45 protein-coding genes (2 of these 45 only partly in view) are annotated in these 57,671 nt (G+C 43.6%); 25 read left to right on the forward strand and 20 right to left on the reverse strand.

Going from position 1 to position 57,671, the window contains the following annotated elements; all coding sequences use genetic code 11:
• Nucleotides 1–384, reverse strand: partial view of an N-acetylmuramoyl-L-alanine amidase gene (locus tag AC1DFM_RS06935; RefSeq protein WP_477075971.1) — the start only. Its footprint begins 450 nt before the window's first position; the window shows 384 of its 834 coding nt (coding positions 1–384); its start codon is at nucleotides 382–384; its stop codon lies off the left edge, out of view.
• 153 nt (nucleotides 385–537) lie between these two features.
• On the opposite strand from AC1DFM_RS06935, the gene AC1DFM_RS06940 reads away from it, so the two are divergent.
• Both AC1DFM_RS06940 and AC1DFM_RS06945 read left to right on the forward strand, forming a co-directional pair.
• On the forward strand, nucleotides 538–1,419 hold the full coding sequence (locus tag AC1DFM_RS06940) for a lysophospholipid acyltransferase family protein (protein WP_477075972.1): 882 nt from the start codon (nucleotides 538–540) through the stop codon (nucleotides 1,417–1,419).
• Between the two features lie 45 nt (nucleotides 1,420–1,464).
• Nucleotides 1,465–2,496, forward strand: a complete 1,032-nt coding sequence (locus AC1DFM_RS06945; RefSeq protein WP_477075973.1) for a fatty acid desaturase family protein — start codon at nucleotides 1,465–1,467, stop codon at nucleotides 2,494–2,496.
• Here the strand turns inward: AC1DFM_RS06945 and AC1DFM_RS06950 are convergent.
• Entirely contained in the window at nucleotides 2,444–3,148 is a 705-nt protein-coding gene (locus AC1DFM_RS06950) for a DJ-1/PfpI family protein (protein ID WP_477075974.1), read from the reverse strand. The two genes, AC1DFM_RS06945 and AC1DFM_RS06950, sit on opposite strands and share 53 nt — an antisense overlap.
• Before the next feature lie 171 nt (nucleotides 3,149–3,319).
• Complete coding sequence (locus AC1DFM_RS06955; protein WP_477075975.1) at nucleotides 3,320–4,216, reverse strand: aldo/keto reductase; 897 nt, start codon at nucleotides 4,214–4,216, stop codon at nucleotides 3,320–3,322.
• Between the two features lie 1,569 nt (nucleotides 4,217–5,785).
• Between AC1DFM_RS06955 and AC1DFM_RS06960 the strand changes: the two genes are divergently transcribed.
• Together AC1DFM_RS06960 and AC1DFM_RS06965 are read left to right on the forward strand one after the other, a co-directional pair.
• A complete protein-coding gene (locus AC1DFM_RS06960) occupies nucleotides 5,786–6,739 on the forward strand; it encodes an ADP-ribosylglycohydrolase family protein (protein WP_477075976.1) in 954 nt (317 codons plus the stop codon).
• 134 nt (nucleotides 6,740–6,873) lie between these two features.
• Nucleotides 6,874–7,689, forward strand: a complete 816-nt coding sequence (locus AC1DFM_RS06965; protein ID WP_477075977.1) for a DUF6515 family protein — start codon at nucleotides 6,874–6,876, stop codon at nucleotides 7,687–7,689.
• Nucleotides 7,690–7,756: 67 nt separating this feature from the next.
• Here AC1DFM_RS06965 and AC1DFM_RS06970 read toward each other — a convergent pair whose 3' ends face one another.
• Nucleotides 7,757–9,457: a TPM domain-containing protein gene (locus AC1DFM_RS06970; RefSeq protein ID WP_477075978.1), complete on the reverse strand. Its 1,701-nt coding sequence runs from the start codon at nucleotides 9,455–9,457 to the stop codon at nucleotides 7,757–7,759.
• A gap of 76 nt (nucleotides 9,458–9,533) precedes the next feature.
• On the opposite strand from AC1DFM_RS06970, the gene AC1DFM_RS06975 reads away from it, so the two are divergent.
• The 3 genes from AC1DFM_RS06975 (at nucleotide 9,534) to AC1DFM_RS06985 (ending at nucleotide 11,841) form a co-directional block, all read left to right on the forward strand.
• Nucleotides 9,534–10,058: a hypothetical protein gene (locus AC1DFM_RS06975; RefSeq protein ID WP_477075979.1), complete on the forward strand. Its 525-nt coding sequence runs from the start codon at nucleotides 9,534–9,536 to the stop codon at nucleotides 10,056–10,058.
• Between the two features lie 176 nt (nucleotides 10,059–10,234).
• Nucleotides 10,235–11,341 (forward strand): hypothetical protein, encoded by a 1,107-nt coding sequence (locus AC1DFM_RS06980; protein ID WP_477075980.1) that lies wholly within the window; start codon nucleotides 10,235–10,237, stop codon nucleotides 11,339–11,341.
• Nucleotides 11,342–11,376: 35 nt separating this feature from the next.
• Nucleotides 11,377–11,841 carry a VOC family protein gene (locus tag AC1DFM_RS06985; RefSeq protein ID WP_477075981.1) on the forward strand — a complete coding sequence of 155 codons (465 nt, stop codon included), beginning with the start codon at nucleotides 11,377–11,379 and terminating at the stop codon, nucleotides 11,839–11,841.
• A gap of 3 nt (nucleotides 11,842–11,844) precedes the next feature.
• On the opposite strand, the gene AC1DFM_RS06990 is transcribed toward AC1DFM_RS06985, so the two are convergent.
• On the reverse strand, nucleotides 11,845–12,579 hold the full coding sequence (locus tag AC1DFM_RS06990) for a tetratricopeptide repeat protein (protein ID WP_477075982.1): 735 nt from the start codon (nucleotides 12,577–12,579) through the stop codon (nucleotides 11,845–11,847).
• Nucleotides 12,580–12,582: 3 nt separating this feature from the next.
• Complete coding sequence (locus tag AC1DFM_RS06995) at nucleotides 12,583–13,140, reverse strand: RNA polymerase sigma factor (RefSeq protein ID WP_477075983.1); 558 nt, start codon at nucleotides 13,138–13,140, stop codon at nucleotides 12,583–12,585.
• 152 nt (nucleotides 13,141–13,292) lie between these two features.
• On the opposite strand from AC1DFM_RS06995, the gene AC1DFM_RS07000 reads away from it, so the two are divergent.
• From AC1DFM_RS07000 to AC1DFM_RS07015, 4 genes are all read left to right on the forward strand, one after another.
• Nucleotides 13,293–14,396, forward strand: a complete 1,104-nt coding sequence (locus tag AC1DFM_RS07000) for a hypothetical protein (RefSeq protein WP_477075984.1) — start codon at nucleotides 13,293–13,295, stop codon at nucleotides 14,394–14,396.
• Between the two features lie 107 nt (nucleotides 14,397–14,503).
• On the forward strand, nucleotides 14,504–16,492 hold the full coding sequence (locus AC1DFM_RS07005) for a PKD domain-containing protein (protein WP_477075985.1): 1,989 nt from the start codon (nucleotides 14,504–14,506) through the stop codon (nucleotides 16,490–16,492).
• A 25-nt stretch (nucleotides 16,493–16,517) separates the two neighbouring features.
• Nucleotides 16,518–19,163 (forward strand): CHAT domain-containing protein, encoded by a 2,646-nt coding sequence (locus AC1DFM_RS07010; RefSeq protein ID WP_477075986.1) that lies wholly within the window; start codon nucleotides 16,518–16,520, stop codon nucleotides 19,161–19,163.
• Between the two features lie 104 nt (nucleotides 19,164–19,267).
• The gene (locus AC1DFM_RS07015; RefSeq protein WP_477075987.1) at nucleotides 19,268–19,903 is read left to right on the forward strand and encodes a DUF5710 domain-containing protein; all 636 of its coding nucleotides are present in this window, start codon (nucleotides 19,268–19,270) and stop codon (nucleotides 19,901–19,903) included.
• Nucleotides 19,904–19,912: 9 nt separating this feature from the next.
• On the opposite strand, the gene AC1DFM_RS07020 is transcribed toward AC1DFM_RS07015, so the two are convergent.
• The 3 genes from AC1DFM_RS07020 to yhdJ form a co-directional block, all read right to left on the reverse strand.
• Nucleotides 19,913–20,767 carry a tetratricopeptide repeat protein gene (locus AC1DFM_RS07020; RefSeq protein ID WP_477075988.1) on the reverse strand — a complete coding sequence of 285 codons (855 nt, stop codon included), beginning with the start codon at nucleotides 20,765–20,767 and terminating at the stop codon, nucleotides 19,913–19,915.
• A gap of 77 nt (nucleotides 20,768–20,844) precedes the next feature.
• Nucleotides 20,845–21,879, reverse strand: a complete 1,035-nt coding sequence (locus tag AC1DFM_RS07025; protein WP_477075989.1) for an endonuclease/exonuclease/phosphatase family protein — start codon at nucleotides 21,877–21,879, stop codon at nucleotides 20,845–20,847.
• A gap of 32 nt (nucleotides 21,880–21,911) precedes the next feature.
• Complete coding sequence (gene yhdJ / locus AC1DFM_RS07030) at nucleotides 21,912–22,739, reverse strand: adenine-specific DNA-methyltransferase (RefSeq protein WP_477075990.1); 828 nt, start codon at nucleotides 22,737–22,739, stop codon at nucleotides 21,912–21,914.
• A 275-nt stretch (nucleotides 22,740–23,014) separates the two neighbouring features.
• Here yhdJ and AC1DFM_RS07035 point away from each other — a divergent pair, with 275 nt between their 5' ends.
• Nucleotides 23,015–24,073, forward strand: a complete 1,059-nt coding sequence (locus AC1DFM_RS07035) for a helix-turn-helix transcriptional regulator (protein ID WP_477075991.1) — start codon at nucleotides 23,015–23,017, stop codon at nucleotides 24,071–24,073.
• A 95-nt stretch (nucleotides 24,074–24,168) separates the two neighbouring features.
• A complete protein-coding gene (locus AC1DFM_RS07040; protein WP_477075992.1) occupies nucleotides 24,169–26,562 on the forward strand; it encodes a TonB-dependent receptor in 2,394 nt (797 codons plus the stop codon).
• Between the two features lie 268 nt (nucleotides 26,563–26,830).
• Here AC1DFM_RS07040 and AC1DFM_RS07045 read toward each other — a convergent pair whose 3' ends face one another.
• From AC1DFM_RS07045 to AC1DFM_RS07055, 3 genes are all read right to left on the reverse strand, one after another.
• Entirely contained in the window at nucleotides 26,831–28,816 is a 1,986-nt protein-coding gene (locus AC1DFM_RS07045; protein WP_477075993.1) for a SusD/RagB family nutrient-binding outer membrane lipoprotein, read from the reverse strand.
• A gap of 11 nt (nucleotides 28,817–28,827) precedes the next feature.
• The gene (locus AC1DFM_RS07050) at nucleotides 28,828–32,151 is read right to left on the reverse strand and encodes a SusC/RagA family TonB-linked outer membrane protein (RefSeq protein ID WP_477075994.1); all 3,324 of its coding nucleotides are present in this window, start codon (nucleotides 32,149–32,151) and stop codon (nucleotides 28,828–28,830) included.
• 1,023 nt (nucleotides 32,152–33,174) lie between these two features.
• Nucleotides 33,175–33,696 (reverse strand): hypothetical protein, encoded by a 522-nt coding sequence (locus AC1DFM_RS07055; protein WP_477075995.1) that lies wholly within the window; start codon nucleotides 33,694–33,696, stop codon nucleotides 33,175–33,177.
• Nucleotides 33,697–34,194: 498 nt separating this feature from the next.
• Here AC1DFM_RS07055 and AC1DFM_RS07060 point away from each other — a divergent pair, with 498 nt between their 5' ends.
• A complete protein-coding gene (locus AC1DFM_RS07060; RefSeq protein WP_477075996.1) occupies nucleotides 34,195–36,774 on the forward strand; it encodes a bifunctional YncE family protein/alkaline phosphatase family protein in 2,580 nt (859 codons plus the stop codon).
• A 181-nt stretch (nucleotides 36,775–36,955) separates the two neighbouring features.
• Here AC1DFM_RS07060 and AC1DFM_RS07065 read toward each other — a convergent pair whose 3' ends face one another.
• From AC1DFM_RS07065 to AC1DFM_RS07090, 6 genes are all read right to left on the reverse strand, one after another.
• On the reverse strand, nucleotides 36,956–37,588 hold the full coding sequence (locus AC1DFM_RS07065) for a hypothetical protein (RefSeq protein WP_477075997.1): 633 nt from the start codon (nucleotides 37,586–37,588) through the stop codon (nucleotides 36,956–36,958).
• Between the two features lie 5 nt (nucleotides 37,589–37,593).
• On the reverse strand, nucleotides 37,594–38,136 hold the full coding sequence (locus AC1DFM_RS07070; RefSeq protein ID WP_477075998.1) for an OmpH/Skp family outer membrane protein: 543 nt from the start codon (nucleotides 38,134–38,136) through the stop codon (nucleotides 37,594–37,596).
• Between the two features lie 109 nt (nucleotides 38,137–38,245).
• A complete protein-coding gene (locus AC1DFM_RS07075) occupies nucleotides 38,246–39,082 on the reverse strand; it encodes a hypothetical protein (protein WP_477075999.1) in 837 nt (278 codons plus the stop codon).
• A 47-nt stretch (nucleotides 39,083–39,129) separates the two neighbouring features.
• Nucleotides 39,130–39,987 carry a hypothetical protein gene (locus AC1DFM_RS07080; RefSeq protein ID WP_477076000.1) on the reverse strand — a complete coding sequence of 286 codons (858 nt, stop codon included), beginning with the start codon at nucleotides 39,985–39,987 and terminating at the stop codon, nucleotides 39,130–39,132.
• Nucleotides 39,988–40,163: 176 nt separating this feature from the next.
• Nucleotides 40,164–41,315: a type II secretion system F family protein gene (locus AC1DFM_RS07085; protein ID WP_477076001.1), complete on the reverse strand. Its 1,152-nt coding sequence runs from the start codon at nucleotides 41,313–41,315 to the stop codon at nucleotides 40,164–40,166.
• A 2-nt stretch (nucleotides 41,316–41,317) separates the two neighbouring features.
• On the reverse strand, nucleotides 41,318–41,806 hold the full coding sequence (locus AC1DFM_RS07090; RefSeq protein ID WP_477076002.1) for a hypothetical protein: 489 nt from the start codon (nucleotides 41,804–41,806) through the stop codon (nucleotides 41,318–41,320).
• Nucleotides 41,807–42,025: 219 nt separating this feature from the next.
• Between AC1DFM_RS07090 and AC1DFM_RS07095 the strand changes: the two genes are divergently transcribed.
• The 11 genes from AC1DFM_RS07095 to AC1DFM_RS07145 are packed head-to-tail and all read left to right on the forward strand — an operon-like array spanning nucleotide 42,026 to nucleotide 51,917.
• Entirely contained in the window at nucleotides 42,026–42,745 is a 720-nt protein-coding gene (locus AC1DFM_RS07095; RefSeq protein ID WP_477076003.1) for a toxin-antitoxin system YwqK family antitoxin, read from the forward strand.
• Nucleotides 42,742–43,983, forward strand: coding sequence for a hypothetical protein (locus AC1DFM_RS07100; RefSeq protein WP_477076004.1), 1,242 nt, complete (start codon nucleotides 42,742–42,744; stop codon nucleotides 43,981–43,983). The genes AC1DFM_RS07095 and AC1DFM_RS07100 overlap by 4 nt, the downstream gene beginning before the upstream one ends.
• The gene (locus AC1DFM_RS07105) at nucleotides 43,971–44,327 is read left to right on the forward strand and encodes a hypothetical protein (protein ID WP_477076005.1); all 357 of its coding nucleotides are present in this window, start codon (nucleotides 43,971–43,973) and stop codon (nucleotides 44,325–44,327) included. Before AC1DFM_RS07100 ends, AC1DFM_RS07105 begins: the two co-directional genes overlap by 13 nt.
• Nucleotides 44,328–44,371: 44 nt before the next feature.
• Nucleotides 44,372–44,803 (forward strand): prepilin-type N-terminal cleavage/methylation domain-containing protein, encoded by a 432-nt coding sequence (locus AC1DFM_RS07110; protein ID WP_477076006.1) that lies wholly within the window; start codon nucleotides 44,372–44,374, stop codon nucleotides 44,801–44,803.
• Between the two features lie 7 nt (nucleotides 44,804–44,810).
• Nucleotides 44,811–45,362: a hypothetical protein gene (locus tag AC1DFM_RS07115; protein WP_477076007.1), complete on the forward strand. Its 552-nt coding sequence runs from the start codon at nucleotides 44,811–44,813 to the stop codon at nucleotides 45,360–45,362.
• Complete coding sequence (locus AC1DFM_RS07120; RefSeq protein ID WP_477076008.1) at nucleotides 45,340–46,764, forward strand: GspE/PulE family protein; 1,425 nt, start codon at nucleotides 45,340–45,342, stop codon at nucleotides 46,762–46,764. Before AC1DFM_RS07115 ends, AC1DFM_RS07120 begins: the two co-directional genes overlap by 23 nt.
• A gap of 23 nt (nucleotides 46,765–46,787) precedes the next feature.
• Nucleotides 46,788–48,731, forward strand: coding sequence for a secretin and TonB N-terminal domain-containing protein (locus AC1DFM_RS07125; RefSeq protein ID WP_477076009.1), 1,944 nt, complete (start codon nucleotides 46,788–46,790; stop codon nucleotides 48,729–48,731).
• Between the two features lie 2 nt (nucleotides 48,732–48,733).
• The gene (locus tag AC1DFM_RS07130) at nucleotides 48,734–49,957 is read left to right on the forward strand and encodes a hypothetical protein (RefSeq protein WP_477076010.1); all 1,224 of its coding nucleotides are present in this window, start codon (nucleotides 48,734–48,736) and stop codon (nucleotides 49,955–49,957) included.
• Nucleotides 49,954–50,517, forward strand: coding sequence for a hypothetical protein (locus AC1DFM_RS07135; protein WP_477076011.1), 564 nt, complete (start codon nucleotides 49,954–49,956; stop codon nucleotides 50,515–50,517). Before AC1DFM_RS07130 ends, AC1DFM_RS07135 begins: the two co-directional genes overlap by 4 nt.
• On the forward strand, nucleotides 50,501–51,445 hold the full coding sequence (locus AC1DFM_RS07140; RefSeq protein WP_477076012.1) for a fibronectin type III domain-containing protein: 945 nt from the start codon (nucleotides 50,501–50,503) through the stop codon (nucleotides 51,443–51,445). The genes AC1DFM_RS07135 and AC1DFM_RS07140 overlap by 17 nt, the downstream gene beginning before the upstream one ends.
• A gap of 1 nt (nucleotide 51,446) precedes the next feature.
• Nucleotides 51,447–51,917 (forward strand): hypothetical protein, encoded by a 471-nt coding sequence (locus AC1DFM_RS07145; RefSeq protein ID WP_477076013.1) that lies wholly within the window; start codon nucleotides 51,447–51,449, stop codon nucleotides 51,915–51,917.
• Between the two features lie 587 nt (nucleotides 51,918–52,504).
• Here AC1DFM_RS07145 and AC1DFM_RS07150 read toward each other — a convergent pair.
• Nucleotides 52,505–56,431 (reverse strand): RHS repeat domain-containing protein, encoded by a 3,927-nt coding sequence (locus tag AC1DFM_RS07150; RefSeq protein ID WP_477076014.1) that lies wholly within the window; start codon nucleotides 56,429–56,431, stop codon nucleotides 52,505–52,507.
• A gap of 66 nt (nucleotides 56,432–56,497) precedes the next feature.
• Nucleotides 56,498–57,671 carry the end of a hypothetical protein gene (locus AC1DFM_RS07155; RefSeq protein WP_477076015.1) on the reverse strand. The gene runs 4,139 nt beyond the window's last position, so the window shows 1,174 of its 5,313 coding nt (coding positions 4,140–5,313); its start codon lies off the right edge, out of view; the stop codon is at nucleotides 56,498–56,500.

The raw sequence follows: 57,671 nt of genomic DNA on the forward strand, positions 1-57,671 counted from the left end.
GCCTCCGTGCCAGGCCCGGAGATAGTCGTTAAGCATATGATGGATGGCACCGTTACGACATACCACGTAGTGAGCGCTTACCTGGGTTTTCTCCATGGTAAACGTTTTCAGTGTTTGTTCACATGAATTCTGAGCCGTATGATGAATGATAACGAGATTAGGCTTACGCATGTTAAAATTAATGGTACCCACCCAGGATGGGGCAGCTACGCCATTGGCGCCGGCCAGCCCGCCGGGTTGCTGCCGCAGCGTTTTCGCATCCGACTTAGCATGTTGCCGGTACACCTTGTTGGTGCTCGCATACGGATTACGCGCACAATACGCAAAGCCGCCGACTACTGCTATCAGGCAGCTATATTTTATAAGGAGAGATATGGTCTTCATGGGTATCTGTTAAAGTTTACACAAGTCAACTGGATAAAGATACTAAATGATGCGATCCCTCGTTTTTTTCACGGATACTATGAAAAGTGTTCTTTAAAATTTATATTTACGTTTTCAATAATACTTTTCGGAGTATCAAAAACCTGTGCCACATTGTCATTTATTGCCTACAATCTACTGTTACCGCTGATCTACGCGCTATCGCTTTTGCCATTCCGTGTACTTTATCTGGTGTCTGACGCAGTATATGTGTTGTTATATTATGTGCTGGGCTATCGTAAAAAGGTAGTACTCCAGAATTTGCGTAATTCTTTTCCGGAAAAGAGCGAGGCGGAAATTAACCGCATCTGTAAAGATTTCTATCATTACCTCTGCGATCTTTTCCTGGAAACGTTTAAAACGCTCACTATCAGCAAATCTGCGATGGTAAAGCACTGTAGCTTTACGCCAGAAACAGTGGAGCTGTTTAACCGCCTGGAAGCGGAAAAAAAGAGTGTCGTGCTCGTAATGGGGCATAAAGGCAACTGGGAATGGGCGGGTAATACATTCAGTATCCTGTGCCGTCAGCAGTTGTATGTGATTTATCATCCGCTGGCCAACAAACATTTCAATGGCTTAATGTACCGTATGCGTACCCGTTTTGGCACCAAACTGATTGCCATGCAGGATACCTTCCGTGATATGGTGCAGAACCGTGGCGAAGTAAATGCGACGGCTTTCATCGCAGATCAGGCGCCACAGCCTAAGACGGCTCAATGGCTCCATTTCCTCCACCAGGATACCCCGGTATTCAAGGGTACGGAGAAAATAGCGCAGAAAATGAACTATCCGGTAGTATATGTTACCGTACAACGTTTAAAAAGAGGATATTACACCGTCAGCGCAGAATTGCTGACCGCTACTCCCGCAGAAGAAAAAGACGGGGCTATTACGGCGGCGCATACACGCAAACTGGAAGAAGATATCGTTTCCCAGCCAGCTACCTGGCTGTGGTCGCATAAACGGTGGAAACATAAACGTCCTGCCGTTATTTAATCATACATCAAAAACAACTTTAGCAAAGCTTACCTAACTAACCGTATGCTGGAAGGAAAAGAACTGATACTGGCTACCAAGCCATATGCGCGTGAAGACAGAGCCAAAAGCTGGCGCTACACCTTGTCAACATTATCACTGTTGGTTTTATCACTAACCGGTACCCTGCTATTACCATACCTGGTACTACAGCTGCTGGCCAGCATCCTGTCAGGACTACTGATCGTAAGAATGTTCGTTATTTATCATGATCACCAGCACCACGCCATCCTTCATAACTCCCGGATAGCAGAAGTCATTATGCGTACCTTCGGGGTATATGTATTGGCGCCTTCCAGCATCTGGAAACGTTCACACGATTACCACCATAAACATAATTCCAAGCTTTTCAGCGCCAGCATAGGATCTTACCCTATCATCACCCGCAAAAAATTTGAATCCATCACGCCGGCAGAAAGACGCACCTATCTGTTCAGCCGCCACCCAATAACCATTGCCGCCGGATATTTGTCCATGTTTATGCTCGGGATGTGTGTACAATCATTTTTAAGCAGTCCGCGTAAACACCTGGATTCTTTATTGGCGCTCATTATACACCTTGGTGGCAGTGCGGCGCTGATCTATTTCCTGGGATGGCAAAGCTGGATGCTCTTTATCCTCATTCCATTTACCATTGCCTGCGGAATAGGCGCCTACCTTTTTTATGCACAGCACAACTTCCCTGGCGTAACTTTCAATGTTAACCAGGAATGGTGTTATGATAAAGCAGCCTTGCTGTCTTCCAGCCACATGCTCATGAATCCGGTGATGAAATGGTTTACCGGCAACATCGGCTACCATCACATTCATCACCTGAATGCACGTATACCTTTCTATCGCCTGCCGGAAGTAATGAAGGCGATTCCTGCCTTACAAAATGCTAAAACCACAACATTGAGCCCACGCGATATCCGCGCCTGCTTCCTGTTGAAGGTATGGGACCCTGAACAAGACAGGATGATCAGTCTGGCAGAAGTCCGCGCTATCAGGTCAGCTCAATTGATGACGAAGCCCGATCCTGTAGTAATTGCCGGATAATTCGTTTTCTTGTTTCCAACGTCAGCTGGGTAATTTCTTTTGCTTTTTGCAGCACCGGTAATCCGGCTGTATTGGGAGAACCCGCTCTGAAAGGAGGTTCGGGGTTATATTCCAGTTGCAGTTGTATTACTTTCGCCAGCTCCTCTCCTCCTATGATAGCAGTAAGCTGGAGTCCGAAGTCAATGCCGGCGGTGACTCCGCCGCCGGTGATGCGATTTCTGTCGCGCACCACCCGTTCTTCAATTGTTTCCACGCCAAACATCCGCAATAACTCCAGCGAGCGCCAATGCGTAGTAGCCTTGTAGCCATCCAGTAATCCGGCAGCGGCCAGCACCAGGGCGCCGGTACATACGGACGTGATATATTTTGCCTTCACCGCCTGTTCACGCAGAAATTGCATCACCGGCTGATCCGTCAGCAGCGCATTGATTCCCCTCCCCCCTGGTACAAAAATGATGTCGAGCTGCGGACAATCCGCCATAGCGATATCCGGCTGCAGCGTTAATCCTCCTTCCGCACGAACCGGCCCTTTGGTAGCGCCGATAATCAATACTTCAAAGCAGGACGCTTTGATAAATACATCGTAGGGGCCTGTAAAATCGAGGATCGTTAACTCAGGGAACAGTAACATCCCCACTTTTAATTTTTGCATACATGGAGCTTTAATGCCTTACAATAATAATGCAGCGGGCTGTAAACAGAGAGCAGAGCAATTATTATTCCGGCGGGTGATGATGTCCTGAACTGTTCCTATAATGGCTGGAATACTGCTTTTGCTTGAGGGTAATGCCAGCCAAAGACCAAAATACCCGTCGCAATTACACTACCGGTGCAGGTCATACGTATTCACCGGCACCGCGTCTTGCAACACCGCTATTTCTTCCGGTAGCAATGCAGGCGCCTGTACCGCGCGCAGGGCATCTTCCAGTTGTGCTGCGGTGCGTATTCCTACCACCGCACTGCTGATAGCTGACTGCTGTAGCACAAAGCGCAGGGCGGTTTGTGCCGCATCACGACCGGCGTTACTCTTATTTTTAATGGCAGCTGCAGCGGTGGCAACTTCCTTTTCCGTATAGTTAAGATAAGGTGCAGCGGGTTTATTTACCAGCAATCCCTTCGCTACACTTCCTCTTGCCAGCACACCAATATGGTGGTCCTGCAGCAGCGGGAAACAGGTTTCTTCCGGGCGGCGATCCAGCAAGCTGTATTGCATCATGACGCTAACCATCTGCGAGTGTTTCACGTATTCCCGGATAACATTCGGCCGGATAGAAGAGATACCATAGTGCCTGATTTTTCCTTGTTGCTTTAACAGTTCAAAAGCTGCGATGCTCTCATCCATAGGATCATCCAGGGTGCCGCCATGTAGCTGGTACAAGTCGATATAATCTGTTTGCAGCCGCTTCAGGCTGCCTTCTACTGTCGCTAAAATATAGCCTTTTCGTGGGTTCCAGCTCCAGCTGTTGCCGTCTGCATTCCATTGATTCCCTACTTTGGAAGCAATAATCACATCGGCTCTTTTCTGCCGTAATGCTTTGCCCACGGTAATTTCGTTCTGTCCGTGGTCGTACAGATCAGCGGTATCAAAGAAGTTAATGCCCTGATCCATGGCGTGATGGAGGAGGCGTGTGTTGTCCGCATCGTTGTTACCGAGCGACATACAACCAAATCCTATTTCGCTGATGGCCAGGTCTGATTTTCCGAGGAAACGATAATGCATGCTAACCGGTTTTTACAATGTTCTTGACAGGGCCCTCCGGAGAAGGCCGGTTAAACGAAGTTATAGCCAAATCTTTCATTTTCATATAAATCTGGTATTAAAGTAAGGGGTTGTTTCGATAAACAGCCCCTGTTTTAAATTTGCGTCCACCTCATTTGAGCCACGTTATACTAACTGCTGCTATTAACAGCAATTACCATGTCTTTGAAATAATGGGGCCGCCTGGATAAACAGCCCCTTCTTTTTTTAGTATGTCCGATCCATTGTGTATTCATCACTCTTGACCTGTGAAGGTGTATAAAGGGACCACCTATAAAAATGGCCCCTTACTTTCCCAAATCAAAATACCCGTTGATTAAACACGTTATATATAGAAGGCTGTGTTAGCAGCCTGCGTTTTCAGATAAAGGGACCGCCTGGATAAACAGTCCCTGGATTCCGAATCAATCGCAGCATAAATGATCTTGCATTATTTACACTGTGAGGGCTTTAACATATGGCGTTTACTACATTTTTATTTTATAGGCACAATAAGCTGATAGGTATCAACCTATTGATAGATTTCATATAGGGACCGCCTAGACAAACGGTCCTGTGCTTAAAGCTTCCATCGTGTATGTTGCACTCCAATTTCTTTTTGAATATCATTATTCGCACTGTTCCTTCAGCTGCTTCATTTGTATCCGCTATATGCTCACTACAAACAGGGGGGACTACCTGAATAAGTGGTCCCGTTTATACTTGTTGCAAAGACGATAACTAAGATCATCCTTATTATCAGGAAAAAACGGACTGTCTGGATAAACAGTCCCTGTTTAAACTATCACCCTTTGTGATGAGCTGTTATGGTTAACTAAGCAGGTAACAAACAAGGATAAAATCGTTGATTGAATAGATGATATATCACTCCCAGTTCCGGCAGGTTGCCGAAATAATCCGATGATGCTGCATACAACTGTGTTGTTATTTCTCCCGGGATGACACCCTATTCTATTCCTGGCAAACTACCGGAAATACAGTTGGTGTCGGGCTTTGAAAACAGGTACGGAGTGGGCATTTATTATACGCCCTTTGCCTGTTTAATTCAGTACAAAAAGGAATAGATGATAATGATAGTTACCAAGAAAAGTACAGGTCTGATATTTTCTGTTGAACAAAAAAGATTGCATATGAGTTAGGTTTCAGTTTTAGTATTTGTCTACAATGAAGGGTTAAGCATTTCACTGTACGATACGGTTGCACTTAGGCGTTCCAGTTGGGTTAACTGTTACTAAAAGGTTTATCAATAATGTTGCAGACAAACTAAAAAAAGCATTATGGGTATAATGTTTCAACGATATCGATCGTTATAATGCAAAGGTACTGCATGATACCATACGAAAAACACCTTTTACCGCCATTTTCGGAATGAACGGGAATGAACAGACTAGACAAATATTGAATAAAAAGAAACGCCTGTAAATCAAAAAATTAACGTATAAAAAAAATGGGGGATTGATCAGATCTGGCAAATCAGGTGTATATTCCATCAAGTATTTCATACATACCTTAACGTTAGTACCGTATCCCATGCAAGCACAAATAACAGGGGCCTTTTATGGCATAGCTATTGGCGATGCCCTGGGCGTACCAGTGGAATTTAAAACGCGTAGCTATCTCTCAGAAAATCCTATCCTCACCCTTACCGGCTATGGTTGTTGGAATCAGCCACCGGGCACCTTTTCAGACGATTCTTCTATGACCTTCTGCACAGCAGAAAGCTTGCTCACCGGATATGATATTCCCCACCTGGCGCAAACCTTTGTCCGCTGGATGCAACAGGGATATTGGGGAGCGCATAATGAAGCATTCGACATTGGCCATGGCACGCGGCGGGCATTGCAGAGAGTAGCTACAGGCACATCTCCACTGGTCAGCGGTGGATTTGAAGAATTTGAAAACGGCAATGGTTCCCTGATGCGCATGATGCCCATCGCATTTTTTCTGCTGAAAGAAACGGATATCCATCTACGTTACCAGGTGATAAAAGAAGTATCCGGTATCACGCATCAACATTTCCGCTCTGTGATCGGCTGCTTTATTTATGTAGAATTTGTCCGTGCCCTGCTGATTGGCGGGGATATGCAGGAAGCCTACCTACAAATGCAACGATCTGTAAATGCTTATGTAGCCCACCAATCCTTTAGCGCCAATGAATTAAAATATTACGAACGGGTATTACAACAACAGATCGCCGGCTTTTCTGAACAACAGATCAATAGTTCCGGCTATGTGGTGCATACGCTGGAAAGCGCGCTCTGGTGCCTGCTGAATACCACCGATTATACCTCCTGCGTACTGCGCGCAGTGAACCTGGGCGGCGACACAGATACCACCGGAGCGGTAGCTGGTGCGGTAGCCGGGTTACATTACGGAATCAATAATATTCCCGCGGAATGGATTAGCCAGGTGGCCCAAAGTGCAGAAATCGGACAATTAGCCAGTCGTTTTGCAGCAGTCATTAATACCACCAGTCCCCAGTAAATACAGGTGTTTAAAACCGGCCACATTTTTGCACATAATAGTTGTTCAGTTAAACTTTTCGCTCCTTTTACCGTCCAATAGATGGTTGAATAATAGAGGACTTGATAAGAGGATTACAACTTAATGTTAAGAAAATGAAAAACAGATTTTATATACTGTTTGTGCTGATTGGTCTCCTGGGCACATTGACAGTAACCAGCGCTGACGCACAGCGACATGGTGGCGGAGGTGGCCACTTCCATGGTGGTGGCGGCGCCCGTATAGGCGGCGGTCACTTCTACGGCGGCGGAAGAATCAGTTCTCCAAGAGTAGTGGCCCCCATCAACAGAGGCTATTATCACGGCTATCGTCCTATTTACGGACATGGCTTCTACGGAAGGCCGTACTACCGGTACTACAGACCGTATTATAATCCGTTCTTTCCTCATATAGGCTTATATGTATCTACACTGCCTTTCGGTTACTTCTCCCTGGGAGCCGCCTTTGGTCCAATGTACTACTATGGTGGTTCTTACTATGAATCAACCGGTGATAACAAAGGCTACAAAGTGGTAGAGGCACCTATAGGTGCAGCTGTACCGGACTTACCGGAAGGTGCACAGGAAATAACAGTAGATGGGAACACCTATTATGAGCTGAACGGCACCTACTACCAGGAATCCATGACAGATAACGGCAGACGTTACATTGTAGTGGGCAAAAATGGTAAGATTGGCGACAAAACCGTGACGATTACGGATCAGGGTAACAACAATACCCCTAATAATGACGCCGGCAACAATACAGATAATGGAATGATTTCACAATTGCCGGATAATTGCCGCACCGTGAATATAAACGGTCAGCAGTACTTTTTATCACCAGACGGCATGTATTATCAGTCTGTTTTAAACAGTGATAATTCCATCGCAGGGTACAAAGTGGTGGGTAAAATGAATGCCGATAATTAAAACGATAGTTGTTATTCAGTTGACAAAAGAGCCGGTTTTTCAACCGGCTCTTTTACATTTATATCGGCTACCAGCTGCTGCTGGCACCTCCACCTCCCGATGATCCGCCTCCCCAATCCGAAGACGAAGAGGAAGAACTGGAAAAGCTGCTGGAAGATGATGACGAAGAAGAGGAAGATTCTACCAGCTTGGCAATCGTAAACCGGTAGTCGTGCTTAAAGCCACAAGCCGCGCAGGTATAAGGGATAATCCCCCAACCCTCAGATGAATAAGTAGCGGACTTCTTTGTTAACACCGCCCCTTTCTGATAGCTCATATGCGCACAGGAAGGGCATTGCGCCACTTGCGACCGCATATTGGTATAATTCAGTATCATTCTATTTCCACAGGTATCACAGCCCCATACGTCGTAGTCTACCGAATGCAGCCCCTCTTCTATTACCTGCTTTTTATCCAGGAATTGATTATCTGCCTCCTCATCCAGTTTATGCATGGGCTTCAGGCAGTGGTGGCAGTCGTACGGATCATTGCGCAAATGCTCCATGCGTCGCTTCAGCAAAGCCACGTAAATCCAGAGGAAAGGCGCCGGGAAAGGATATTTGGCGCGACTGAAATCCCGGTACAATACGGCCAGCTGCAGCCATTTTTCATGGCGATCTTTCCCCTTTAATATAATGGCCGACCGCATAGAAATAATCAAGGCCGCCACATGTATAAACACCACCCAGGTAATGTAATAAATCACGAATGTGACGACAAATCCCGCATCCTTGTGCAATTTATTCGTTACATAATAAATGCCGAAGAAAGCCGCCAAATGCAGCAATACCAGCCCTATCCATCCGGGACGCAGAAATTCATTCTGGTACTCCGACACGAGGACGGGCTCCGCATCCACGGCTCTTTTTTTGCGCTTCTTACCAAAGAAAACGTACATCATTAACGCGGACACAATGATCCAGAAAATGATACCGATAAAGGAGAAATCGCCGGTATATGAATAGGAATTACCAGAAGAAGCAGTAGCCTCTCCGGAGGAATAAGTGCCTGCATAAGGTTGTGGCTCCGCATAGGTCACGTTATCACTATCTCCTGCATCGCTGACGGCAACTGCACTGTCGGCCACAGCTTCATCGGTGGCGGGAGACGTACGTGGGGAAATATCCACCACGGGGCMTGTCACCGAAGGCATTAACGAACCATCTGCTGCCGGCATGTCTGGTAACTGGGTGTAGGCATAGTTCCCATTGTTAAACAAAGAGGCCACTGACAGGATGCCATCCGTAAAGGCGGCATCGTAGTTATGTTCCTTGATACGCGGAATCATGTATTCCTGCTGAATACGGAAACAAATAATGTCGGGCATATCTGCCTCAATACCTTTACCTGTCTCAAATTCCAGCTTACGGGCATCTTCTACCATCAGGATCAGTAAGCCGTTATTCTTTTCCTTATCTCCTATTTTCCAATAGTTGAATAGTTGGTGAACGAAGTCGCGGGTATCATTGTTGCCGATGCTGCGCAGTACTACCACGCCTACCTGCACCTTCCCGGCATTATCCAGTAATGAGAGTTTTGCGTTTAATTCGTTCACTGTTGCATCAGCAATCAAGTGGTCTGGATTACTGACATAACCGCCGCCCGTTTTCTTGGGGTCTGGCACATCTGCTACGGTATACTTCTGTTGTTTGCTCTGGTCACATGAAACAAAAAATACGAACAGCCATGCTAACAATACACACTTCAAAAAATATGGTGGTTGCTTCATTTGGGATACATTCTGCCCCCTAAGATATGGTTATTTAACTTTTCATTTCAACAGAAAAAAGTATTTTAATTCCACGATGAAGCCTGTTTTCACTATCCTTACACTATTGGGCTGCTTTGCAGCTACTCATGGTTTGGCCCAGGAGCAACCCAAAGATACCGTTGTTAAACCGCCGGTGCAGCTCAAAACAGTACATATCGTCCAATATCATTTCTTTAAAGATTCCCTCGCCTTCCGCGAAGAATATGGCAGGGAGCTCACCTTCAGACGCCCCAAGTGGTATGAAGTATACACCGGAATGGCCTTAAATATCAATAACCTGTATAAGGTGACACAGTATAAGAAGAATAACAAGAAAATAGCACTCAGACACCTGCTGCTGAATAAAGAACAGGAAATGTTTGTTAGTCGTACCTATACGCCTTCCCTGGTCAACAAAGTAACAAAGCTGGACGGCGACAGCCTCCAACTTTTCATGCACCGATATACCCCTTCCTATGCATTTATAAAGAACGCCTCCGACTATGATTTGTATGTGGAGATAAAAAAGCAATATGAGGCATTCCTGAAAACCCGCGATAGTCTGCCACCTCAACCATAAAATCATTTCTTTGACGCGGGCTGCGGTTAAAAATACTATATTTCAGTATCCTTACGTTTTACTAATTACCGTCCTAACCGGGCAGTATAGTAAAGGTGTTGATAAGATTACATAAATTAGTGATCTCAAACCCTTTAACGTTGTTATTAGTTTTAAAGATGATCAATACAGCTCACATGAAAAGGTTTTCCATACTGGTTGTCCTCTTCGTTCCGGTATTGCTGAACGCGCAGGCGAAACTCAGCCAAACCGTGATAGACGACTTCTCCAACCGGGTAGCTGCCCACTACCAATTACCCCATGATTCCATTACCGGCTACATTGCAGAACAACTCACCCGCAGCGGTAATGCCGGTCTGGATATAGATTCTACTGTTTTTGATCTGAAGAAAGATCCCACGGCTTTTGATGCAGCCCTGAAATACCTTTACCAATACAGCGATTGTAACCGTCAGCGGTTTATCACCAATCTGCGTAGTATGGAGCTGCAAACCAACAGTGTGTTTCCCATCGCCACTTATACTGCCAATAAATTTAAGGGAGATGTAAAAGCCCTGACAGACGATAAAAAAGATTTTCTGACCACATACACGGGACCGGTTACCGGTAAAAAGCCACCTGCCACCATTGCAGAAGTAGCTGCTGCCAACCAGGCCGCTGCCAGCGCGCCGGCGCATACCGGTACGGATAACACCAGCGAGTCTGCCGGCAGCACCACTGTTGCCGAACCTGGCAATACCACTGCCACAGAAGCGCCGGCCGCAGATATCCGCAACTGGGAAGTACGGCCACTGTTCCAGGTACGTAAACCGGAACAGCTGCTGGAAATGTATGGCGCCAGCAACGTTACCCAACACGACGCCATTAACCTGGCAGGCGATAAAGAAGGAGAAGCTTACCTGATCTATCCTGATACGGACAATGAGCTGGAAGTACAGTTTGATGGTGATAATGGAAATATCCTGACCTTCTCCCATTATCCCTCCAAATGGAAATCACCTTATGGTATCAAAGCCGGTGATCCCCTGGATAAACTCATCAAAGTAAACGGCCGTCCCTTTAAAATGAATGCTTTTGAGTGGACCAACGGCGGCATGGTATCCAGCTGGAATGGTGGCGCCCTGGAAGGCAAAGGCGTTATCATAGTGCTGAAAGCCAACAATACCGGCGATCCTAAGCAATACGACCAGGTAACCGGCGATAAATCCATCCGCTCAGATATGCCGGCATTAAAAAAACTGGACGTAATTATTGAATCTGTAGCATTTAAAGCCGCTAACTAGTTGCACTTGTCGATCCGGATAATTATCTTGTTGTAATGAAACAATTTGTATTATCCGGATGTCTGCTTTTCCTCGCAATGGTTGGCATTTCTACTCACATGAACGGACAAACGAAGCGATATCCCTCGCTGAACCACATGGCGCTGTACGTGGTGAACCTGGAGCGCAGTACTGTTTTTTACCGCGATATTATTGGGCTGGAATCTATGCCGGAACCATTCAAAGATGGCCGTCATAGCTGGTTTAAGGTAGGAGAGCATGCACAGGTACATGTCATTTCCGGAGCGGCACAGGCCACTACCCACGATAAAAATACCCACCTCTGCTTCAGCGTGCCTTCTATGGCTGATTTTGTAAAAGTGTTACAGACCAATCACATTGCGTTTGAAGACTGGCCCGGTAAAGTGGGCGCTATCACCAAAAGAGTAGACGGGGTACAACAGATATACCTGCGTGATCCGGATGGCTACTGGCTGGAAATCAATGACGATAAATACTAGCTTTTATTTCAACTCTTTTTCCAGGGCGGCGGCTTTAGCCGCTGCCGCTGCATCGGCTGGAATTAATTTCAGCCATACCCGCGCTTCCTTCCTGTTTTGCTGTTGCGCGTAATACAGCGCGATATAAAATGCGGCATCGTATTTAAAAATCGATTCTCCTTCGAATACTTTCTTTAGATCCTCCAGCCCACTGGCCGTTTGACCGGTATGAGTGGCGGCTATCCCCCTGTAATAAAGGGCCATCTGGCTGCTACTGTCTGTTTTGAGATAGGTATTCAGCAAAGGAATCACTTTCGTGTAGTCCTTCTCGTTAAAATAAAGGGCGGCAGACTGTAACAAACTGTCGGCATTACTTCCCCGTTCTACGGCAACCTGCATTTCAATATTACCGAAGGTTTCCATGTAGTTAGTATCCCTGGTATAAAAGCGGAATAACAGTACGCCCGCCAGTATAGCCGCAGCGGTGCCAAAAGCCAGGAGGTATTTTTTTATTGACACCACTTTGCCGGTACGGCCAAAATGTTCCGGACGTTGCGCCTGTAAGGTTTGCTTCAGGGCAGCCAGTTGTGGGTCTGGCTGCAGCCGTGCAGACAAGGTAGTTTTCACTTCCCGGTACTGTGCCAATGCTGCTGCCAGCGCAGCATCCTGCTGCAATGCCCCCTCAAACTGCTGCCGTTCTTCCGGCAGCATGTCTCCGTCTTCATAACGGATAATATCTTCATGATTATAAGCAGCCATACCTTAAATTTTCTGAGCCTGAATATATGATAACAGCGTAGCCATGCACTCGGATTTTTTTTTCCGGAGATAGCCATAAGTCACTCCCATTGCTGCTGCAATTTTTTCCTGGGCCTCACCGGTGAGCGACAGCCGGAGTATTTCCCGGCATTTCTCTCCCAGCCTTTCAAACTGGGCCAATATCATGCCTGCCTGCGCCTCTTCCTTTAGCACCTGTTCTGCTGCAGCAAATACATCTTCTCCTACTTCATATACATCATCCAGGCGTTTTGTTACCGGTTGCCGGCCTCTTTTTTTTATTTCGTTGAGCCATTTCCGTTTACAGATCAGCAAAAAGAAAGGTTCAAACGGACAAGTCAGTTGCAGCTGCTTGTACTTCGCCTGATTATATACATCTATAATAGCTTCCTGGAAAATATCTGCCGCATCATCTTCCGTACCCTGGTGTTGCAGAATATGGTGTTTGATCTTTCCGGCAAAGCGCTGGTATATCTCCTGTACCAACAAGGTATCATTTCTTAAGAGGCCATCGAGATATCGCTGATCGGGGTGAATACTCATCTGCGCTTGATTTGCATTGGTTGATAGGAACATGCCATATCTAAAAATACATCTTTCTAAAAAAAAATTATCAAAAGGGGGGTAACAAAATAAAAAGGTGGTTGATCTACTATCAAACAGGCAAAAAAATTACTCAACAAAAAAATATTTTTATGAAAACTATCTCTTTAAAAACAATGACCTATCTGGCTGCAGCCACTATGATTTTTTCCTCCTGTAGAAAAAACGACTCCCATGAAGTGGCGCCTGATAAGGGTCTCGACGGAAAGATGTTAGCCGAACTATTCAGCAAAAACGCACCGAAATTTGAGCATTTCACGGTAGATGGTTCCATGGGCGGCGTCATTACCACCAACAAAGGCACCAAATATAATATTCCAGCCAACGCTTTTATGACGGCCAACGGTGGATTGGTGTATGGTCCGGTAGACATCAGTATCAAGGAAATGACCAATGTGAGCGAAATGATTTTGGCGGACAAACCTACGATCACATCGAATGGACAGTTGCTGGTATCTTTTGGAGAGTTCTTTGTGAAAGCGGCGCAAAACAACCAGGACCTTTTCCTGAAACCGAAGAATGACACCGGCCCCGGCATCCGTGTACAGGTAAAGGCCAATCCCCGCGATAATGTGGCTAACGGCGTAAAGCAAGTGCCTATGTGGACCGGCGATACCATTGTAGTTTCCACGCAACATGGCTTCAATTATATTAATCAGCCAGCCACAGCTACTATACTGCAAAAAGTAATGCCAGGTGTACTCTGGAACCAGGTACAAAACAGCTACGCCTTCTTCAACGGCGCCAATGGTACCATGGACTTCCGCCTGGATAGCMTGATCCGCTGGGTAAACTGTGATGGACTGGCCTCAATGCCTAATCCTAAAACTACGGTGATGGCCTATTTCACCAATTATTTCAACCCGGAAACAAGTGCGAACTACGGTGGAGAACAACCTTCTATGCTGTTCTTTAAACCTAAAAATTTCAATACACTGGTGAAATTTTATAACGTCATCCTGAATCCTCCTGCTGGTAAAGAAGGTTTCCATAGCTATCAGACCTCTATCCCGGTAGGGCTGGAAGGCACCTTCCTCGCCATCAGCGCTGTAGGCGGACAGTTTTACGCAGAACAAAAATCAACAACAATCGGTACTCCTGCCGCAGGAGATAACTATACAACCGTAAGCTTTAACCTACAACCCGTAAGTGCTACAGATTTGCTTACACTGATTACAAGTATGAACGCCAAATAACGGCCTGTTATCCGTTTACACTTACTCCCAAAAAAGAACGCAATAAGTCAATCAATCAGGTTGACTTATTGCGCATTTTGCATAATCTTTATTTATATTTATGGTATATGCGATACGCCGCCCCTGTCCTGACACTATTGCTGTTACTGAGTAGCATTTGTAAAGCGCAAACACCTGTTGTCCCCATATTTCCACAGGATACCGTACCTGCCGAAATTGAATTACAGGGAACAGATGACAGCCTGCAACTGATAGCAAAGCTACGTCCGCTGCGACAACTAGCCGGAGCCCCCACTTCCTTTTACACCTACTTTTGGGAACTGGGAGATGGCACTTTTAGCTTTAGCAAAACACCAGCGCTACATTATAAAGATACCGGTACCTACCAGGTACGGCTATACGCTACCAATAACTATGATGATGGGAAAGCGCCTCCCACCAAACCCCGGCCTATTAAAATTAAGAAGCCGGTAAAAAACAGCGCCTGGGCGTCTCACTTTTTCCACGGCGGCGGTAACCTGGAAATGAAGATCAATCGTAATCCAAAGCCAGGTGAAGATTTCATGGCCTTAATCGGCTACCGGAACATCGGTGGTGAGATAGGCAGTGGTACCCTGCTCCTATTCTACAATGAAAAACAGTTCGGACACGCAGCTTTTAATCTCGCTGAAAAAAGAAGTTATCACGGAGAAGATAGCAGCTCCCTTAATACTTTGCTGGCACAAATAGAAACACCGCCCAGCAGCCCGGATATGGCTTTTGCCAAAGGCCCCGGCGCTGCTCCGGCCACGGCTGGCAGCAACGCCGCCACCAAAGCCATGCTGCAAGCCATGCAGGGAACATATAGTCATCATACCGTATTGCATTACAGCAATGTGGACAAAGCCGCAGAACATTTTCTATTCCTGAATATGCATACCCTGCCGGAAATGATACAGGATACCAACGCCACCGTTACCATGACGGCCATGCTGGTACCCGATAATCCATTGATGGTACCAGAATCATATGCCCTGGAAATGGCCGTGGTAAACTCTCACGACCCGAATCGCCTGCAATTGAAAAAGCACCGTATCAACTATCGTTTTATGGGGAAGAAAAAAGAACTGACCTATAAAATACAATTTCAAAATACCGGCCCCGGCCCCGCTAAAAGAGTGGCCATCGGCATCGCGGTACCCAGGCAATTAAATACGGAAACCATACAACTAAAGGAAATCAGCCCCGCCTGCATTGCCTGCGATTCCGCCTATGCGCAGCAAAGTTGTATTGACACCGTACGTACCAAAGACAGCATATACTTCGTATTCCGGAATATTTATCTGCCGGGGTTACAACAGGAAGGCGTTACCGATGAAGACTCTACCAAAGGCTTTGTACGATACTCGATTTTATTTAAGAAGAAGCCTAAAAAGATTCCTTTCAGCAGCAGCGCCGCCATTATATTCGACAAGAACGAACCTATTTATACCAACCGTGCTACAGCAAGATTCATCAAAGGCATTTCGCCAGGTATCGTTGCCGGTTATACGATTTTAGCTAACAGCAAAGATTACACGCTACGCGGCCCGATACAACTAGGCGCAGTACTGGCGCCATTTGCACCGGACCGCCCCTACTTCCAGGTGGAAGCTTATGCCGGTATTATGGAGAAAGAAACCTCCGAAACGCCTATTGCACGTGAGAAGCGCGACACCATCATTGGCGGCGAAACCTTTTTAATTGGCGGCCGGAACAGCGTTATCACTCATTCGCGCCAATCATTGCAATTAGTCCCACTTCACTTCCGGTACAATATCAATAACTGGATTGGCGTAGGTATAGGCGCCATGGCACAAATCAATATTCACAGCAGCACCTCCACGGAAGCAAAAGTATATCTGGCTCACATCCAAACCCCTAACGTACTTGCCCAAACGGTCAGCAATACGCTTAAAGACAATCCCAGATGGTTCGCCGACCTCAATGCAGCACCATTTGCAGATATACAGGTGGGGAAAATAAAAAGCGGTCCTGCTATCGGCTTCCGTTATCTTCATCAGTTAAGCGGCGATACCAAAGACAGATTCTTCCTGTATGCCATCTATAAATTATAATTAATCCTATCTTCAGCTATCATAAATGGCTGAAGATAGATCATACCTCCCCCTGACCAAATATCTACTGCTACTGGCAGTAGCAGGGCTCTTCATCTGTTGGCAAACGCCTGATTCCACCAAACGCCCACTGACGGCCTGGATTTACGCACAAATTCAACTCCCTGCCGCTAGTCCCACCGCCAAAGCGCAACAGCTCAAACAAGCCATTAACAGTATAGGGCATGCCCCCGTCAGCACCGAAGAAATACAAGCCTGGCAAGATCTGCTCATTAACCTGGGCTATGCCCATCTGCAAAGTGGCGATATTATTTCCTCTACAGATGCCTACCAGCAAGCCTTTGAATGGGGACGACAACATAACACCGTGACAGATCCCAGCCTGGTACTGGAATACATCCTGAAACCTTTGGGTAACAACTACACCAGACTGGGCGACTACGAGCAGGCCTTATTCATTCACCGCATGGCGCTGGAATTTGCCCGCGAGCTGGACGACAAACAAGCCATAGCCGCCACTTACAGCAATCTGGCCAATACAGCCGCTAATATGGGCGATTTAACACAGTCGCTGATATACTGCCGGGAAGGGCTGCAACTAGCCGACAAACGCAGCGCTACCTATGGTTTACTGCTATCCGAACAAGCCGATGCCTGTCAGCAGTTACAACAATACAGCGCCGCCAAACAAAGTATACAACAAAGCATCACCATACTGCGGCAGCAGCCTGCGGCCAATGCAGAAGCCGCGCACTGGCTGTTCATGGCCTATCAACAGGCCGGCGATATCTATCTCTCTACACCTGCTATCGCAGCACAATATTACCGGCAGGCCGCCTCGATGCCGGAAAGTAAACGCACCCTGCGCCAACGGGAACAGGCCCGCCTGTTGCTGCGTATGGGCAAATTACAGCTGCTACAGCAACAACCCCGGCAAGCCCTCGTACTGCTAGATAGCTGTGCCCACCTGCTACTACCGGGAAAGGATATACGTCATTTGACTAACCGGGATATCTATGGAGAATATACCCTGCTGGACCTGTTGTTTACCACTGCCAGCGCTTATCAATCCCTGAACGAACCCACTACGGCATTAACACTATATCGGTTGTGCTTTGCCACGGAACGGGAGCTGCGACAACAATACGTTTCCGCAGCGTCAAAAGAAACTGCTATTTCAGATAGCCGTTATCGTTATGAAACCGCTATTAACCTGGCATGGCGTTGCTGGCAGGCTACGCACCAACAGCAATACCAACAGGTCATCCTGCAGTTCATGGAAAACAGCAAATCGCAATTGCTCTGGGAGGAAATGCAGCAGCAAGCACATTATGCAGGCAATGACACCTTACATAAACGCATCCGTTTGTTGGAACAGGCACAGTTGTACTATCGCAAAGAAGCCCTGCAAACCGGACATCCCGATAGCTTATTGCAACAACGGGAGCAACGGATTGCCTGGGACCTGGCTACACTGCGAAAAAAAATACGCCCGGCCCCTGGCACAGACACCGACGTATTTCCAACAGATAGTATCCTTGGATTACTCGGCCCTCATCAACTGATCCGCACGTTTTTCACCGGCCAGCAGGCGCTTTACACCGTGGAACTGGACCACCACGGCATCCGATATATTGATAGCAGTACGATTGACCGCAATGCCATCCTGCATTTTTCGCAACAATACTTTGAAGCGGGGCCACAGGCCATGCTGAATAATCCTAAAGCATATTATAACGCCGCTTATCAGTTGTATACGCAACTGTTTGCCGCACATCCGCTGCAAACAGGCTATACTTACCTGTTGATGCCCGATGGGATACTGAGTACACTGCCCATAGAGGCGCTGGTGAGCAATGCCAGCTATACGCCGGCCATTGGGAAATGGCCTTTCCTCGTAAAACAAGCCACCATTTCTTACGCTTACTCCTTGCGTACGTGGTGGCTACAAATGCGGATCACCGGCCATCCACAAGGCTTTAGTGGTTTTTTCATTTCACAGCAACAAGGCGGGCTGGCGGATCTGCAAGGGGTGAAAAAAGAACAGGAAGGATTGCAGCCAATTATCAGCAACGGCCGTTGGTATGTGAATGAACAAGCCCATTCTACCGCCTTCCGGCAGGCATTGGGCCAGTCGGCGGTGGTACATATCAGTACACACGCATTCACTCAAAAAGATAGCTCGCCCGCGCCGCATATTATGTTGTACGACGCACCGTTTTATCTGTTTGAATTAAGTGGTTTATCACAACATCCTTCATTGGTAGTACTAAGTGCCTGCAAAACAGGCGACGGGCGACTGGTGACCGGCGAAGGCATACAAAGTATGGCCCACGCCTTTATGGCGGGCGGCACCCCTGCCGTAGTAGCCGCGGGCTGGAATGTGAACGATGCCACCGCCCCCTTGCTAATGCAATCATTTTATACCCAGCTGGCGAAACAAAACAACGCAGCTGTAGCCTTACAACAAGCTAAAATTAACTGGCTGAACGATCCGGCAGTGAGCGATCTGCATAAGCTCCCCTATTATTGGGCGGCATTGAGCTTCCAGGGGAATACGCAGGCGGTGGTATTACAGGCCCCCAGGCAATATTGGTATTGGGCCCTGTGGTTAATTCCTGTTGCTATTGCTGTATGGTGTTTCAGGCGAAAAAATCCTACCCGTAGCTGAACATACTGATGTGATGAAATTATAAAGTCCGCTCCGGCATATCCTAATCCGCTGATTTTTTCTTACATTCAGGGAAGAGAGTCCACCCAGTCATACCCTGCTTTATGTCATTACAACTGAATGTTCCCTTAGTGGAAAAAGAGCATGCTATAGCCAAGGGCGCCCAATGGGATCAGATCGCCCAAACCTGGTTTTTGCCGGAAGACCGATACGACCGGCTCATGGAAGTAGACCAGTGGATTCCCGAAAGGCAACCCTCTATTATTCTGCCAACAGAAATTACTATTGTACATGCACATACTTCATGCTGGAATTGTCGGCACGAGACCCAACTGATTGCCATTGCCGGGAATTATTTTTTTGAGAAAGATATGAACGACCGGGATGAGCCAGTATGGCTGGAACAGGATTTCTTTACGTTATTTCAACAGATATCTGCCGTTTCAGGCAATCTGCAAACTTTCCTGAGAGATTACTACCCTCACTATAAACCGGCGGCGGAAGGGCCTTATTGGTTAAATCACTGCCCTTCCTGCGGCCACTCACAAACGGATGGCTTCCTCTTTGAAGATGCCGGCATTTTCAGTCCAACAGAAAAAGAGGCCGCCAACCAATTGTTGATTAAAAATTTTCAGCTCAAATATGCACCGCTCATTGATGCCGTTTATACCCTCGGCGATCAGCTACGACTGATCAACGAGTTTGCAGAACGGAAAGATACCGCGGATGAGCAGGAATAAAAGGAGCGCTTACAACTCCACCTTTGTCTTTAAAAAATCAAAATACCGGCTGTCTTCTTCCGCAAAAATTTCTACTCCCTCCAGCATATACGCCCGCATTAAATGTTCCAGGGCTTGGGCTTCATCTTTTAATTCATAGAGGCATTCACCTAAACGCAGCTGCACAAAGCCAATGGCATGGGCATCCGGGCCATTCAGTGCGTCATAAAACGCAGGGGCAGCGGCGGCAAAATCTCCTTTAAAGAACAGCATATCTCCAATACTGGCATTCAGCCAGGTGCTGGCTTCCCATTCATGGCGGGGCTCCGGCAACAGCTGCAATGCTGTCGTAAATTTCTCCAGTGCCGCATCATAATTTTCTTCGTCAGCCAGCGCGTTGCCGGCTTCTGATAATATTTCTATTTGCTCGTATACCTCATCCGGCAGCGCTTCTTCTACCATAGATGCCAATCCCTGAAATACATGGAGGTACTTTTCATCAGCGCCTTCAAATACACGTCCGCCCGACTTTTGCATGGCTTCATTCAGGTATTGCGTAGCTTCTTCCATGGCGCCATTTTCAAAGAGCGCCTGTCCCAGCATAAATTCCCGTTCCCCATCATCTTGCCGTTCAGGATCGCATTGTTGCAGTATTTTTGCCCATCTGAGCATGGCAGGAAAATCCTTCAGTTCAAGATAAGTAGCTGTGATAGCGCCCGCCAGGGGGAAACTATCTTCATAACTTTGTTTGGGCTGGGGTAACAGTTCCCAGGCTTCTTCCAGCTTTTGGGCATATCTGGCCAGATCACCTTTCTCAAATAATGCTTCTGCTTCTTCCCAGATCGCCTCTATTGCTACAATAATTTTTTGATCCTGTATTTGCATGTATCCGTATTAAAAAGTCAAAGTACAGCGGAGAGCTGTACTTTGACAAAAATAGGATGGATTATTTTATTTCAGCATTATATCTCCAGTTTAAATACACTGAGTAGTCCTTTATGGTCTGTGGGCCAGGTACCGGCAGGCAGCAGGAATTGATCATTCCCTTTCTCTTCTGTCCGCTGATTTCTTACAATACTCCCGGATGGGCCTACTACGATACTTTTTTGCAGTTTTAATTTTTTATCTGGATAAAAATAGATGTAATCTATTCGTTCTCTCTCGTCTGCATCCGGCGCCCAGGCCAGCTTTTTCACTTCCACTGCTTTATTATCTGCCGGAAAGGTGAACCCTGGATTTTTTTCGGGAGATGGAAAAAGTACGCGATAGCTGTCTTTATATCCTTTGCCCTGCAGCATCACGGAACAGGTCCAGGGAACGACCATGCCATGGTGATCGAAGAGGTTTTGGGTGGCCGGTGTCCAGTCGAGATGACTGGCTTCGTTAAAGTCGCCGCCCAGGAATACCAGTCTATTGGCCTTAATATCTTCCGCAGCAGCTTGTAAAAATGCGGCGATGCCCTCATCTCTTTTAGATGCCGTGTTAGACGCCATAATGGTATCCAGATTAGTACAAGGCGCCGCCATTTTCTTCCAGGTCACGCCATCATAGCCTCTTGGCAGGTATACCGCATAATTCAGGTAATCAAGATGGGCGGAGTATACCGCTACCTCCCTACCCTTTACATTGGCCACCAGCTTATAAATAGCACCGCTTTCATTGAATATCACGGAGCTGTCGGTAATCGGATAGCGACTCAGCAACCCCGATCCCTGGCTAAAAAAGGAGTAATACTTTTTGCCTTTTGCGGCCAAAGAAGCCACCAGTCGATCACCCAGCCGGGTGTTATTATAGTTCCTGACTTCACTTAAGGTAACAAAATCGGGATCTATACTTGTGATCTGGTCTATGATGCCTTCATACCCTCCGGGCACCATAGTACCTTCCTGCCAGATGTTGAGTTGCAGCACAGATAAACGTATATCTTTTGCCATTCCTTTAGCCGCCAGCAGGACCAAACATCCGAAGAGGAGCAACGCCGTTTTTATTTGTCTCATAAAAAATATTATTTCAATAATGCCTTGCAAATTTATACATCATCATTCTCAAATGAACGGGTAGCCCGCTTTAAAGGTTCTCCTTTGTAATCCGCGGCCAGCTGCAGTCTTCGCAATCCTATCTTGACATATTCTTCCTGTAATTCAATGCCAATACAATTTCTACCCAGTTTCTTGGCCACCTCACAGGTGGTAAAGGTGCCCGAAAATGGGTCCAGTACCAGGTCGCCCATGTTGGAACTGGCCTTGATAATACGTTCCAGCAATGCTACCGGCTTTTGTGTAGGATGATTTTCATATTCATCCATACGATACCTTACACGGGCAAAATTCCAGACGTTACCAGGTACTTTCTGCGTATTATAGGCCGTGGGTATGGATTTGCGGTAATCGATCAATTTTCGCGTGGCGCCGGTTTTAGCTTCTATCAGAATATCCCCTGCGTTGAAAGTGTAGTTGCTCTTATCTTTCACCGCAAACAAAATGGGCTCATACATGGACCCAAAGTACTTCCTGGCCTGTACACCGGAGCTATCATACCCCCATATAATGCGGGAGAGAATATTTATTTTCTGTCGCAGGTAAATATCGAAGTAAGGCATGAACTGCGTGGCCGTCATCACATATAAGCTGCCAGTAGGTTTGAGCTTTCGCAGACAAAGATCCAGCCATTGATAGCACCAGTTAAGGTAGTCTTCTTCCGAATCCCATCTAAAAATATGTCCATTAAAATTTTTACCAATATTATACGGCGGGTCGGCGAAAATGAGGTCTACCGAATTATCGGGCACCATGGTTTGCAATGCCTCTAAAGCATCCCCATGAATGATCATATACCTGGACGTCCCGAATATTTCCATACCAACCGGATTCTGCAGGTGAATTTAGATAAAAAAAAGTCAGGATAAAATACCCTGGATTTTTTCATTTATAGACAATCGTTAGCAAGCAATCCAAACTATATCATAGCAGATAAAACAAAATGCTATTTATCAGCCAGCATCTGTTGAATAAATAAGTAAGCGTTGTTGCGCTGCCACCGCGCAGCAGCGGAAATAATATTATCTGGCAGGCCGTATGTTGGCCTATCAAAATTTCGCTTATATTTCACTTTATAAACGCGGTGTTGTTCCCTATGAATATTGGTCAGCAAATATTATTTTTTGTCAGTTCCCTGGGGGCTTTCAATGGGCTGGTGATCAGCCTGTATCTTTTCTTTAGTAAAAGAAAGAAAAACCTGTCCACTATATTCCTTTGCTTACTGTTGCTGGCGCTCAGCATCCGGGTTATTAAAGCCGTGTTTTTATATTTCGATCACTCCTTACCTAAAATCTATGTACAGATAGGCCTGTCCGCCTGTTTCCTGATCGGGCCTTCGTTATACTTCTTTTTCAGGTCTGCATTGCAAAATATCAATGTGCTACCCACTTCCTGGAAGTGGATATGGGCAGGACTTCTGGGAAGTTTGCTACTGACCGGGATACTGACTCCTTATCAAACTTATCCTGTATTATGGAATAGCGTTATCGTTTCTATCATCTACGGTCAATGGATGATCTTCCTGGTGGCAACAGGATTCGTATTAAAAAACGTATTGAAAACAGGCTTCACCAATCCTGCCATACTAACGGAAACTGAAAAGTTCTGGTTATTGCTATATGGCAGCAACTGTGTTGTTTGTTTCATCTTCATGCTTTCTTTTGCCGGCATTGCCTGCCATCTATACATCAGTGGCCCGGTGTCATTATCTATTTTATTTTACCTGACCATTTTTTTTCATTTCCGAGGCAAGAAAACGGATGCTATCCGTCTGGTGGCCAAATCTGAAAAAAAGAAAATCGCCGACACCGCTGCTAATACATGGATAGAAAAACTGGAAAAGGCCATACATGATAAGAAGCTATACCAGGACCCCAATATTAAATTAAACGATGTAGCGAAACAGATAAATATAACACCACATCTGCTCTCGCAATTACTGAACGAAAACCTGGGCAAAAGCTTTTCTACCTACATTAATGAGTACCGGATTCACGAAGCCTGCAAACTAATTTCCACCCACACACATCTTACTTTTGAAGCAATTGGATACGAAGTAGGCTATAATTCCAAGTCAACATTCTATGCCGCTTTCAGAAAAGTCAAGGATACCACTCCTGCACTCTACAAAGAGAAAGTATTTGATAATCAATAATTCACAGTACGATTTTATAAATCCGAACGCCTGATTTGTCAATATCAGACCGGCCCTGTCTGCGCTCTTTTTAGGTTTGCAGGAAACCGTTACTGATGACAAAATTTAGCCTGGCGATCTGTTTGCTGACGTGCTTATCATTTTTTGCTGTTGCCCAAAAAACCATCAAAGGAAAGGTACTCGATAACCACACCAGCCAACCCCTGGGGTTCGTGTCCGTAAGTTTACTCGCTTCACCCGACTCCACACTTATCCGGGGACAACTCACAGATACCGCCGGCATCTTCCTGTTACCCGATCTGCGGGCTGGCCGATATATCTTGTTATTTTCTTCCTTTGGACATGGTAAGTTATATAGAGATGTGATACTGGATAATGCTGGCGGAGGCCACCAGGACCTGGGACCGATTATGCTAACCACCATATCCAGTCAATTAAACGAAGTAATTGTCAATGGAGAAAAGCCGGTCTTACAGCGACATGCAGATAAACTGGTATTAAATGTATCTGGCAATCCATTATTCGCGGCGTCTTCCAATACATTCGATATCCTCCGGAAAATACCTGGCCTGCAAATCAATGCCGATGGTACTATGCAAATGACCGGTGGTAGCGCCCCCGGCATATTCATTGATGGGAAACAGGTGCCAATGAGTCCGGAAGAATTACAAAATTATCTTGCCAGCCTTTCGCCCGATATGATAGCATCTATCGAAATCATCAATAATCCTTCTTCCAAATATAATGGCGAACATAAAAGCATTATTGATATCCGGTTAAAACGTGACCTTACCCTGGGCTGGAAGGGCAATATCAGTAGTAACATCCAGCAAAATGCCTATACACTGGCCGAGAATAACTTACTATTGACCTACAAGGCAAAAAAACTTTCCTACACCGCCCGGCTGGGATATACCACCGGAACAAGTATTTACCGGTATTCAGCGCTGCAGCACCTCGCCAATACCAATATCATGACTACCAAAAACGGCGTCCCCACCAGCAATAACAACTTTAGCTATCAGCTTGGCGCAGACTATAATTTCTCGAAAACACATCATATAGAACTTATAGGACGTGCTTATCAGTCGGACCGGCATGTCAATTCCTTGAGTACCCTCCACACTACAGATGCAACCGCACAGCAACTGATATCAGATATCTATACGTTCAATAAAGCCACACCCCGACAAAATACCTATGCCGTTCATCTTAATTATAACGGGCAGCTGGGCAAGAGTCAGCTGGAAATACTCTCTTCTTTCTTAAAAATAAGTAACCGGCAAAATGAGGATATACAAACGAACAATGAAGAAGGGCATCGCCTCCTCGACTATTGGAAAACGGATCTTAAAAATGATATCCGGATACGCACTGTGCAGGCGGACCTTTCTGGTAATGTAGGGAAAGGAAAATGGAGTACCGGCGCCAGGTTTGCCTTTACTACCACCCAAAATCAACTACGTTACGACACACTCAATACGATGTTTGTATTTGAACCGGATAGCAGTCGCACCAACAGCTTTCAATACGACGAATATGTTTCTGCGGCTTATGTTGCTTACGAAAGAAAGGTGCATAAATGGAGCTATAGTGTTAGCTTACGTGCAGAACATACGCATAGTACCGGCAATGCGGTTTCACAACAGTTGCTCACTACCCGTGACTACCTGACCTGGTTGCCTTCCTTTAGTTTTACGTTTCCGCTTGAACAGGGCCAGCAGCTGCATGTGTCTTACAGTCGCCGCATTACCCGGCCTAATTTTGCCCAGTTAAATCCTTTCCGGTTCTATAATAGTCCGCTTAATTATTTTGTAGGGAATCCCTATCTCCAGCCTTCTAAAACGGATATGTTGAATATTGCCTATAGTCGGCAATCGCTTAGTATTACATTATTTGTTGGCAGAGAAACCGATCCTATGGGCCGCTATCCGGAGTACAACCCTGTTACCAATGTATTGGAATACCTCGGCCGCAACCTGCCCTATAATGATTTTGGGGGCATAGAAGTTGGCTTCCCGCTGACGGTTAACCGCTGGTGGAAGATGAATACCAACGTGCGGGGAAACTATAAAAAAGAAGTAACCCCTTATCATGAGGTGACTTATGCTATTCCTGTATTTGATTATACGCTTTCCGGCAGCCAGGTATTTAGTTTACCCAAGGGCATCACGTTCGATATTTCTTATCTCTATCGGTCTGCTACCGGGAATGGCTTATATACATTCAAACCTATGGGAAGTCTGGATTTGGGTATCCAGAAAAGTTGGCTAAAAGKGACACTTAATTCCAAATTMAATTTCTATGATGTATTTGATACCTATCGTTACCAGCTGACATTCCGGGAAAAAACAATTATCAATAACCAGCTACGGCACTGGTATGGCAACCATAAAGTGGCGGTCACCCTAAGTTATAGTTTTGGAAAATCTACTCACACCAGTAAAGGTGAAAGCAAAAATGACGAAGAAAAAAGGGCGGGCATGTAACTATTCTATACCTAATTAAAATTTATTATTTAATAGATTTTACCTGGCTGAATTTTTACATTATCAATGCACTGCCCAAATTTTCTATCTGCAAATTGATTTCAAATTTCGTTTTACAACTAAGTTCCGCTCATTCCGCCCTTCTATAAAAGCAATAAGGCCGCACGATGGCGGCCTTATTGTTGTCTTCACGTTGCTATTAAACCATTGGCAGTCTCTATTTTACCTGCCGGAAATTTTGCGTTACGCGTATTTTATTTTCTTAAGACTATTCCAACACATTTTTCCATTTGGTAGTACGGCCTGTAAACCATACTGGCAGATCCGGATTGTTGGTTGGGCTAATGATAGACCAGCTTTCTGGATCGGACGCCTGCACACTACTTGGATAAGTCATTCTTTCTTTCCATTTGTATTTGTCAAACATGGAAGCAGGGTTTGTTCCCACGTATTTAATTAATCTGCGGGCAGCGGTATACGGCACTTCGAAGTTCAGCATGTTGTAGTGCAACTGCAGCTGATTAAAAATTGCCTGTACTTGTTGCTGGCTGGACATTGCATCAAATTTCTGGGCGGCATTCTCCGCAAAATTACTTGCGTTGTACTCCATTGCGGGCTTGGCATTGATTCTGGAGTCATCCATTGTTGTTGGCATCGCCGGCATAGTGGTTTTAGAATACTGATTAGAGTTATTCAGATCATACCAATATTTGCAGGACAAGATAATTGCATTCTTGTAGTGCTCACGTGCGCTTCCATTCAGTTGACCAAAACCTCTTACTGCTGCTTCAGCCAATGAAAGCTCTGTTTCAACCGCATGAATGGTTGGATATTTCAGTGCAAAGTTGAATTCAGGGCGTACATTATATTCGGAAATCAGATTGTTCTCAGTACCCCGGTTTCCGCCAGTGTCATCGGAATTAGCGAGTCTGTTACGTAGTGCATTTAACAGGAATGCTTCACGTTTGCTCAGATCAGCTTTTGATGCTGCGTCCAATTCAATTGACTGGCTATTGTTTACGCCATAATAAAAGGTGGTTTTTGAAATATCGGTCAGGATAGGATCGTTGATGTAGTAGCCACGCAAAACCCTGTTTAAATAACTATTTACATCTGTATTGCCATCCCATTTTGTTTCAACCCCCAGGTATCTGCCCATACAGTCCGGAGCGAAGATATAAGCAACACGCGGATCAACAGTACCATCCAATAACCCTGTTGCGGAATTATCACTATTATAATAGAATAATGTTTTTCCGTTTATCACCTTGCTACCTCCAGTTGGTTGGCAATACATCACATCTTGCAGGAATTTTTTTCCTGCGGTGAAATCAGCTCCTCTTTCTCTGAAAGAACGTGTAATTCCTAATTCATTACAAATACGGTTCAGTGCAATAACAGCGATGTCGGCCACACCAGCCACATCGTTATAATCGGTCAGTAGCGGCTTGCCCTGCAACTCTGTCAGCACTTGCTTTGTAAGCGCAGGTGTCGCCTCGCTTACGGTCATTGCACAACGTAATCTTAATGAATTAATATACTTACGCCATTTCAAAATACTTCCGCCAAAAAGGATATCCTGTTGACTAAAGGATGCCTGCTGGGTAGAAGTGAGTGTCAGATTTGTCAATGCATCTTCGGCCACCTTAAAATCATTGATGATTTTAGGATAGATATCTGCCTGGCCCAGGTATTTGGCTTTAAGGCCATCAAGGCCGCCTGCAGAACCTGTTTCTATATATGGCACCTTATCATACATGTCAGTGGCTCTTTGATAAGCATAACCTTTCAATGCATGCATTAAAGTGATATACAGGCTATCTAAATTAGTGCGCTTAGCTTGTGGTGTGTTATTGTATTCACGTTGCGCCCAAAGTATTGGCGTCATCCACTGCGTATTCACAAAGTTGAAAATAGATTCATTAAACCCGCCTGTACCCCAGTCATGTTCAACATCTGCGAGCGTGTATGAACCTCCTTCAGCCATTACATTATAAATTTGAATGCCACTGGTCGTAACCCTTCCTCCACTTCTTACCTGGTGATAAACAGAACCATAATCACCACTCAAAAAGAAACCCTGGGTGAGCTGAGAAGTGAAGAAGCCGGCGATAACGCTTACACCTGACTTATCCGCCATATCTTTCGAATATCCATCCGGGTTTTGATATAAATCGTCCAGTTTCTTCTTACATCCTACGGCAGATATTAACAACGTAAGTAAGAAAAGTGATTTTAGATGTATGTATTTCATCTTAGTTGTTTTTAGAATTTAGTTTTGATAGAAATACCTATTGAGCGCTGTGCAGGTAATGCTGTTGTTCCATAGTTGCCTACACCCCAGCCGGTTCCGTTAGTTGATTCTGGTATTGAATTCGGTGCAGCTTTGTAAAGGTAAGCCACATTGTTTGCAAACACAGAAACTGACAGGCTGCTCATACGGATCTTTTGAGCAATTCTCTTACTCACAGTGTAATCGATGGCTACGTTACGCAGTGCTATGTAATCGCTTTTGAAGATTCTATCTTCAGGGAAGAAACCATTTGAAAAATAAGAATCGTAATAATAGTTATCGGCAGAAACCACTTTTGTATTTGTTTTACCATCCACATCAACACCAGGCAATATCACACCATCGTGGAAGGTAGGTCCGCCATTAGGGTTGTTACCTGCCACTTTCTTGGAATTTGCATCCAGATAATAGGCAGCTCCACCGTGTGCGGCATCTCTATATTTCAACGTTTCGCTCAATGCACCGGCAGCCATCATGTAAGTTTCTGTACCTGACAGGAAAGTAGCGCCAAACTGGTAGTCGATGTTTGCAATAAGGCKGAAACTTTTGTAGGTAAAGGAGTTGAGGATACCACCTGATATATCAGGAATTGTTTTACCAATCAATTTGGCAGTGCTCTTATAGTCGTAAGCAGAACCGGCTGCATTGACTACTTTTTGACCATTGTTCACATCGCCAGGTTTGTCATATGTGTAAGTTGACTTAGTCAGATAAAGCTGACCATATTCCTGACCAACATTCGCTACGGCGTTCACGGCACCGAATGCAGTCCATAAAGTGAGTGATGGCAGTTTACCGTCCAGTTTCTCTACTATCGTTTTACCGTGTGCAAAGTTCAGGGTCAGATCCCACTGGAAGTCTTTTGAGAGGACTGGTTTTGTCTTAATAGCCAATTCCCATCCTGTACTCATCACATCTCCGGCGTTCATACGGACATTTTTAACGCCCATTCCCGGAGGCGCAGCTACGGCCATGATCTGGTCGTAGATGTGAGATCTGTAGTAAGAGAAGTCTACACCAATTCTTCTGTTTTGGAGCAGATAAGTTTCAAAACCTAATTCAAATTCACGTTTACGTTCAGGTTTTAAATTCGGATTACCATTGGCATCCATTGGAGGAAGGTCAGTAGGAGGAGTCAACACATAACCACCACCAGTTTGAGAGGTAGTATAGTTAACGTTACTGAAATAGCGTGGGCCCGGACGACCTACTGTAGCATATGATGCTCTTAACTTGGCATAATCAAATACGGTTGGTAATTTGAAGCTTTCGCTTAAAATCCAGGATGCACTCACACCAGGATAGGGATAGCTTCTACTTTCTTTAGGCAAAATAGAAGACCAGTCATTACGGCCCTGTGCTTCTATATACACCTGATTTTTCCAGGATAACTGTACTGATCCAATTAAGCTATATAGCAAATCTTCCCCGTTTGTAAACTGGTACTGCGGCTGCACGCCTAATGGCAGGTTGTTAAATGAGAAGTAGTTAGGAATAACGAGTTGTCCATAACCATTCACAGATGCACCTTTTCCTTCTACGTAATTTTTCCTGATTACTCCACCCACAAAACCAGATAAATTAAAATCACTATTCAGTTTAGTATCGAAGTTCAGCATTCCCTGGCCGTAGGTAGTTTTGTAGATATTCGTTACATCACTATACATGAAACCACTATTAGGTCCGAGTAACTGCGGATCTAACAATTTACCTTTATATTCATTCCGCTCTGTGCTATAATCTATACCACCCATTAATGTAGCACTAAAGATATCGGTGAGTTTAATGTCAGCAGATAAAGACTGGATATTGTGTAATCTGGTGAAGGTAGATTTATTCTGGTACTGATCCCAGAGATAACCCACTACTCCTTTTCTACCATTGGAGATCAAATTTCTATTGGCTGGACTGGAAAAGAAATTATATCCATCAGGAGTCAGCAAATGTGATCTCAGTAAGCCTACGTTGATATCGGAACTAAATGCACCAATCTCCGACTGCTGGCCTTCTCCGTTCATGGTACTCAGGTTGGCCGCATTCACGTTCTGTGAAATGAAAAAGTTGCCGGTATACTTCAGCGTAATGTTAGGATTGATCTTGTAAGACGCATTCAGGCTAAAGGTATTTTTGTTAAAATTTGAACCTGGTCTGATCGGCATCATATTTAAATTAGTGTAAGAGGCGCGGAACTGACCCTGGTCGTTTCCACCGCTTACAGACACATTTGAAGTGTTCTGATGTCCGGTTTGGTAAAGATCATTATAGATATTTTTGGTCTGCGCCTGCCATGGTCTTTCTACACCATCCCACCACATCACTTTTACGCTTGGGTCAAATTTTGGTCCAAATGCCTGGGCACCAGTGCCATCACCCAATGTCGTTGACAATGTTCTTTTTCCATTCACCAGATAATATCCATCCGCATCATTCCTTGGATTGCTGGGGCTGGAACCTGTTCCATATTCAGTTTGTAATTTAGGCATAAACGCTGCACGGTCCCATGAAGTGGTGAAAGAAGCGGCTACACCCAATCCCTGGCCTTTAGTACCACTTTTGGTAGTAATCAGCAACACACCATTAGCACCTTCGCTACCATACAACACAGAGGCTTTCGCTCCTTTCAGTATTTCCATAGAAGCAATGTCGTCAGGGTTGATATCGTTAATACCTGTTCCATTATCACGATCTGTAGCACCAAAACCCATTTGCGTATTCTGGTCGTGAATGGGCACCCCATCTATCACAATCAGTGGACGTGTGGAAGAATTTTGGTCAAAAGATACCGCATTACGAATGTTGATTTTCATACCGGCGGTAGGACCGGCTGCTGTTGCAGCTACCTGTACACCGGGTGCGGCGCCGTAGAGTGCCTGTAAAGGGTTGGACGGCGTACCACTAATCATAATCCTGTCAGCATCTATTTTGGATACTGCGTATCCCAGTGCTTTGGATTGTTTTTTGATACCAAGCGCGGTCACCACTACCTCATCAGTAGTTCTTATATTAGATGCCATCGTTATCTGCATAGAAGCAGTTGCCGACAGTTCCTGTGTTACATACCCAATGTAGGAAATGATCAGCTTTGCATCTGGTTTTACATTAATAGTAAATGTACCCTGCTTGCCGGTCAGCACACCGTTGACCGTTCCTTTTTCGCCCACAGTAGCTCCTTCAAGAACGGCGCCAGTGCCATCCTTAACGACACCTGTGACCGTCATTTTTCCCTGCCCATAGGCAAAAATGCTTCCTATGCAAAAGAGCATAAAGAGCAATAGACATCTTTTGGTTGACTGCATCTTTTTTTTGTTTTTAAAATTGAATAGAACTGATTTTGGTATAGTATTTTGTCTGGAAATTTTGCCAGTAGAGATAGTAGAATACCTGCTAAACTATTAGTTGTCGATCAGACAGTAATAGCTTGTCATATACAATATGGCGCAAATTGTATATCGAACTGCATGGCCCATTCTCATTAAACATAAGGATACTCCGCTTTGTTCATGGTTTCAGTACTATAGTCAGTAATGTCGTTACCCTTTCTCCCTCGCAGTGTCCATCCTGGCCGTTGATAATGGCTGAATTTACCTGGGTACCTATCTGATTTGTTCCCTACTCATTCTCCTGATTGATATGCTTTTAACAAGGCAGTAGCTACTGCACTATCTCATAGTTCAAAAAGCAATATTTAACTGGCTTGATTTATTAAAACATGATAAAGGTGTCCCTCCTGAAGACAACATTTATCGTTCACCAACGCTACTTGATGATAGAAATATTTTAACGTGCATTTGCTTATGAATAACAAATTGATTGATTGACAAAAAATCTGGTTATTAAGTGAACTTCTGGCTGAGTGTTTAATGGAATTTAATTACTGCTGCTCCTGATTGAATTTACAGTTAGGAAATAAATTATCGTAGGTTGATATACGCTGGACGAAATATGTTGAGTAACCCTTGGTTAAACGTTTTAGCTATTCATGAAATAAAGAAATKAATCGTCTCTTCTGCTGCTCCTAATGCTTCTTTTCTTCTTTCTCAAACCTATGTAAAGTTTTCCAAGTGACGCAATTTTTTAACAACTTTTTTACAAAAATGTTAATATTGAACTATTTTTCATTAAAATAGAACCATTATTATGGTCAATTTACCTGGCCGAACAAAGCAACTATGGGTTTACGGCAGGTGTGTGAAAAAGCTATTTACTGCTAATGCACGTTACGCTATCAAACAAACGTAGTATTAATATATTCATTGCAAAGCATAGCAGCATTACGACTCCGTTTCTCCCGATTATTGCTAAACCGATTTTGTGATTTATTATGCTTGTTTTAAGTGATTAACGAGCCATGAAGCATCTTCGAAATAAGCAGGGAAATAATAAAAATGTTGCGGCATTTCACGTGTGGTGATACGGATGGTTGGGTCTATTTTATACCTATTCTTTTTACCGAGTGCTGATTGGGTAGTCCACTGCAGATCCTGAATATTGACGTCGTACACGAGGCTTTCAGACCATAGCGGCGCATAACAAATGAAACGTACTATTCCTCCCGCCTGCATTTCATATGCTGCAATCGTTTTTCTGCAGGTATTGGCGCCAATCAACGGCATTACTATAAAACCATTCACTAAAATAAGCAGCGGAATAGGAATAGCATATAACGGAATTTGCTGCCCAGCGCGTAAATAAGCCATCGCTCCAAGGAACAATACTGCCAGCGGAAACAATAATAATCCCCGTTTCTGAATAGCTATTTGCTTCGCAAAAAAGAGATGACCTGCGGTATTCATTGTATACTTCATATGATCAGATGATGCCTCATATAGCATGGTATCCATGCTATATAATTGGCTTTGTTGCTCGTTGTAATGCGGATAAAATTGACAGGAATCCTTAATAACTATTATCTTTCAATCATGCTCAAATAACACCGTACCTATCAGATAGCGTTTTCAATGAAGGTATCAGTTTCAAATATCCGGGCATGCAAAAACGGAGTTACCTGGCTAAGGTAAAGAAATCGCTGAATTCGCAACAAACACACAGCGCCTTTTAAGATCATTTTAAGGTGCTTCTAACCTGCCCCACAAARCCAGCCATGGATCTGGCGCTACAAGATAATCCCTTATTAAAAACTGCTTGAATATTGCCGATGGAACATTGGTTTTCCGACGCAGAAAGTATAACTACAAATTAACCAGTATCTTATCATTCCTAAAATTATCTTTGCAACACCTTGTTCATCCAACGTCGGGCCCAGCACTATATTTATTAAGTACGCTCCTAAACCAGGATGCGTGCTGATAACATTCATTTCAATAACTACTAAAAAAATTATGAGGACCGGTCCATCTTTTTTTCCAGGAATTATTTTTGCCGCGCTTTTACTGGCCACGCAAAACACACAGGCACAGGTGACGCCTCACAAGGATGTCAGAAAACCTGTAGATACCGCCTGGAGCCATTCCTTAGCAGGCGATAAACTGTTGGCCAATGCCCAGCTATTAAATCCGGCAGGGCAAAGTCTCAATCTGGCAAAAGGAACCCGGGTACTGAACCTGGAGTTTGCCCAGCAACAGCATATCCTCATTGCCAAAACCAACAGCCAGGTAACGATTATCGATGCCCAGGATTTTAAAACCCTCGGTAAAATCGACTATCCTGATAAAGAATCAGGATCTATGAACGGCCTGGCAGTAGACGACAACGACTCCACTATTTATTTTACCGGACTGGAAAAGAATCTATATGTAGGCAATGTGAGCCAATCAGGGAACTTTACGCTTACAAAGAAAATCGACCTATCTGCCAATAATAAAAAAACAAACCCACTGGGAATCGGATTATGTAAAAATAACATCGCCCTTGTGGCCCTGGCCATTACCAATGAAGTCGCTGTTGTTGATCTTTCTAAAGGAAAAATATTAAGCAAGATTCCGGTAGGTGTTTGTCCTTATGCTATCATTGTCAGTAAAGACAAAAAACTCGCATTCGTCAGCAACTTCGGAGGGCCACACGCCAGGAAAGGAGACAGAACAGAACAATCAGCCGGAACTGATGTTGCTGTAGATGAAAGATCCGTAGCACTGCGCGGCTCCGTAGCGGTAATCGATATTGAATCCAGAAAAAAGATTACTGAAATTACCACCCGTATCCATCCGGAATCAATGACACTATCTCCCGATGGCAAATCATTATATGTTACTGATGATAGTGGCGATGGCATCAGCGTAATAGATACCAGGACCCAGAAAGTAGTACACACCATCAACACCAAACCTGATCCCTCCCTCCCCTATGGTAGCCTGACCACCGCACTGGCATTCAGCTCCGACGGGAAAACACTTTTTGCCGCCAATGCCGGCAATAATTCCATTGCCCTCATAGATCCCCGGCATCCACAGAAAGCGCCTTATGGCTTTATTGCCGCTGGTGGCTTTCCAGGCACTATTAACATTGCCGGAAACAACTTATTCATTGGAAACGTAACTGCCGTAAAAGGAGAAATCCAAAAAGTAGCCCTTCCCGGCAATCAGGCTGAATTAAATGCTTATACCGCCGAAGCCAGCAAAGGATTCCACTTTATAGATCTGCTAAGGGCCCAGGCGATAAGTAATGCCAAAACCACTCCTAAACCTGTACCGGACAATGTGGGAGAACCCTCCTCCATTAAGCACGTGGTATATATTATCAAAGAGAATAAAAAATTTGACCAGGTACTCGGCGATTTAGGAAAGGGCAACTGCGATCCTAAACTGGTTGAATTTGGGAACGAAATAACCCCCAACACACACGCACTCGCCAAACAATTTGTGTTGCTGGACAACTACTATTGCAATGGCGTTAATTCAAGCGACGGCCACCAATGGGCCATTCAGGGAATTACCACCCCCTACCATGAAAAAGACTTCTCCAACGGACACTGTGCCTATGATTTTGGAACAGATCCTTTGTCTTATGCCGGTTGTGGCTTCATTTGGAACCACTTACTACGCAAAGGCATTTCATTCAGGAACTTTGGAGAAACAGATCTCGCTGAAATAACCAAAGGGAAAACCTGGACTGACATATATAACGCCTGGAAAAATAAAAATGACTCCGCTCAGTATAAATGTTCCTATGCCATGAAAAGCCTGGAGAAATACAGCGATTTACGCTACCCCGGCTGGAACATGAACATTACCGATCAGGTGAGGGCAGACGTATTTATTGAAGCATTGAAAGAATACGAAACAGCTGGCAACCTTCCTGAATTTATGATCGTTTACTTACCGAATGATCATACCAGCGGCTATGGTGAACAATCGCCAACTCCCCGTGCCTATGTAACAGATAATGACTGGGCAACAGGCCGTGTAGTGGAAGCACTTTCGAAAAGCTCCTTCTGGAAAGATATGGCCATTTTCATCAATGAAGATGATCCGCAAAGCGGCACCGATCACGTGGATGGACACCGCTCCTTCTGCCTCGTGGCCGGCCCCCATGTAAAACGCGATACGGTCATCAGCCACTTTTACAATCAGTCTTCTGTATTACATACCATCTGTCAGATATTCGGTGTACAACCTATGAATCAGCTGGTGGCCGCAGCGCCGCTAATGACCGCCTGCTTCAATCAAACACCTGATTACACCGGATATAACTCCCTGACACCAACGGTTGCCATTAATGAATTGAATCCCCCTAAAAACCAGATCAAAAGCAAAACCACTGCCCGGTTAGCACCATTGACACAGAAAATGGATTTTTCAAAACCGGATTTGATCGATAAAGATGCGTTGCTATTCAGTGAATATGTATGGTCTACTATACATGGCGATAAACCCTTCCCCAAGGCATATTTCGGCGCACATCAAAAGGGATTGAAAGCACTTGGTTTGAAAGTAGATCCTAAGTCTGAAGAAGATGATGATTAAGATTGTGTCGTGAGTCAACTATATCAATAATGTTTACAGATTCAAAACTACCTCAATAGTAGTTTTGAATCTGTAACAAGAATATATGCTGTATGACGTTGGAAAGTGAATAAGTCTGGGATTCTTCCCTATCCAACATATTGAACAATCGGGGTAGTAAAGAAATGGGATAAAAAATCGGTTAAAACGATAATTCCAGCGCCGGTACTTTTTTAATATCCTTCTCTGTGAACTCAAATCTAATGTCTCCTGTCTGGAAGCCACATTCATAGATATTCAACGTATACTTCTCCAAATCTTTAAGCTTATCTGTGGGGAAAACAACCATCAGGCTATTAGCAGATCCCATACCATAAGTTTGTTGAAATGCATAATCAACCATTTTAATGGTATCCTTATTGGCTGTAATGATATCAATATACTGGTTCATATTAAATGCCAGCACAGACAACATCTCGCTATACCTGGCCTGTCCTCCCAGTTCTCTGATTACTTCTTTATTATTTTTCGAGATATCTAATTTGAAATATCTATAGGGGGCGTATTTCTGCTTAATAGCCGCCAATGTTACCGAATCTTTTTTCCCCTGGCTGTTGAGTTCCTGCAATACGAGAAAATCGGATGGCTGATAATAGGCCTTAAATGCAATATCATTTATCTTTTTCTCTTTTGCCACGCCATTGGAAGGATCCTGGATATAACTGGTCAACTTATCTGCAGGCAGGATAGCTGGTCTTGTGCAGGAACTTACTCCTATGGCCATTGCCAGGAAGCAAGGGGTACAAACAATAAGATTTTTTATAGCTCTTAACACTGGAATTATTTTGATTTCCTGGAATAATCATTATTCAAATGATTTAATATCTCCTCCGTGATATCCGCACCGGTATCTGCATATCCAATGTTACCATTGTTGGCTACAAGTATAAATTTATAGTGATGTTGTTTGCCATACTCTGTGAGATAATTATTCACTTTGCTCAGCACTTGTTGGGTAAGGCGACCTTCTTCTTCTTTTGCTTTTTGTTGAATAGCTTGCTGATACTCATAAACGCGCTTCTGTCTCAGGCTCACTTCTTCTTTTGCCTTCTTCTTATCAGCATCAGATCCTTTCAATTGGGCATTGTCGTAAGTACGCATAGCTGTTTGGAAGTCCTGATTCAGTGTATCAATATTGCTCTGCCATTGCTTATTCTTTATCTCAAATTCCTTTCTCGCTTCTTCCATAGCAGTGTATTTGCTCATCAGTTTCCCACTATCTACGTAAGCTATTTTCTCACTCTTAAAAAACATCCATGACAAAATTACCAGCAGCAAAACAACAATAGCTGCTTCCAGGAATATCCTTATCTTCTTATTCATATCGAAATTGTATTTTATTATCTTTTTTGACATTACAACTATGTCCGAATAGCATCCTGCAGTATAATGCAAGACACTATCCGGATATTAATTTTGTATTAGCACTCTCCTACTTTTTCGTTGCTTCAAGTTCAGTAACACGTTGTTGCAATGCGGTATTGCTTTCCTGAAGTGCGGTTTGTTGTTTCTTGAGATCGATCAGGTAGAGGGTCAATTCTTCCACTTTTTGCAACAGACGGCGGTTCATATCTCCCAGATCCTGTCCTTCTTTTTGAACTTCTGCAGCAGAAGGCATGTCCATGAGGTGTTGGTGTTCAGTTACATATTTCTCTACCTCCTGTAATGATGGCAGATGATAGTCTTCATTGAACACATAGTCAGGCCAATTTCCCTTTAACTTTACTTTTACACTTTCAGCAACCACGCTTCCAGCTACGGCCAATTTATATCCCTTTGTATCTGCAGTTCCGATACCTACATTTTGGGTATTAGCCTGCAGGTAGATGCCAATTTCTCCGGAAAATGGATTGGCACCTGCAAAGAGCTTAAGATCTTTTGGTGTACCACCACTATTGGCAGTGGAGGCGATAAAAGCACTTTTAAAATTACCCAGCCAGGTACCTGTATTGTCAATCCCAAACTGTAAATAAGAGGCATTGGCAATATTAGAGTTATCAACCATGTCCACACAGGAATTCACGCCCCCGGCGGTACCTGTATAAGGGTTTGCCGGCTGAATTCTGATCAGGTTATTGGGGTTGTTGGCAGCCACTTCTGGTCTTACCAGGAGGGTTCCGCCCAGCCAGGTAGGGCCTTTGGTTTGTAGATTAAAAGTGGGATCCGGAGATGGAGTGTTAATATTAACCGTTGTGAATGTTCCGGTTTGTGCACGCAGGGAATTGACCATAAATAAAGGCACAAACAAAAGGGCATAAGACAATTTCATGGTAATGGATTTTAAGTATTTAAATTAAAATGCAAAAATATAGGTACTTAGGCTTGAACTGGCTCTACTAGTTGAAATAGAGGAGCCCAATTAGCAGGTTTTTTGATACGTACAGAAACTAACATAGGTTTTGTTAAATCATCTTTATCAATTAAAAATGACGGAATAACTTCTTTAGGCAGATAAAATCCGAGGTAAGCCATTCTGGCTATCCAATGCCCATGGGATACCAGCTCATAATCATCTTCACTCAACCCCATCTCCTTCAGCAACAGCTCTACGCCAATGGGAGTATACCAACGGTAAACGTGTCCTGTAAAATCTTTATAGACAAGTCCTTTGGGATAATAACCAGATACACAGGGAAAGTTACAAATCAATACTCCTCCTTCCTTAAGTATCCTCAGGCTATGAAACATAGCTTCTTTATCCCTCAAGATCATATGGAAAGAAAATTGTACCAGGAAAAGGTCATATTTACCGGTATCAATTACCCAACATTCCGAAACGTCTGCTACATATTCATGATCACCTCCCGGTGCAATATCAATTGCGTGTAATACATCAAGTCCTTCCCCATTTTGCAGTCTGTTAAGATCTGAGTAATGTTGAATTGTCTGCCTTGAATCAATCTCTATTCCGTCGCCCTTAAAATCCCTCAAATGCTTCTTCAAAAACTTATCCCAGTAATAACGCGGAAGTGGGGTGCCTAAATAAAACTTCTTTCCCGTTGGATATAAACGTAGGAATTTGAAGATGATTAAAGGTAATAATACTAAAACAAATAGCCACGAATATAACAGGAAAGATAGTATCCCCCGAATATTTTCTCTGGTTCTTTCTGAAAAGTTTTTTTGTAAAAAACTCACTATTTTTGAGCGCATGTTTAGGAATTCTTTTTTCAACTGACTGCTTAAGTCAGGCTACAGTTACTAGCCGGTTAGGTTCTTTTTAGTACAAAAAAATAGGGACAATTATTACCATTATAATTAATCCGGGAAACGTACAAATATAAATAACCCTGCTAAGAATCAAAATTTTTTCGTTGTTTATTTACAGAAAGATCTTTTACCTTTCATTATTAGAAACTTTGTCCCATTGTGAATAAGGGTAAGTACATTGCTATCAATATTATGCCTACTGCCAGCCCAAGGAAAACAATAATCAGTGGCTCGATAAAATTACTCAACAGCGCTGTTTCGTGCATCACCTCCTCGGTATACTGAATATTAATTCTTTCAAAAAAATCGCCCAACTTATTCACTTCCTCCCCTACTTTGATCATTGCAATTAGTTTGGGTGGGAAAATTGCGTGTTCACTCATTCCTGTATGCAGGCTTTTTCCTAAAAGGATACTTTCTTCGACCTTCCTTAGCGATACCTCGATCGGGTAAAAGCCAACCATCTTGATAACCAGTTGAATGGCCTGTAATACCGGCACCTTTGAAGAAATCAACAACGACATGGAATTGCACATCCTTGCGATATATATCTTAGCCACCAATTCTCCCACCATTGGTATGCGCAATAACAAACGGCTCATGCCACGGCGGTACCAAAGTTTTTTCCTGCTTTTTACCGCCCCTAACATCAATCCTCCTATTACTAACAGCCAGATACCAAATGTCTTTTTTATAGATTCAGAGACAAGCACTACAAACTGCGTCACGGCCGGCAATTCTTTGTTCCCAAATCTCTTGAAAACGTCAGCGAACATAGGAACAATGAAATTGGCCATAAAACCAATCGCCAAAATAGCTACTACTACAACTATCATGGGATATGTCAATGCGCTTACGATCTGTCTTCGTTGCTTAATTTTCTTCTGGAAAAACTGGTGCAGCTCTTTAAATACAAAAGATAAGCGGCCCGTTTCCTCTCCAATACCGGTGCTGAATATTTCATAGTCCGAAAAACAATGCTGGTCCCTCATGGCCGCAGACATCGCCTTACCGGATATAATATCCTGTTGAATAATGTCAAATATCTTTCTAAACTTTGCTTTCTTCTGTTGTTCTGTCACCAGTTTAAACCCCGACCTGATATCCACCCCCGCATCCAGCAATGTGTGCAGCTGAAGGTAAAAATCGGCTTTTATTTTATCTGGCAGCCCGGTACTGAAACTAATATCTTTCTGCCACCATGGCTCACTCCGCGTATGTTCTACTGGACTTCCTGCTGCATGCTGGTTGGCTACAGCTGGCTTTAGTTGCCTGATATCTATTCCTCCCATGATTAATTATCAGTCTCAAAATTAAACAACGCAGATTCATCATAATGCTTCGTAAATACCCAGGGATATTGCTCACCGCCTCCCAGTACAATAATACTTAAACGCCTTATGAGCGGTACTTTACGGGCATTCACCATCGTAATCTCCCAATCCGGGATATTGTACTGTATCTGGAAAGTATCAATATTTATCTCATCATCCACTCTTAAAATGTATTGCTGATTCCCGAAATAGTAGGCTACTTTTCCCTTGTCTTTTACACAAATCAATGAGTCTCCAGACTTCTCCAGCAAATGGCTGGCGTTAAAATCGCCTTCCAGTTGCCGCTTACAGGCATAGTAATCCAACATATAACCAGCCGTCTTTCCGAAACCGGTATATTGAAACATGAAAATATTCAATACCATATAGATGATACCAGAAGCAATGCCTGTTAATATCATTACAATGACTAACTCCAGAATTGTAAAGGCTTGCAGGTGCTTGACCATAGATATAGAAAGATTATCAAAATGCTATCAGGTAAACGGTGTAGCAGGTCCACAAACGATACGCTGGGTTTTCACAGCACACAAAGATTGAACTATTTTGTATAAATTCAAAAAATTCATTCCTCAACTGCCTGGAATAAATTAATAAACTTTTTTCAATTTTCACTACTTTTGGCTGCAACTTAGTTGGTGACCCTATATTATTAAAAAATCGTACCTATGTTTTCGTTACATAAGCGCCTGCTGTCATTTGTCAATTGTCACAAAAAAACATTCCTGACTCTGATGATTGGTGTCCTGGCTTCAGCCCAGCCCGCTTCTTCACAAAATCTTATCGCTTATACCAACCGGGTTACCCTTCAATCAGGGGATACCGTTATTACTTTACATGTTTTACCAAGAGATAAAAAAGTAAAACTAAAAACGGATCAATATTACTATTGGTATAGAGCACAGTCGCTCAGATGTACCCGCGGAGGATATGACGGTCAGCTACTCGATGGAGCATACATGGAGGTTTACCCGGATAAGAACATTAAAATCAAAGGTGAGTTCAAAAAAGGGTTGAAAAATAACACCTGGACAACCTGGAATCCCAAAGGAGAGTACATTAATATTACTACCTGGAAAAATGGCGTTAAAAATGGAACGTTTAAAGAATATGATAATGAAGGTATACTGCTGAGAAGCGGGGTCTATTCTAATGATTTGTTGGATGGCGATATTACTGAATATGCCCGTGATGGTAAAAGTGCTACTAAACGCTATAATAACGGGAAAGTATTTCAAAAGCCAGAAAAAAAACAGGCGGATACAACTATCGCTAAACCCGGACTGGATCGCGATAGCACGGTTACACACCATAATAAAGAGCGGGCATTGTCAAAGCAGCAAAAGAAGCATGCAACAGATTCTACCATCGCTAAACCTGGCCGATGAAAAAGCTACCGGCCGGTTCCCTTTTACTTGCAATTTTTCTTTCATTCATCATTGCGCTATTCCTGGGGCTGGTTTTATTAAGACTCTCTTATTTTTCCTCCATTAGTGCCCGTATTCACAGCAAGGAAAACTGCCAGGACTATTTCACTTCTGCCATTGCTGCTACACTAGCCGACCCCAATGTTAGTACCCATCAATACCAGGGAGACCTGCTGGGCGATTTTTCAGGGAATGCACAAATCAATATTATTAACTGGGGAATTTTCCCAATCGCTTCGGTTACAGCGAATGTTGGACGAGATACCCTGTCCCGCAGCTTCATGATGGGAAGGATGCCCGACAGCATCTTAAATGCCTGTATTTACCTTGAAGAACATAACAAACCCCTCCTGATCAGCGGAAATACCTTGCTCAACGGGGATGTATATCTTCCTAAAAATGGTATTAGTCCAACCTATCTTGACAAAACAGGTTATACCCGCGAAAAACTTTTCAACGACCAAAAATATACCAGTACCCTGATGTTGAGAGATATTTTGAATAGGGAAATACTCCGGGAATTAACCTCACTAAGCACCGGCAAACACACATCCTCCTTAACCGGCAATAATATTCATCAATCATTCGCGGATTCACTCCTAAGTATTAATGTGTTAAACAACATCTCTTCAGGCGACAATTATTCAGGCCATATCATCATCCGGTCAGATTCCATGTTAACAGTTCCCATGGGATGTACACTTAACAATGTGATACTCATAGCCCCTTATATTAAGTTTGAAAAGGGATTTAAAGGGAAGTTACAGGCCATAGCTACCGACAGCATTGTTACTGGTGAGGATTGTATATTTGACTATCCCAGTGCATTTATCTTGCTAAAAAATACCCGGATATTCAACAATGTTGCTGTTATCCGCCTGGGGAAAGGCGCTAAAATTACCGGTTGTATCCTGGGATATTGTGACAATGCAAAAGATGAAATGAAGATATATACAGAATTATGCCACGACTCAAAAGTTACCGGCGTTGTTTTTAATGATGGATTTCTTGAACTGAATGGTCAGGTTACGGGTACCGTGTTGGCTGGCTCCACGCTGCTGAAAAACGGCGCCAGCATTTATGATAATCAGCTTCACAATGTGACAATAGACCGGATAGCGCTAAGTAGCCACTATCTTGCGCCTCCGCTGTTATTCAACACACCTGCCGTAAAAAAGATACTGCAATGGCTCGACTGATAGATAAGAAACTGGAAGCATCAACAATTGTAGAAAATATTGTGGCACTTGTTATTATCACTATTGCCTTCGGAATTGGTATGACCCTCTTTTCAGGCATCGCGTATCCTATACTCGGCACCAAAAAAGAGAGAGGTAGGCTGTTGCTGAATTCCCGCATACAGGAACTATGTAAAGAGCCTGAAAAGGGAATATATACCAGCCAGGCAGGCAATATCTCTATCTCTGTTGATATCTCCCCCGATTCTTTGAATCCCTGTTTAATGCGGATTCATGGCATAGCGATCTCGGGCGCAGATACCATTGCCATCAAAAAAATACTTGTAACAAAGCATTCAAAATAAATTAATTAGCATATTTTCGTTCAAACATCATCCCCTATATCTACATGAAAGTACGTAAGCAACCCACCTCGCGCATATGCGGCAAAAAGTTATCTGCATTTACATTGACAGAAGTGCTTGTAGTATTAATTATCATTGGTATCCTGGTGTTACTCGCCATTCCGAATCTAATGCCTTTGATTACGAAGGCAAAAAGCACCGAGGCGAAATTACAACTGGAACACGTGCATATGCTGGAGAAAAATTTCTTCTATGAAAAATCCCGCTATACAAAAGATCTTTCAGAATTGTCATTTGAACAACAAAAATTAGTTACGGAAGGAGGACAGGCTAACTATCGGATTGATATTATCCAGATAAGCAGTAATGACTTCATTGCCCGGGCTACTGCTGTTGTTGACTTTGATGGAGACGGTACCTTCAATGTATGGGAAATAGACGCCAATAAAAAACTGAGAGAAACTGTACAGGACTAATTTAAGCATGAACCAGTATTTTGCCCTATTATCAATAATTCCATATTCACTTATAGCGATCCAGGACTTCCGGGATAGAGCGATAAGCTGGATACTGATTCCATTACTGATGGGACTAAACCTCCTGTGCAATATCTGGCTATATCACTTACCCATTCTTTTTTTGCTGAAAACATTCCTGTTGAACATACTCATCATCGGTGTTCAATTTTTGCTGCTGCAGGTATACGTTTGTATCCGTGATCAAAAATTCACACCTATTACCCAACATTTTGTTGGTGTTGGTGATCTGGCATTCTACCTGGTATTATTTATTACACTTTCGCCATTGAATTTATTCTTCTTCCATCTGATAAGTCTCCTGGCCTGCCTGCTGACTGGAATATTACTGATGATTACCGGAAGAAAAAATAAAGCCAGAACGATACCCATGGCGGGCATACAAGCTTTAATGCTGGCATTGCTAACGATTAACAGTATCTTAAATACCTCCGCTAACTTCTTTAATGAGGAGTGGCTATTAAATAAACTGGCCTATGTCTGTTACCCGATCCATTGATCAATCGCTGCAGAAAATACTCAGCAGCGAGCAGGCATGGCACTACCAGCTTATTCCTGCGAATGAAACATCAGCAAGTATCTCCTTCTATTTCATAGCTGGCAAACATCCGGCGGCTATTGTAGATGAACTTAACTTCCTGTTTAATAAAGAAATTATTTTATTACCTATTCCTGAAGAAGACCTGAAGCTTCTGCTGGAAACTAACTATCCTTTAACACAACAGGATAGCCGGCTACAACATCGTTTTTACAACGGTCACTCGGATAACTTCCTCCAGGACCTGATCAGCGAATCTAAAAACCTCCACAGCAGTGATATTCATATTGAAATATATGAAGAAAGCTGCCGGGTTAGAATCAGAATAGATGGGATGCTGGTGCAGCGTTATTTGTTAGAAAAAAACCAATATCCGTCGCTGGTAAATAAGATAAAAATAATGGCTAACCTGGATATTGCGGAAAGAAGGCTTCCCCAGGATGGCCGTATCTTTTTCCAGTATCAGCAAACAAAAACTGATATCAGGGTATCCGTTCTGCCAACGCTACACGGTGAAAAAATTGTGCTGCGTTTGCTCAGTAATGATGCCACCAATATTGATTTGAATACCCTCGGCTTCGCACCCGCCGACCTAAGCAATTACCTGGAAGGTGTAAAAAAACCGAATGGCCTGCTCCTCATCAGCGGCCCTACGGGATCGGGTAAAACCACTACCCTGTACGCCACACTGAAAATGCTGAATAAGGATACCCGAAATATTCTGACGATAGAAGATCCTATTGAATACACTCTGGGGGGTATCAACCAGGTACAACTAAAGGAAAACATTGGTCTTACCTTCGGAGCTGCCCTTCGCAATTTTCTCAGACAAGATCCGGATATTATTATGGTCGGTGAAATCAGAGATCCTGATACTGCTAACATGGCTATCAGAGCAGCCCTCACAGGTCACCTTGTACTATCAACAATACATACCAATTCGGCCTGGGGAATTATTTCCAGGCTTACCGACATGGGGATACCACCGTTCCTCGTAGCCAATACCTTAAATACAGCGGTGGCACAACGGTTGTTACGCCTGCTTTGTGACCATTGCAAAACCAGGCGGCCTTTTGATAAGTCCTTATTTCCTCCCCGGTTCCGGGCAGAAAAAGAGATTACACATCACTATGTAGCCGTAGGATGCGAACATTGCTTCAATACCGGCTATAAAGGCCGGAAAGCGGTGTATGAAGTGATCACTATGGATAGCGAGTTATCCGACGAGATTAAACAATCTACAACGGACATATCAACACAACTAAAAGAAAGGAATATACAAACACTGGCTGAAAACGCCTTTTCCCTATTCGAACAGGGAAAGACATCCATTGACGAAATTTATTCATTGTTAACCTCCTGACCATTATCCCTGCATTCTGTCACATGAAAAAAGCAATCATACTTTACGCCGTACTATTATTCAATACCATCCATCTATTTGCTCAGGGGGCACAGCAGGACCGGGTTTCGGTCATTGCACAGCGATTAAACGACCTCTCGCCAACAGTGCCCGGGCTGAATCAGAAAGCCGCGATATCTGTTTCAGGCGGCACCCTGCAGGAATTTCTCCGGGGAATAGCTAATACGCATCACCTCAATCTCAATATCGATCCTGCACTCACTCAAAGGATTACCAATTACTTTGATGGCGAAACCGTTAGTAATATCCTGTTATATCTCGCCAAACAATATAACCTGGAGTTTACTTTCACAGGAAGTATCATCTATATTACCAACTACAACGATCCTCTTAGAAATCAGCCCCCTCCCCCTAAAGAGCTGCATATTGACTACAATAAGAATAGTGGCAACATTACCCTGGATCTGCAAAACGATAGTTTGATGAATGTAGCCAGGCGCATTACCATGATAAGTAATAAAAATGTGGTGGTATTGCCTGAGTTATTTGGTAAAATGGTAAATGGATACATCCAGGATCTCCCCATTTCCAACGCGTTGGAAAAACTGGCATTAACAAACAACTTTAAATTCACCAAAACGAATGATGAAGTATTTGTATTGGAACCCCTGGCCTCCAATGAACAAATTATGCTAAAGTCAGAGCTGAAAAATGCGCCCAATGGAAATACCGTAATTCGAAAAATCAATCGGGATATGCCGGGTACAGGCGGCAACATTGAAGCAACTTCAGATGATATCGGTAACCGGTTGATCACGCTTAATGTAACTTCCATGCCCCTAAAGGACGTACTCAGGAGCATTTCTGATCAAACAGGTATTAACTATTTCATGTATTCCGAAATACAAGGCATTATATCTGCCAATATCAACAATATGCCATTGAATCAGGCCCTTGCCTACATATTTCAGGGGACTGAATACACTTTTCATACAGAGGGAAAGGTTTACATGATCGGTAGCCGTCAAATGGAAGGTATGCGTACCTATAAGATGGTCCAGCTCAAAAATCGCTCTATGGATTCATTAATGCATATATTCCCTCCTGAACTTAGAAGGGGCGTAGACATCAAAGAATTTAAAGAACAGAATAGCTTCCTGCTAAGTGGTAGTGCACCTGAAATTGAACTGATTGACAAATTCATCAAACAGATTGACAAGGTGGTGCCTATGATCACCATCGAAGTGATTTTGATGGATGTAAAAAAGGGGAAATCAATAAAAACGGGGATAAAAATGGGTACTTCCGATTCTGTAAGAACCGGAGGTACACTGCTCGGCCAGGGCGGCCTTGACTACACATTCGGCGCCAGATCTATCAACGATTTCCTGGGAAGAATTGGCATCAACAACATCTTCAACCTGGGTAAAGTAACCCCCAATTTCTATGTACAACTTAGCGCACTGGAAAATAATAGCAATATCGATTTGAGACAAACACCTAAGTTATCCACGCTCAACGGGCATGTGGCCAACCTGAGCATCGGCAGTACCAGGTATTATACGGTGAGTACACAAAATGTTCTTGGTTCGCTAAACCCACAAACAGTGGTTACCCAACAGTATATCCCCGTGGATGCCAATCTATCTATAGACATTATGCCATTGGTATCAGGTGATGAGCAGGTAACACTGAATATAGACGTTAAAATATCCGACTTCATCGGCGATCCTCCTAATAATGCGCCACCACCTTCTTCCAACAGTAAATTCAAATCAATTATCCGGGTAAAAAATGAAGAGATGGTAGTGTTAGGTGGCATTGAAAGAAATGAAAAAACGGAATCAGGAGGTGGTATTCCCGGCCTGTCAAGGGTACCGGTGTTAAAATGGCTCTTCAGCAGCAGAGCAAGATCTACGTCCAAAACCGTTTCGCTCGTGTTTATTAAACCTACCATCATTTACTAAACATGTGGCAATCACTTTTACATAAATATATTCCTATTCGTACGGCTATCGGCGTAGAGATTGTCGTAATGCAGGACAAGTCCCTCCTGCTCAATGCGGTGGTAGTGAAGCAGGTAAAAGGCAAATTGATCCGCGCCGAAGAATATATTAATGTTACCAGTCTTCCGGCATTGATTGAAAAGTTTCCCAAAGGAGTACCCGTTGGACTTAACATATCAGGCCGAGGTATTCTGCATAAACCCGTACCCAGCGTAACCGGACATAACCTCCTGGAAAATGTTATTCCAGGTGCACGACAGGAAGATTATTATTACCAGCAATTTGTTTGCAACGACAAGCCAGAGATCGCCGTTATACGCAAAGATCAACTGGATGAAATGGTGGGGCTATTCGTTGACGCAGGAATTTCCGTCCTACACGTGGGTTTAAGCCTGGGATTTAGCACCAATTTGTTGCATCTTATAAAAATAAATACCGGTAATAATATCCAAACATCCGCCTGGCAATTACAACTCCATGGCGCGAAGCTCATAGAATATACGCTATCACAAGTAACCAATAAACCACAATTAGGTACCGAGTTAATAATCGGTGATCAATCTATAAAACACCTGCTACTACCGGCCTTTGCTATTGCTACAGAAATAATACTGGCCAGCGAAGCAGCCTCCGGACTTCAATTGCAGGAAATTGCCCGTCAAAAAGAAAAATTTGAATATCGCCGTCTGTTCAATATAGTAGGGATAGGTGCATTAGGCACATTGTTGCTCATACTGTTATTAAATGTTTTCATCTATCAACATTATTACACGCTGGCACAGGAAGCACAGGTAAATAATAGCTTATACCAGAAAAAAATAAATACACTGGACACCTTACAGGTTAGGGTACAGGAAAAAGAGAAGTTTCTCGCGGCTATTGGCTGGATAAAGCAACCCGTGATCAGCGAAATTTCCGACAAGATTGGTGCTTCCGTTCCAAAAGAGGTAATATTAACCAATATGACCATCTTTCCGGAAGATAATAACAAATCATCGGGCGCCATCCCCAGATTCCGACAGGATACCATCAGACTGCAGGGCGATTGTAATACACCATGGGTGTTGAATAACTGGATCACCTCTATACAGCAGATTGATATAGTGCAATCAGCGCGATTAGAAAGCTACTGGTATAAAAAAGAAGATGAAACGGGTCACTTTCAACTAGAACTGACTTTAAAATGAACTTTAAACAGCTAAATGAAAAACAACGATTGAGGTGGATGCTGGCTGCATTAGTATTGGTGCTGATAGCCTCTTATCAATATGGTATACGGAATACCATTGAAGCTTATCATAACTATAAGCGGAGTTATTTGCCGGAAGATATGTTGCAATCAAAAATTGAACAATATCAACAACTGTCAGAGAAAGAAAAAACACTCAATAAAATTATTCATACCGCCACACAACAGGATACCGTAAATGCTGACCTGCAACTGCTAAAACAGGTAACAGGCTTTTGTAATCAATATCATCTGAAGTTAAAAAACTACAGTCCTTATAACGGGTATCAATACCAGCAGCTACAGGTAATTACCAACCTGGTAACAGTAGAAGGCTCTTTTAAACAACTCCTCCGGTTTGTGAATGAGTTGGAAAAAAGCGACCTCCCGGCCAGAATAAAGGCGATGACTTACAAAACTACTTTTGATAACCAGCAGAATACAACCTTATTATCTGCTGATATTTATCTTCAACAATTACAGTTTACAAATTCAAACAGCCATGAAAGTAACCCTTAAATACTATATACCGATACTGTTAATAATAACAGCTATTTCTTCCTGCCTGGACGTCATCGAGCCTACACTCAAAGACGTGAAGATCCAGCTGGTAGCCCCTGCTGATCAAATCCTGAGCCGCGATTATCTGCAAACTTTCTATTGGGAACCGGACAACCTGACTGAAAAATACCAGATCCAGATCGCTTCTCCGGATTTTGATGCGCCGGCAAAATTTGTACTCGACAGCACCGTTAAAAGAAATAGTTTTGTTTATACGCTTCAACCAGGAAAATACCAATGGCGGGTAAGAGCGGTAAATAATAGTAGCCAGTCTCCGTACTCCGTCCGCAACCTGATAATAGATACGGCTTCACTGAGCAATCAAACCGTGGTATTATCTGCTCCGGGTAACAACTATATGACCAGCAATGCAGATATAGTTTTTCAATGGCTACCACTTTTCAGCGCTAAAAAATATACACTCCAGGTAGATACCCTTAACTTCAGCAGTCCTGATATTTTCTTAGAAGCAACTACCACTGCCAATACCTATTCCCTCCGGTCATTAAAAGACGGACAATACCAGTGGCGGGTAAGGGCTGTAAATGATACTGCCCAGTCTATGTTTTCTCTTATTTATAATTTTACTATAGACCATACCCCTCCAGTACCTCCGGTATTAACAGCACCCAATAACGACGCACTCAATATCCAGCTCCCCGTTACCCTGCAATGGGCAGCCGTACCCGATGCTGTGAAATATAAATTATTCGTCTATAAAAATGATGGCTCCTTGTATGATGGCTATCCCGTTACAGTTACCAGCACATCTGCTACGTTTAATCGTGGCAACAGCCGGGACAAAATCTACTGGCAGGTGACTGCACTTGATGCAGTCGGTAATGAGAGCAACTTTAGCACGAAAAGAAATTTCACCCTGCAGTAATATGAAAAAGAAATCGTTCAAATTCTTCTTACTGGCTGGTACTGTAGTTGTTTGGGGCAGCATTATTTACAGGATTGTTACAGCTGTTTCCGGACAGGGGCCTGCTAACACCTATGTAGCGCCCCCTTCTCCGGCACGTATTTCCATGACATTACCTCAAAAGTATATCCTGCTCATGGACTACCCGGACCCATTCCTCAAAGATGAAGTCACCGATACTTTACCTGCAGTGCAATCCGCACCTGTTGTAGCTCCGCCACCACCACCTCCCATAGATGTTAGCTTTGTGCAATATGCCGGTATGATCAGCAACCTGGATGCCCCTAAAAAAGTAGCCCTGGTTATTATTCATGGACAGGATAAAATGGTGCAACAGGGAGAAGTAGTAGATGAAGTGAAGATTAAAGAATTGAAGAAAGATGAAATAAAAGTGGTGTATAAAGGGAAGATGTTTGTGGTGAAGAAGACGTAGTTAATAAGCAATGCTATATAGGTAGCGGGAATATTGTAAAACCGAAGAAAGGACAATTAACAATTCAGCAGGCAAACAATAAAAAAGCCTGCGACTAGCGCAGGCCTGTAAAACTTCAAGATTTAAAACAGAAAAATATACGTCTGCATTATCTGTCTTGTTCAAAACAATATCGTCTAAAATATTTTCAATTTTCTGACCAGCATAATACATATTATACTGGCCAGAATATAAGGCAGAAAAAATTGTGTAAATAAATCAATACGTGAGTGAAGGTCTACATACACCTCTACGATTGTTTTGTTATTATCCTTTAACAGATATATAATAGCGGGTATTAGTATGTATACTAATATTGTAGTTATCACCAAACCTGCCAGGGCTATTCTTCCATTCAAAATACTGAAAACGATTGTACCTATAACCGCAAACAAGATGAATATACAAATTGCCCTTACAATTCCAGAGATAAGTATCACTGATCCGGGGCTATGCAGAATAAGGCCAATTATAACATTAGCTATAGCATCCACTGCTATCAGACACAAGAGATATATTATCAGACTTTTTCCCATTTGTTCCTTAAATCAATAGAATCTATAACGCGGTTCATATTTATGATGTAACCAATATTCGGCCACTTTCGTCATGCCATGGGCAAACCTATCATATGGATCGGTAATTATTCCAACAAAACGTAATTCTTTCGATGTAGCTATGCCATAAAGATAATCGCCACGAGCCATATTGCCAATTATCCTAAGGGTTTCCTGAGATTGCCGTTGATAAATCGGATTTACAACAATAAACTGTTCTTCATATAATGTTTTTGCATCCCAGGCTTCGGCCACACTTCCTTTCATGACAGGGCCATTATATAAATCCCTAAGTTTATGCATGGCATCATCGAAGATCGCCTTATTTCCCTCATTGCCAAATTTCACTACATCGTCACCAACCCACCAGGCTGCCGGCCCCCATTCTAAGGTCGACATTTGATTTGCTACTATATAAGCGGCTCCCGGCCAGTTATTCTCAAATCCTCTTTCATCGATCTTTGCAGCAAACCAGCCATAAAAAGCGGTCCGCTGGGTAATGGTTTTATAATCATCAAACCGGAGCGCCTGCAGGTTAGTCATATTAGCTGTATTCCAGACCGCGCTATGACTAAGCCTGTCCGAAGTTAGCCAATGTCCATCTTTTCCATCCAGCTTCCCATTTGGATTCTCTTTATAGTAAGCGTCCGCATCTTCGTATTCTTTATCCCATCCCCCATCGGCATCAACCCGAGTTACCGGGTTATTACCCATTGCTGTATAAGGAGAGTTATATTGTCCTTTAGGATCAACACCTAACCATCTCCCAATACGTGCATCATACATCCTTAGCTCAAATGCGTTCCAGCCGGTTTCTTTATCTTTCTCACTATATTTTCCCTGGAAACCATAACGATAGTCCAGTGAACCACCGTCGCGCATAATGCTCCCGAAAGGGTAATAGTCAGCATATTGCTTAATATTTCGATTCTGATCTATTGTAACCTGCACATTACCGAGATGATTGCTTAGCTCATACTCGCTGATGCCAGTACCCCGACGGAAGATTCCTATACGCCCGGTTGCATACAGTGGTATCTCTGTCTGGCTAATAACACCGGTCCCCGCCTGTGTATAAACCGCCATTAAAGTACCATTGGTACCTGATACGTAATAAGTTGTATTGTTATTAACGTAATCAGTTTTCATAACGCGGATGCCGCGTTCATTGTAAGCAAAAGTCACCTTGGGCTGCGTATAGGCTGCATCTGCGTATACTCCTATTACTTTACCATTGATATCATAGCGGATATATCTTGCCACACCAGTACCCGGCGTTTCAACAGATAGTTGTCCAAGTGGGTTATAATTATAACTGCCATAGGTAGTGCTACCATTTACTACTTTTTGCAACTGATTAGTTCCAATAGGGTAAGTGTAGGTAAAATTATCTGTAGTAGTCCCCGCATCATTAGTACGCGCTAACGATTGAATATTACCATTTCCATCATAGTTCAGATTATACTCTTTAAAAGCACTACTCGCCGCAAAACCAGGTGTTACATAGTTGGGCGCTCCCCACGTCCCACTGTTTAGTTGGTATTTATTATCATATTTATATCCATACATCGAAGGATTCTCAATAGCTGCCCCCATTGCGGCAATGACACTTTGTGGTTTACGGCTAAACCAACTCATTCCTTTCACGTTACCTGTATACTGATCATCTGCAATTGTAGTCGCCAATGGAATGCTACTTACCCCAGTACCTCCACGGACATAGTCTCCATTGAAATATTCCAGGTTCATACCAAAGGCATCTTTGGCAAAACCAGCATTTCCCCCTGATATACCATCTTTACCCGGATCAAGATCTTTGCTGGCATGATTAATCGCTTTCAATTGCCCTTGCACTGTATAAGTATAGTCTACCCCTTGTACATTTCCTCCCAGTTCTACCCTCTTTAAAGGTCCATGCAGGTAATAGCTGTATTTAGCCTGCAATTTCCTGGTGGCAACATTATCTACTGTATTGGTAAAAGCTGCTGACAGGCGCTGCCCCAAATCATATTCATAGTAATGGATAAAGGTTTCGGCTGCAACATTCTTTTGAAAAATTACTTTTGCCGGCTGTCCGAGAAAAGTATATGTATAGTCTATTGTTTTCTTACCAAGACCGGGAATATCCTGAACCATCCAGGTAACTCTATCCTGATCGTCATAATTATACCAGGTTTTAGTACCTGCTGAACTCTCTGTATAAGAAATTGCTGATGGCAGATAAACATCATCCTGCGTATATCCGGTAACTCCGGTAGCTACAGCCACATCATAGGTAGTCTTCAGCCAGTTAGACCTGGTACCATTACCTAGTCCCCCATCCGCTGCCACATTATCTGCGTTAGTCATACCAGCCACGTTAAAAGCAATGCCTCCCGAACCAGGAGTAAATTCACCTGCTTCCACTCCCCTTCCGACATTATCATAGTTCGTATAAGAGTAAATACCGGTGGGACGCTGTATGGCATTCTGGGAAAAACGCAGTTTGCCATCCGTACGATATACAAACTCCGATCTGCCGGTTTCCTTATTGACACTTGCCTTTAGCTGACCTTTCAGATCATATTCGTTTTGTGTAATAAAAGGAATATCTACCCGGTTTGGATAATTATTAATGCCTGGCCCTATTAATTTTTTCACCCCTTCAGGAGGAATAGCCGCCACTAACTGGCCTAACTGATTGTAATAATTATAATTAATGTCCGTAAGCCCTACTGCGTAGCTAATCGTATTACCTACAGGTGTATTCCCTCCTATCAGTTTATAATATCCCGCCGCTAAAACACCTCCGCCGCTAAAGGTCACTGGTTGTTCATTGTTGGACATATCATAGAGTGTCCAATCGCCTGCATTTATATTGACGGTAGTAGGTTTAAACAACTTAAAATAGTAAAATTGAAGAGGACCCGTTATGGCAGGATTATAAATCTTACGGGTATTGGTGTATACCAGATCATTGCCCGGGCGACCAGTCATCAATACTTTACCGGCTTTGTCCTGTACCACCAATAGCTCCTGACCATTTGCATCCCGGCTAATATTGACAGTGGTTGACTGAGCCAATATATCGGCTGTTGGCGTTTCTCCAACTTCTGCTGCAGGGAAATACTTATTACGTACCTGTAAATAGTGATCCAGCTCATTGGTTACCGGCAAAACAAAACTACTGCTTTCATGTCCGCTGCCCGTTTTAAACGTCTCACCTATACCTGCTACACGTTTTACTTCATTTGTACCATCATTATAATAATCCGTTCTGCTAAATGGAACATTGGTAGTGCCTACGTACGGCTCCAGGGTATTATTCTCACTATAGTACCAGCCAAGTGTTCCTGCCACTGTATTATCTACCGGATCGGGATTACTTAATTTTGCACCATCAAAATTTTTATAATTATAGTTTCTCCCCCCGTTGTTCATGAAATTATCTGCATACGTAAACTCTACCGGGGTAATCGGGGCAGATAAGGTATTCAGCACAGGCCGGCCTAAGCCGTCACAAACAACCTGGCTKGCCAGAATACGGCCAGCGGCGAGATTTTTTTCCTGCTTCTGCTGCACTTGTCCGTTATTATCGTAGAATACCTTAGAGGCACCGATAACATTGCCGGAGGCATCATACTGCTGACTTAAGATCCAGTTTCTGTTAAGATCCATCCTGGCCGGGCCGGTAGCTATCGGCCCTATTTCAAATTGCAGGTCTGCACCTGCCGGGATCTCTACTCCCGGTGCAATCTCTATTTCAACCACACTACGGTATTTGAGCACTTCATAGGTCTGAAATACCTTATTCGTCGCCGGTGGCACCGGAAGCATGATTTTGTTCGGACTCTCGATCACCTGTGCATGCAATGCCACACAAAATAACAGCAGCATTGCCATCAGGCTACAGAACAGGCTAAGGCTTCTTGTTTTCATTGGTAGTATTTTTTATAGATCCCTTAGTATTATTTGCTCAGGGTTAATAATATTATTCTATGGTAGTTACTGCCCTTTGCCATAGTTATAATCCATAGTAGCCGCCTTTACTACCCCACCACTCAAGCTTTCTTTATAAGTAGCTTTTACACGGCCAGCTATATCATATTCAAACCTGGTAAAGAAGTTGTTTTTATCAAGTATATAGGTCACCTCTCCAGTAAATTTATCATAGACATAGGCTGAAGCACCGGATATTGCTGGTTGTACCCGGAAATCATCAAAATACACCGATGAGGTACCGCTGTTCTTACATCCGAATGTCAAACTGGTAGCACTGCTTAAAGTACTTGCAGGTACAACAACCATTACCTGATACCATGAACCTACTTTTCTTTGTGCTACTGCATTCACCGGTACCGGGGCTCCGCCATTCACCTGGTAATAAACTCCTGCCGCAGGAAGAGAGGAGTTAGCTGCTGCCACCCAAACACTGGCCATGTAAGGCTTTTTAACCTCATCGCTGGGCAGTGGAACAGTGTAGCTAAATCCGTTCTTGCCGGCGTCCACTTTTAAACTGTTATAACCTGTATGTGCCGTAGCAGCAGGGAATGTAGTGTTCTTCTCCACAACTCCATCTCCAAGGGAAACCTGACCACTGAATTTGCTATTTACCAGGTCATCTTCTGCACCACTATATGCCAGATCTTTCTGACGGGCATTAACCCCGCTTACCAATACTTTCGTATTATTATATCCCATCACAGTAGCAGCGTAATTGCCATTCACATCTTTCGCTTCCAGTTCTTTTGAGTAAACATCATACAAAGTAGTTTCTGCTGTTTTTAACCACGCATTGGCAAGAGAAGAAGGATTAGTCCAGTTAAAGTCAGTAAACTGATTTAATGGCGTAATACCATCCGTAGAAGAGCCTGAAGGTGCCCATACATATGTTGATTGCTTACGCCAAACATTTCCATTATTAGCCACCACTCCATTCTGGACGATTTTAGTTCCTGTATTATCCGGTGTTAATACATCTGTACTACTACTCCAGGTGGTTATAGCTGCCGAAACAAGGCCTAACTTATTATTATTTGCATCCACTTTATAAACATAGTTCCCAGCTTCCTGAGCAAGCATATGCTTATTGTTCCGGTTAGTTACTTTCATTCCCATTGCCGGATATTTGCGATAAGCAGGAATCACTTCTGTCAGGAATAAATTACCATAAACATCC

It is taken from the genome of Chitinophaga sp. 05T412 (assembly GCF_056396465.1).

Bases quoted from the DNA above. Each gene is read 5' to 3' on its own strand.
- AC1DFM_RS06945 (WP_477075973.1), top strand. From the start codon at position 1,465: ATGCTGGAAGGAAAAGAACTGATACTGGCTACCAAGCCATATGCGCGT.
- AC1DFM_RS06950 (WP_477075974.1), bottom strand. From the start codon at position 3,148: ATGCAAAAATTAAAAGTGGGGATGTTACTGTTCCCTGAGTTAACGATC.
- AC1DFM_RS06955 (WP_477075975.1), bottom strand. From the start codon at position 4,216: ATGCATTATCGTTTCCTCGGAAAATCAGACCTGGCCATCAGCGAAATA.
- AC1DFM_RS06960 (WP_477075976.1), top strand. From the start codon at position 5,786: ATGCAAGCACAAATAACAGGGGCCTTTTATGGCATAGCTATTGGCGAT.
- AC1DFM_RS06965 (WP_477075977.1), top strand. From the start codon at position 6,874: ATGAAAAACAGATTTTATATACTGTTTGTGCTGATTGGTCTCCTGGGC.
- AC1DFM_RS06975 (WP_477075979.1), top strand. From the start codon at position 9,534: ATGAAGCCTGTTTTCACTATCCTTACACTATTGGGCTGCTTTGCAGCT.
- AC1DFM_RS06980 (WP_477075980.1), top strand. From the start codon at position 10,235: ATGAAAAGGTTTTCCATACTGGTTGTCCTCTTCGTTCCGGTATTGCTG.
- AC1DFM_RS06985 (WP_477075981.1), top strand. From the start codon at position 11,377: ATGAAACAATTTGTATTATCCGGATGTCTGCTTTTCCTCGCAATGGTT.
- AC1DFM_RS06990 (WP_477075982.1), bottom strand. From the start codon at position 12,579: ATGGCTGCTTATAATCATGAAGATATTATCCGTTATGAAGACGGAGAC.
- AC1DFM_RS06995 (WP_477075983.1), bottom strand. From the start codon at position 13,140: ATGAGTATTCACCCCGATCAGCGATATCTCGATGGCCTCTTAAGAAAT.
- AC1DFM_RS07005 (WP_477075985.1), top strand. From the start codon at position 14,504: ATGCGATACGCCGCCCCTGTCCTGACACTATTGCTGTTACTGAGTAGC.
- AC1DFM_RS07010 (WP_477075986.1), top strand. From the start codon at position 16,518: ATGGCTGAAGATAGATCATACCTCCCCCTGACCAAATATCTACTGCTA.
- AC1DFM_RS07015 (WP_477075987.1), top strand. From the start codon at position 19,268: ATGTCATTACAACTGAATGTTCCCTTAGTGGAAAAAGAGCATGCTATA.
- AC1DFM_RS07020 (WP_477075988.1), bottom strand. From the start codon at position 20,767: ATGCAAATACAGGATCAAAAAATTATTGTAGCAATAGAGGCGATCTGG.
- AC1DFM_RS07025 (WP_477075989.1), bottom strand. From the start codon at position 21,879: ATGAGACAAATAAAAACGGCGTTGCTCCTCTTCGGATGTTTGGTCCTG.
- yhdJ (WP_477075990.1), bottom strand. From the start codon at position 22,739: ATGGAAATATTCGGGACGTCCAGGTATATGATCATTCATGGGGATGCT.
- AC1DFM_RS07035 (WP_477075991.1), top strand. From the start codon at position 23,015: ATGAATATTGGTCAGCAAATATTATTTTTTGTCAGTTCCCTGGGGGCT.
- AC1DFM_RS07045 (WP_477075993.1), bottom strand. From the start codon at position 28,816: ATGAAATACATACATCTAAAATCACTTTTCTTACTTACGTTGTTAATA.
- AC1DFM_RS07055 (WP_477075995.1), bottom strand. From the start codon at position 33,696: ATGGATACCATGCTATATGAGGCATCATCTGATCATATGAAGTATACA.
- AC1DFM_RS07060 (WP_477075996.1), top strand. From the start codon at position 34,195: ATGAGGACCGGTCCATCTTTTTTTCCAGGAATTATTTTTGCCGCGCTT.
- AC1DFM_RS07070 (WP_477075998.1), bottom strand. From the start codon at position 38,136: ATGAATAAGAAGATAAGGATATTCCTGGAAGCAGCTATTGTTGTTTTG.
- AC1DFM_RS07075 (WP_477075999.1), bottom strand. From the start codon at position 39,082: ATGAAATTGTCTTATGCCCTTTTGTTTGTGCCTTTATTTATGGTCAAT.
- AC1DFM_RS07085 (WP_477076001.1), bottom strand. From the start codon at position 41,315: ATGGGAGGAATAGATATCAGGCAACTAAAGCCAGCTGTAGCCAACCAG.
- AC1DFM_RS07090 (WP_477076002.1), bottom strand. From the start codon at position 41,806: ATGGTCAAGCACCTGCAAGCCTTTACAATTCTGGAGTTAGTCATTGTA.
- AC1DFM_RS07095 (WP_477076003.1), top strand. From the start codon at position 42,026: ATGTTTTCGTTACATAAGCGCCTGCTGTCATTTGTCAATTGTCACAAA.
- AC1DFM_RS07100 (WP_477076004.1), top strand. From the start codon at position 42,742: ATGAAAAAGCTACCGGCCGGTTCCCTTTTACTTGCAATTTTTCTTTCA.
- AC1DFM_RS07105 (WP_477076005.1), top strand. From the start codon at position 43,971: ATGGCTCGACTGATAGATAAGAAACTGGAAGCATCAACAATTGTAGAA.
- AC1DFM_RS07110 (WP_477076006.1), top strand. From the start codon at position 44,372: ATGAAAGTACGTAAGCAACCCACCTCGCGCATATGCGGCAAAAAGTTA.
- AC1DFM_RS07115 (WP_477076007.1), top strand. From the start codon at position 44,811: ATGAACCAGTATTTTGCCCTATTATCAATAATTCCATATTCACTTATA.
- AC1DFM_RS07120 (WP_477076008.1), top strand. From the start codon at position 45,340: ATGTCTGTTACCCGATCCATTGATCAATCGCTGCAGAAAATACTCAGC.
- AC1DFM_RS07125 (WP_477076009.1), top strand. From the start codon at position 46,788: ATGAAAAAAGCAATCATACTTTACGCCGTACTATTATTCAATACCATC.
- AC1DFM_RS07130 (WP_477076010.1), top strand. From the start codon at position 48,734: ATGTGGCAATCACTTTTACATAAATATATTCCTATTCGTACGGCTATC.
- AC1DFM_RS07135 (WP_477076011.1), top strand. From the start codon at position 49,954: ATGAACTTTAAACAGCTAAATGAAAAACAACGATTGAGGTGGATGCTG.
- AC1DFM_RS07140 (WP_477076012.1), top strand. From the start codon at position 50,501: ATGAAAGTAACCCTTAAATACTATATACCGATACTGTTAATAATAACA.
- AC1DFM_RS07145 (WP_477076013.1), top strand. From the start codon at position 51,447: ATGAAAAAGAAATCGTTCAAATTCTTCTTACTGGCTGGTACTGTAGTT.